46 protein-coding genes (1 of these 46 running past the window's edge) are annotated in these 57,671 nt (G+C 58.1%); 27 read left to right on the top strand and 19 right to left on the bottom strand.

Going from position 1 to position 57,671, the window contains the following annotated elements:
• Positions 1–707 carry the 3' portion of a 50S ribosomal protein L11 methyltransferase gene (prmA, locus tag U9R25_17345; GenBank protein MEA3337665.1) on the top strand. The gene continues 244 nt to the left of window position 1, outside the view, so only the last 707 of its 951 coding nucleotides appear in the window; its start codon lies beyond the left edge, outside the window; the stop codon is at positions 705–707.
• Positions 708–887: 180 nt separating this feature from the next.
• Complete coding sequence (gene trxB / locus U9R25_17340) at positions 888–1,898, top strand: thioredoxin-disulfide reductase (protein ID MEA3337664.1); 1,011 nt, start codon at positions 888–890, stop codon at positions 1,896–1,898.
• 144 nt (positions 1,899–2,042) lie between these two features.
• Here the strand turns inward: trxB and rdgB are convergent, their stop codons facing one another.
• Positions 2,043–2,678, bottom strand: coding sequence for an RdgB/HAM1 family non-canonical purine NTP pyrophosphatase (gene rdgB, locus U9R25_17335; GenBank protein MEA3337663.1), 636 nt, complete (start codon positions 2,676–2,678; stop codon positions 2,043–2,045).
• 192 nt (positions 2,679–2,870) lie between these two features.
• Between rdgB and U9R25_17330 the strand changes: the two genes are divergently transcribed.
• The 3 genes from U9R25_17330 to U9R25_17320 all read left to right on the top strand — a co-directional run bounded on the left by U9R25_17330 (position 2,871) and on the right by U9R25_17320 (position 4,909).
• Positions 2,871–3,932 (top strand): ribose-phosphate pyrophosphokinase, encoded by a 1,062-nt coding sequence (locus U9R25_17330; GenBank protein MEA3337662.1) that lies wholly within the window; start codon positions 2,871–2,873, stop codon positions 3,930–3,932.
• The gene (locus U9R25_17325) at positions 3,916–4,401 is read left to right on the top strand and encodes a DUF4446 family protein (protein MEA3337661.1); all 486 of its coding nucleotides are present in this window, start codon (positions 3,916–3,918) and stop codon (positions 4,399–4,401) included. The genes U9R25_17330 and U9R25_17325 overlap by 17 nt, the downstream gene beginning before the upstream one ends.
• Positions 4,402–4,480: 79 nt before the next feature.
• Positions 4,481–4,909: a polymer-forming cytoskeletal protein gene (locus tag U9R25_17320; protein MEA3337660.1), complete on the top strand. Its 429-nt coding sequence runs from the start codon at positions 4,481–4,483 to the stop codon at positions 4,907–4,909.
• Between the two features lie 194 nt (positions 4,910–5,103).
• Here U9R25_17320 and U9R25_17315 read toward each other — a convergent pair whose 3' ends face one another.
• The 4 genes from U9R25_17315 to U9R25_17300 all read right to left on the bottom strand — a co-directional run bounded on the left by U9R25_17315 (position 5,104) and on the right by U9R25_17300 (position 12,001).
• Complete coding sequence (locus U9R25_17315) at positions 5,104–6,627, bottom strand: cellulose synthase family protein (protein MEA3337659.1); 1,524 nt, start codon at positions 6,625–6,627, stop codon at positions 5,104–5,106.
• A 263-nt stretch (positions 6,628–6,890) separates the two neighbouring features.
• Positions 6,891–8,063, bottom strand: coding sequence for a glycosyltransferase family 1 protein (locus tag U9R25_17310; protein MEA3337658.1), 1,173 nt, complete (start codon positions 8,061–8,063; stop codon positions 6,891–6,893).
• Between the two features lie 17 nt (positions 8,064–8,080).
• Positions 8,081–10,228 (bottom strand): diadenylate cyclase CdaA, encoded by a 2,148-nt coding sequence (gene cdaA / locus U9R25_17305; GenBank protein MEA3337657.1) that lies wholly within the window; start codon positions 10,226–10,228, stop codon positions 8,081–8,083.
• Positions 10,229–10,231: 3 nt separating this feature from the next.
• A complete protein-coding gene (locus U9R25_17300) occupies positions 10,232–12,001 on the bottom strand; it encodes a PA14 domain-containing protein (protein ID MEA3337656.1) in 1,770 nt (589 codons plus the stop codon).
• Between the two features lie 237 nt (positions 12,002–12,238).
• Between U9R25_17300 and U9R25_17295 the strand changes: the two genes are divergently transcribed.
• Entirely contained in the window at positions 12,239–12,517 is a 279-nt protein-coding gene (locus U9R25_17295; protein ID MEA3337655.1) for a DUF1540 domain-containing protein, read from the top strand.
• A 373-nt stretch (positions 12,518–12,890) separates the two neighbouring features.
• On the opposite strand, the gene U9R25_17290 is transcribed toward U9R25_17295, so the two are convergent.
• Genes U9R25_17290 through U9R25_17275 form a run of 4 tightly spaced genes read right to left on the bottom strand, consistent with a single transcriptional unit; the run spans position 12,891 to position 15,850 of the window.
• Positions 12,891–13,391: a hypothetical protein gene (locus U9R25_17290; GenBank protein ID MEA3337654.1), complete on the bottom strand. Its 501-nt coding sequence runs from the start codon at positions 13,389–13,391 to the stop codon at positions 12,891–12,893.
• On the bottom strand, positions 13,388–13,630 hold the full coding sequence (xseB, locus tag U9R25_17285; protein MEA3337653.1) for an exodeoxyribonuclease VII small subunit: 243 nt from the start codon (positions 13,628–13,630) through the stop codon (positions 13,388–13,390). Before xseB ends, U9R25_17290 begins: the two co-directional genes overlap by 4 nt.
• 7 nt (positions 13,631–13,637) lie before the next feature.
• On the bottom strand, positions 13,638–14,837 hold the full coding sequence (xseA, locus tag U9R25_17280) for an exodeoxyribonuclease VII large subunit (GenBank protein MEA3337652.1): 1,200 nt from the start codon (positions 14,835–14,837) through the stop codon (positions 13,638–13,640).
• A gap of 35 nt (positions 14,838–14,872) precedes the next feature.
• Positions 14,873–15,850: a diacylglycerol kinase family protein gene (locus tag U9R25_17275; GenBank protein ID MEA3337651.1), complete on the bottom strand. Its 978-nt coding sequence runs from the start codon at positions 15,848–15,850 to the stop codon at positions 14,873–14,875.
• Positions 15,851–16,122: 272 nt separating this feature from the next.
• Between U9R25_17275 and U9R25_17270 the strand changes: the two genes are divergently transcribed.
• From U9R25_17270 to U9R25_17260, 3 genes are all read left to right on the top strand, one after another.
• Positions 16,123–17,079 carry a DnaJ C-terminal domain-containing protein gene (locus U9R25_17270; GenBank protein ID MEA3337650.1) on the top strand — a complete coding sequence of 319 codons (957 nt, stop codon included), beginning with the start codon at positions 16,123–16,125 and terminating at the stop codon, positions 17,077–17,079.
• Positions 17,080–17,357: 278 nt separating this feature from the next.
• Positions 17,358–18,452 carry a Vms1/Ankzf1 family peptidyl-tRNA hydrolase gene (locus U9R25_17265; GenBank protein ID MEA3337649.1) on the top strand — a complete coding sequence of 365 codons (1,095 nt, stop codon included), beginning with the start codon at positions 17,358–17,360 and terminating at the stop codon, positions 18,450–18,452.
• A gap of 235 nt (positions 18,453–18,687) precedes the next feature.
• Positions 18,688–21,210: an AAA family ATPase gene (locus U9R25_17260; GenBank protein ID MEA3337648.1), complete on the top strand. Its 2,523-nt coding sequence runs from the start codon at positions 18,688–18,690 to the stop codon at positions 21,208–21,210.
• Between the two features lie 109 nt (positions 21,211–21,319).
• Here the strand turns inward: U9R25_17260 and U9R25_17255 are convergent, their stop codons facing one another.
• Positions 21,320–22,027, bottom strand: coding sequence for a hypothetical protein (locus U9R25_17255; protein ID MEA3337647.1), 708 nt, complete (start codon positions 22,025–22,027; stop codon positions 21,320–21,322).
• Between the two features lie 197 nt (positions 22,028–22,224).
• Here U9R25_17255 and U9R25_17250 point away from each other — a divergent pair, with 197 nt between their 5' ends.
• Entirely contained in the window at positions 22,225–23,235 is a 1,011-nt protein-coding gene (locus U9R25_17250) for a Gfo/Idh/MocA family oxidoreductase (protein MEA3337646.1), read from the top strand.
• 78 nt (positions 23,236–23,313) lie between these two features.
• A complete protein-coding gene (locus tag U9R25_17245) occupies positions 23,314–24,066 on the top strand; it encodes a metallophosphoesterase family protein (protein MEA3337645.1) in 753 nt (250 codons plus the stop codon).
• Here the strand turns inward: U9R25_17245 and U9R25_17240 are convergent.
• Positions 24,063–25,367: a thiolase family protein gene (locus U9R25_17240; protein ID MEA3337644.1), complete on the bottom strand. Its 1,305-nt coding sequence runs from the start codon at positions 25,365–25,367 to the stop codon at positions 24,063–24,065. The genes U9R25_17245 and U9R25_17240 overlap by 4 nt on opposite strands.
• A 131-nt stretch (positions 25,368–25,498) precedes the next feature.
• On the opposite strand from U9R25_17240, the gene U9R25_17235 reads away from it, so the two are divergent.
• The 4 genes from U9R25_17235 to U9R25_17220 all read left to right on the top strand — a co-directional run bounded on the left by U9R25_17235 (position 25,499) and on the right by U9R25_17220 (position 29,688).
• Complete coding sequence (locus U9R25_17235; protein MEA3337643.1) at positions 25,499–26,800, top strand: aconitase X catalytic domain-containing protein; 1,302 nt, start codon at positions 25,499–25,501, stop codon at positions 26,798–26,800.
• Between the two features lie 113 nt (positions 26,801–26,913).
• On the top strand, positions 26,914–27,435 hold the full coding sequence (locus U9R25_17230; GenBank protein ID MEA3337642.1) for a hypothetical protein: 522 nt from the start codon (positions 26,914–26,916) through the stop codon (positions 27,433–27,435).
• Positions 27,436–27,480: 45 nt separating this feature from the next.
• A complete protein-coding gene (locus U9R25_17225; GenBank protein ID MEA3337641.1) occupies positions 27,481–29,160 on the top strand; it encodes a methylmalonyl-CoA mutase family protein in 1,680 nt (559 codons plus the stop codon).
• 117 nt (positions 29,161–29,277) lie between these two features.
• Positions 29,278–29,688 (top strand): cobalamin B12-binding domain-containing protein, encoded by a 411-nt coding sequence (locus tag U9R25_17220; GenBank protein ID MEA3337640.1) that lies wholly within the window; start codon positions 29,278–29,280, stop codon positions 29,686–29,688.
• Here U9R25_17220 and U9R25_17215 read toward each other — a convergent pair.
• Complete coding sequence (locus U9R25_17215; protein MEA3337639.1) at positions 29,685–32,120, bottom strand: M36 family metallopeptidase; 2,436 nt, start codon at positions 32,118–32,120, stop codon at positions 29,685–29,687. The genes U9R25_17220 and U9R25_17215 overlap by 4 nt on opposite strands.
• A gap of 276 nt (positions 32,121–32,396) precedes the next feature.
• Between U9R25_17215 and menC the strand changes: the two genes are divergently transcribed.
• Positions 32,397–33,506 carry an o-succinylbenzoate synthase gene (gene menC / locus U9R25_17210; protein MEA3337638.1) on the top strand — a complete coding sequence of 370 codons (1,110 nt, stop codon included), beginning with the start codon at positions 32,397–32,399 and terminating at the stop codon, positions 33,504–33,506.
• Here the strand turns inward: menC and U9R25_17205 are convergent.
• A complete protein-coding gene (locus U9R25_17205; protein MEA3337637.1) occupies positions 33,503–38,851 on the bottom strand; it encodes an RHS repeat-associated core domain-containing protein in 5,349 nt (1,782 codons plus the stop codon). The two genes, menC and U9R25_17205, sit on opposite strands and share 4 nt — an antisense overlap.
• 332 nt (positions 38,852–39,183) lie before the next feature.
• On the opposite strand from U9R25_17205, the gene U9R25_17200 reads away from it, so the two are divergent.
• From U9R25_17200 to U9R25_17175, 6 genes are all read left to right on the top strand, one after another.
• The gene (locus U9R25_17200; GenBank protein ID MEA3337636.1) at positions 39,184–41,358 is read left to right on the top strand and encodes an ASKHA domain-containing protein; all 2,175 of its coding nucleotides are present in this window, start codon (positions 39,184–39,186) and stop codon (positions 41,356–41,358) included.
• 5 nt (positions 41,359–41,363) lie between these two features.
• The gene (locus U9R25_17195; protein MEA3337635.1) at positions 41,364–42,065 is read left to right on the top strand and encodes a corrinoid protein; all 702 of its coding nucleotides are present in this window, start codon (positions 41,364–41,366) and stop codon (positions 42,063–42,065) included.
• A 29-nt stretch (positions 42,066–42,094) separates the two neighbouring features.
• Entirely contained in the window at positions 42,095–43,087 is a 993-nt protein-coding gene (bmt, locus tag U9R25_17190; protein ID MEA3337634.1) for a betaine--homocysteine S-methyltransferase, read from the top strand.
• Between the two features lie 13 nt (positions 43,088–43,100).
• Positions 43,101–43,421 carry a hypothetical protein gene (locus U9R25_17185; protein ID MEA3337633.1) on the top strand — a complete coding sequence of 107 codons (321 nt, stop codon included), beginning with the start codon at positions 43,101–43,103 and terminating at the stop codon, positions 43,419–43,421.
• A gap of 46 nt (positions 43,422–43,467) precedes the next feature.
• Positions 43,468–44,232, top strand: coding sequence for a formate dehydrogenase accessory sulfurtransferase FdhD (gene fdhD, locus U9R25_17180; protein MEA3337632.1), 765 nt, complete (start codon positions 43,468–43,470; stop codon positions 44,230–44,232).
• 162 nt (positions 44,233–44,394) lie between these two features.
• On the top strand, positions 44,395–45,360 hold the full coding sequence (locus U9R25_17175) for a maleylpyruvate isomerase N-terminal domain-containing protein (protein MEA3337631.1): 966 nt from the start codon (positions 44,395–44,397) through the stop codon (positions 45,358–45,360).
• Positions 45,361–45,446: 86 nt separating this feature from the next.
• Here the strand turns inward: U9R25_17175 and U9R25_17170 are convergent, their stop codons facing one another.
• The 4 genes from U9R25_17170 to U9R25_17155 form a co-directional block, all read right to left on the bottom strand.
• The gene (locus U9R25_17170; protein ID MEA3337630.1) at positions 45,447–46,808 is read right to left on the bottom strand and encodes a nitrilase-related carbon-nitrogen hydrolase; all 1,362 of its coding nucleotides are present in this window, start codon (positions 46,806–46,808) and stop codon (positions 45,447–45,449) included.
• Positions 46,808–48,325, bottom strand: a complete 1,518-nt coding sequence (gltX, locus tag U9R25_17165; protein MEA3337629.1) for a glutamate--tRNA ligase — start codon at positions 48,323–48,325, stop codon at positions 46,808–46,810. The genes U9R25_17170 and gltX overlap by 1 nt, the downstream gene beginning before the upstream one ends.
• 92 nt (positions 48,326–48,417) lie before the next feature.
• On the bottom strand, positions 48,418–49,251 hold the full coding sequence (locus U9R25_17160; protein ID MEA3337628.1) for an OB-fold nucleic acid binding domain-containing protein: 834 nt from the start codon (positions 49,249–49,251) through the stop codon (positions 48,418–48,420).
• A gap of 21 nt (positions 49,252–49,272) precedes the next feature.
• Positions 49,273–50,982: a glutamine--tRNA ligase/YqeY domain fusion protein gene (locus U9R25_17155; GenBank protein MEA3337627.1), complete on the bottom strand. Its 1,710-nt coding sequence runs from the start codon at positions 50,980–50,982 to the stop codon at positions 49,273–49,275.
• 127 nt (positions 50,983–51,109) lie between these two features.
• Between U9R25_17155 and U9R25_17150 the strand changes: the two genes are divergently transcribed.
• Both U9R25_17150 and U9R25_17145 read left to right on the top strand, forming a co-directional pair.
• The gene (locus U9R25_17150) at positions 51,110–52,090 is read left to right on the top strand and encodes a LysM peptidoglycan-binding domain-containing protein (GenBank protein MEA3337626.1); all 981 of its coding nucleotides are present in this window, start codon (positions 51,110–51,112) and stop codon (positions 52,088–52,090) included.
• Positions 52,091–52,099: 9 nt separating this feature from the next.
• Positions 52,100–52,768, top strand: a complete 669-nt coding sequence (locus U9R25_17145) for a lysophospholipid acyltransferase family protein (GenBank protein MEA3337625.1) — start codon at positions 52,100–52,102, stop codon at positions 52,766–52,768.
• Here the strand turns inward: U9R25_17145 and rsmA are convergent.
• Both rsmA and lepA read right to left on the bottom strand, forming a co-directional pair.
• Positions 52,741–53,610: a 16S rRNA (adenine(1518)-N(6)/adenine(1519)-N(6))-dimethyltransferase RsmA gene (gene rsmA, locus U9R25_17140; protein ID MEA3337624.1), complete on the bottom strand. Its 870-nt coding sequence runs from the start codon at positions 53,608–53,610 to the stop codon at positions 52,741–52,743. The two genes, U9R25_17145 and rsmA, sit on opposite strands and share 28 nt — an antisense overlap.
• A gap of 48 nt (positions 53,611–53,658) precedes the next feature.
• On the bottom strand, positions 53,659–55,461 hold the full coding sequence (gene lepA, locus U9R25_17135) for a translation elongation factor 4 (protein MEA3337623.1): 1,803 nt from the start codon (positions 55,459–55,461) through the stop codon (positions 53,659–53,661).
• Positions 55,462–55,877: 416 nt separating this feature from the next.
• On the opposite strand from lepA, the gene U9R25_17130 reads away from it, so the two are divergent.
• From U9R25_17130 to U9R25_17120, 3 genes are all read left to right on the top strand, one after another.
• Complete coding sequence (locus U9R25_17130) at positions 55,878–56,711, top strand: SAM-dependent methyltransferase (protein MEA3337622.1); 834 nt, start codon at positions 55,878–55,880, stop codon at positions 56,709–56,711.
• 10 nt (positions 56,712–56,721) lie between these two features.
• Complete coding sequence (locus tag U9R25_17125; GenBank protein MEA3337621.1) at positions 56,722–57,174, top strand: hypothetical protein; 453 nt, start codon at positions 56,722–56,724, stop codon at positions 57,172–57,174.
• A gap of 29 nt (positions 57,175–57,203) precedes the next feature.
• Positions 57,204–57,671, top strand: a 468-nt coding sequence (locus U9R25_17120; GenBank protein MEA3337620.1) for a hypothetical protein, incomplete at its 3' end; no start/stop codon positions are given.

The raw sequence follows: 57,671 nt of genomic DNA, 5'->3' as shown, positions 1-57,671 counted from the left end.
GAATCTATCCTGTGCAGGAGCCGCTGGTACGGAAACTGCTGGAGGCGGATTGGGCGACTGCCTGGCAGAAGCACTACAAACCTCTGCGGGTCGGCGAGAGACTGCTGATCCTGCCCGCCTGGCAGGCCGACCCCTTGCCTGAGTCAGACGCTGATCAGGAGCCCTTGCTGCCCATCATTCTCGATCCGGGCATGGCCTTCGGCACGGGCCTGCACCCCAGCAGTCGGCTCTGTTTGGCGGCCCTTGAACGTACTCTTGAACCGGGCGACGCTCTGTTAGACGTAGGCTGTGGCTCGGGAATCCTGTCAATCGGCGCTGCCCGCCTGGGCGCGAGCAGCATCCTGGCGACGGACACTGACCCGATCGCCGTGACCGCCACTTTCGAAAACTGCCGGCGCAATGGCGTCGACCACCTGGTCACAGCGCGGGTTGGGTCGTTGCCCGATCCGCTGGAGCGGGTGGATGGATGGCCCGTGATTGTGGTGAACATCCTGGCTGGCGTGATTGTCGGGCTGTTGGACGCTGGCCTGGCGCAGTTGCTGGCTGAGAACGGAAAGCTGATTTTGAGCGGGATCATCGAAGACCAGTCGGATACGGTCGTTTCCGCTCTGGTACACCATGGGCTAAGCGTATGCGAGCGCCAGCAGGAGGGTGACTGGATGGCTTTTGTGGCAGGCAGAACAGCCTGTAACCCGGAGGCGGGATAACGCATCGAAAAGAAATCAGCGAAAATCTGCGTAATCAGCGGTTAGTGTCTTCCGACTCCAATTCTATTCTATATGGTAAAATCAAGGTGCCAACGTCGTGAACAGGGTAAGAGAATTCACAGTGGGCGCGTCTGAAAGACGGCAGGATCATGGAGGTCCTAATACAAGGAGAGCAATTTTATGGGCGATAACAATGTTGAGAAAGTCATTATCATAGGCAGTGGCCCGGCAGGGTATAGTGCTGCGTTGTATGCCGCGCGGGCGGACCTGAATCCGATCGTGTTTACCGGCAACGAGATCGGTGGACAGGTGGCCATCACCACGGAGGTTGAGAATTACCCCGGCTTTCCGGATGGCCTTTCTGGCCCCGAATTGGTGGAACGCTTTCAGAAGCAGGCGGAGAAGTTCGGCGCTCGCATTGAGTACGACTGGGTGAGCGAGGTCGATCTTTCCCAACACCCCTTTGTTGTTCGAACGGCAACCGATAAGGAGTATCGAGCTGAGACCGTGATCGTTTCCACCGGTGCTACGCACCGCCGCCTGGGTGTGCCTGGTGAAGAAGAGTACACCGGGTTGGGCGTCAGCTATTGTGGCACCTGTGATGGATTCTTCTTCCGGAATAAGGATATCGTCGTGGTTGGTGGTGGCGATAGCGCCATGGAAGAAGGCCTGTTCCTGACCAAGTTCGCCGACAAAGTGACGGTTGTTCACCGCCGGGACGAATTACGGGCCGGCAAGATCATGCAGAACCGGGCTTTCAATAACCCCAAGATGGATTGGCTGTGGAGCCATGTAGTGGAAAGTGTCAACGCCACTGCCGGTGAGGAGGGCATGCCGTCCAAGGTGTCATCGGTGACCGTCAAGAATCTGAAAACGGGCGAGTTGTACGATTATCCGGTCGAAGGGGTGTTCATCTTCATCGGTCACACACCCAATTCGCAGATCGTTGAGGGCAAGCTGGCAGTGGATGAAGCTGGCTATATCATCACCGACAAAAAATACCACACCAGCGTCCCGGGCGTGTTTGCTGCCGGCGAAGTCCAGGACAGTGTCTTCCGCCAGGTGGTGACCTCTGCAGGCCAAGGTGCCGGCGCAGCCATGCAAGCCGAGCGTTTCCTGGCTGAACTGGAGGATACCTCCTACGACGAGCTGGCCGAACAGGAGAAACAGTCAGAGCTTGTCCCGGCCTGATTTCCACTTTCATTGACAAACACAGTGCCCCGAGGGATCAACCTTCGGGGCTTTTTCTATTGAATGGTGGGTTCTGTCACGCTGGTAGCGTGACCTACGGTTGGTGACACGCGGTTCTGGCATGCGAGGACGGCGTAGGTCCGGCTACCAGCCGGACGATGCCTTTTCACTGTCAATCAACTCCACCAACACCTGTTTGGCTGCCTGCGCGGCGTGCCCCCGGTGGCTGATGCGGTTTTTATGGTCTGGCTGTAGCTCCGCCATTGTCAGCTGGAAATCGGTATCGGCAACCAGAAATACCGGATCATAACCGAAGCCATGGTCCCCTCTTGGCGCGCGGCCGATACGTCCTTCGCAGACGCCACTGGTGGTGCGAACAGCACCCTGGGGAGTCGCCAGCGCGACCACGCACTGAAAACGAGCGGCTCTGGCGTCGTCGGGTACAGGCGCCATTCGCTTCAACAGCAGTTGCCAGCGATCCTTGTCACTGCGGGCGGCCGGCGCTCCGTAGCGCGCCGATCGAACACCCGGAGCGCCGGCCAGCGCGTCGACCTCCAGGCCTGAGTCGTCTGCCCAGGTGAGCAGCCCGCTGGCTTCGGCGTACACCTGTGCCTTCATCACTGCGTTTTCCTCGAAGGTCTCACCGGTTTCCTTGACATCAAGCGTGATTCCCTCGGCATCCAGGTAGGTGACTTCCAGTTGAAGATCGGCAAGCAGTGAACGATACTCACGTACCTTGCCCTGGTTATGGGTTGCGATCAAAAGCTTTGTGTCAGGCATCCTTTTACTTTCCTGTGTCGGAGGGAACGCTGGCCGCGGACGGCCGATGACAGACCCATCATGCGCGCACGCCTACTGATCCGAAACGCTCTTCTTCTGGGAGAGAGAATTGACCTGCTTCCGATGATAACATATAATCGGCTACGCCAGAAGTTGTGGCACTGAACATCGAGGCGCGTAGGAGGTCCACGGATGCCCGACTATCCTCTTCGCATCTTCAGTGGGACGGCAAACCGAGCGCTTGCTGAGGAGATTGCACGGATTCTCAAGCAGGATTCGCTTGGCAATTGCACGACCACTCACCTGCCGGACAGCGAAATCCACGTCAAACTCGACGAACTGGTTCGTGGTGATGATGTGTTTCTGATCCAACCCTGCCCGGAGCCGGTTAACGATCATTTGATGGAGTTACTGCTCTATCTGGATGCGTTCCGCCGGGCTTCGGTCCACAGTGTGACCGTGGTCGTTCCCTACTTTCCTTACGCCAGGCAGGAACGCATGGCAATGGGCCGCGAGGCGATCAGCGCGCGTGTGGTGGCAAGAATGATGCAGGAACTTGGGGCAGGCCGGGTGGTGTATGTAGACATCCATGCCGAGGCGATCCAGGGTTTCTTTGACATCCCGGTGGATCCCCTGTCAGCTCGCAAAGTGCTGGCGTCCCATTTCCGCGATGATCCCAGGTTCGAGAATGCGGTTGTTGTATCGCCTGATGTTGGCCGTGCCAAGCTGGCCGGTCGTTTTGCTGAGTTGCTCCGCCTGCCCCTGGCCCTGATGCACAAGCGGCGGCAGGGATTCGATCAGGTGCGCACCACCCACGTGGTTGGCGATATCAAGGATAAGATTCCGATTGTCCTCGACGATGTGATTGCAGGCGGCAGTGTGCTGACCCAACTGGAAGGTTTGCTGGATGCCGGTGCCAGGCCGGAGATGTACCTGGCGATCACCCATCCGGTGCTTCTTCCCAGTGCCCTTGAGCATCTGGACCGGCTGGATTATATCAAGCAACTCGTTGTTACCAATACTATCCATGTGCCGCCGAATAAGCGCCATGCCAAGGTGGTAGTGAAGTCGGTCGCGCCACTGTTGGCCGAGACGATCTACCGGATCTGGTCACGGCGGTCCATTAGCCCTTTGCTCCAGCGACCCCAGGATGAGCGAGTTCCCCCGCTCTTGAGGATTGCTCAGGAGTCCCTTGAGGACCATGAGATGATGGAGCGGTTTGAAGGAGAAAACTCTCTTGAATCCATGGCTTGATTTATATGCCCCTGTGATCGCCATCGCGGCCGGTGTTGCCGCGCTACTGGCACTGATCTGGTCATTCACCCTTTCCCGGCGACTCCGCACCCTGGAGCAGAGCTATGACTCACTGGTGCAGGGTACTGAGGGTGGCAATCTGGAGCAGGTGCTGAATGCCCATCTTGACAATGTGCGGGCGGCAGTTGAACGATCCTCCAACGCCTGGGAGACAGCTACCAGGGTCGAACGAGCCGGGCGAGGCCACGTGCAACATGTGGCCGTTGTGCGTTATAATCCATTTGATCGCACCGGAGGAGACCAGTCATTTGTGCTGGCTATGATCGACGAGGATGGCAACGGAGCGGTCGTCAACAGTCTGCATGCCCGGGATGGTACCCGAATCTACGCGAAACCGCTGGTGGATTGGGATTCTACCTACATGCTTACCGACGAGGAACGCGATGCTATTGCCAGAGCGCGGGGTTAAAACCGGGATCGAAGACAGCATGAAACCTGTTTCAAGCGGGAAGTTGATTGAAAGCCTGCTGTATTGAAAGGACCTTGAGATGTTCAGCAAGGAACGCAGACCTGATCCGGACGTAATCGATGTAACGATTGGCCCAAGAGCTACCTTCAGCGGCAACCTGCGCTGTGACGGCAGTGTGCGCATCGAGGGCGTGATGGAAAGTGGTGAGATCGAGACATTGGGCAACGTCATTATTGCCAATAGCGCCAAAGTGGTGGGCGATATCAAGGCCCGGACTGTGTCCATTTCAGGAGCTTACAAGGGCGTGATAGATGCGAAGCGGGTCGAGCTGCTGGAGGGTGGTCGGGCCTGGGGAACGATCAAGGTCGTCTCCTTCCTTTTGGATGACGGCGCCTATCTTCGCGGGGAGTTGGTCATGCAGGAAGAAACCCCTGTTGAGCCCTTCGCTCTGCCACGGGGAGAGACAACTATTCCTGTTCAGGAGACCGCCGAGCAGGCAGGTCGATAGTCGCCGGTTCTTCCTCGGAGTCTCAGAGTTTCAGGGTCGCAGCGTCGTAAAGTCTCCGTGTCCTCTCTCCCCGCGTCCCCGTGTCTCCCCATCCCCGCGTCTTCCCATCCCCGTGTCTCCATATCTCCGTGTCGCTGTCCGCGGTCTGCCGTCTTCCGAAGGCCGTGTCGCAAAGGCAGGCTGTTCTGTCCTGGTCAGTCGGCGTACGCCCGGCGTGGTCGTTGCTTGCTTTCATAGGCCCGCCCTGGACGCCAGCTTCGCCTGCCCTGTACTAAACCAAGAATTGCCACGAAAGCGAATCCCAATACGTAAAGCAACAGGAAGGGCACGGCATAGCTGTGGCCGCGTGCCATGGCAACGGCCACGGTCAACAACCCGTAGGCCGACAGGAACAACTCGCCAACCACAACGCCGGTTACTGGCAAGGCGTAGCGCTTGTTCTGCCACTGATCCTGTCGACTTTCCAGGTGAAATTTCGGCGTGCGCCGAAAGCCAGGTGAGCGATCGGTCAGCCCTCTCGCGACGGCGATCGTATTGCTAAGGGCGATACCCGTGCCAAGGAATACCAGCAACGGCAGCCTTGTCAGCCGAAATAGCCAGTTGCGGTCACCTGTCTCATTGTAATACAGTTTCTGCTGCGAGACCACGTAGAGCAGGGGAGGCCCGATGCTTGCCAGACCCAGGTAGGCCATCAGCCAGCGCAACGGTCCTATTTCCATTGCGTCAAACCAGAGCAAGGGCAGTGTCAGCAATAGAAGTAACAGCATCAGCGGGTGGCAGAAATAGGCACCCAGGTGGATCAGGCCTTCGAAGCGGTGCAATAAGGGCCGCTCCGAGGTCGCAACTTGAGCACCAAGTTTTCTGAAGGTTTGGATCGAACCGGTTGCCCAACGCGCCTGTTGTTGCTTAAAGGCTGCCAGCTGGGGAGGAATCTCGGCCGGTGAGACCACATCAGGAAGGTAAATACCCCGCCATCCGGCCAGTTGGGCGCGATAGCTCAGGTCCAGATCCTCGCAGAGAGTATCTGGTTGCCAGCCTCCTGCAGTCTCAATGCACGACTTTCGCCAGACGCCGCCGGTGCCGTTAAAACCGAAAAACCAGCCATTCTGGCAGCGGGCGACCTGTTCGACTACGAAATGGCCGTCGAGGGCGATGGCCTGCGCGCCTGTGAGCATTGAGTAGGTGTCGTTGAGATGGCCCCACCGGGTTTGCAGGAAACCGGCAATCGGATCTGCGATTAATTGAGGAACCGTTCGTCTGAGGAAATCAGGAGAGGGCACAAAATCCGCATCGAATATGGCAATCAGTTCACCCTTGACGTGGTTGAGGGCATCGTCAAGCGCGCCTGCTTTGAAGCCGGGGCGCTCGCTGCGATGCAGGAGTTGAATGTCAAGCCCTTGAAGTCTGTATTTGTCGACACAGGCAGCCGCCAGCGCCGTGGTCTCATCGATTGAGTCGTCGAGGATCTGAATCTGCAGGCGATCGCGAGGATAGTCGAGGGCTGCCACTGAACTGATCAGGCGCTCCACGACGTGCAATTCGTTGAAAATGGGCAGCTGGACAGTTACGACCGGCCAGTTTTCCGGTCGACATAGCTCCGGTTCCTGACCGCGTTGTTGCCGCGCGTACGCGTAAGTGAGGGTCAAAAACAGTGTGTTGGCGCCGTAGACTGCCAAAAGAATGGCAATTGTGGCATGGATCAGGGAAACAACCAGCACGAGCTCTCTCCAAGGTTCTGATTTTTTCTATTGGCCGGTGAAACGGGCCTGGACGAGAAAGTATAGCACTGCGGAGACGAACAGCCAAAAGTTGGTCTGATCGAAACACATCGATGCCGATATTTGACAGGAATGGCCGGGTAGCGCGGACTCCTGTCTTTTGACACCTCGCGATCCTGCGACCCTGAAACTCTGGCACTCTGGCACTCTGATACTCTGACCTCCGACTTTCTGCGCCCGCCCGCCGACGAACGTTATCGGCGTCACGAATGCACGAATAACGCTCGCCTGTAGACGTCCAGTGTCTGTCGTGCCGTCTCCTGCCAGCTGAAGGCAGCCGCGCGCCGGAGGCCTCTGGTCCGCAGCCTATTGGCCAGTTCGGTTTCGCCGAGCACGCGCACGAGAGCGGTTGTCAGGGCGTCGACATCGTAGGGATCGACCAGGAGTGCAGCATCACCGGCCACCTCAGGCAATGAGGAGAGCTTACTGGTAATGACAGGTGTGCCGCTGGCCATCGCTTCGAGCACTGGAAGCCCAAACCCTTCACAGGTCGATGGAAAGAGCAGCACATCGGCCTGCCGATATAGGCGAGCCAGGGATTCCTGCGAGACCTGCTCTTTTCGTCGAATCCGCGCCAGATCAAGTTCAGGGTGTTTAGCCTGAACTTGCCTGTCAGTTCGACTATCCTTGCCAACCATGATCATGTGATGGGGCAAGGTTGTCGCCTGGCAGAATCGGGAAAAGGCGGCCAGTGCAGCGCAGCGGTTTTTGTTGCGGTAATCGCCGCCGACGAAAAGGATATATGGGGGTTCCTGGGCTGGCTCTTCGGCAGCAGGGGGATGGAAGACAGTCCGATCGACTCCTTCCGGCACCACGATGCAGCGTTCCGGAGACACGTCCATGAAACTGATCGCATCCTGCCGGGTTGCTTCGCTTACACAGATCAACGTTGTGGCCCGTCTGGCCATACGTATCTGCTGGTCGTACCACCACCGATTAATGGCTTTGTTGTTGAACAGGGCAGGAACGTGCAGTGGAATGAAATCGTGCAGGGTCACGACCATGGGCATGGCAGAATGCCGGGGAACACCGGGCACACTGAGGGCCGCCACGAATCCTGGAGAGTGAAACAGGTCACCTTTTTCGCGAGCCAGAAGTCCCGGCAGGTGACCCTGGTGGCTGGCAAGGGCGGTGAGCCGGCCAAGCAGCGGTCGGGGCAAATGGAGCAAGGTCACATTTGCTGGCAGCGATTGAAATACCGGATCAAGGCCGGGGCTCTCAGCTCCGGATGACCCACCGTTGAGGTGAACGATCAACCGGTATTCGTTTTTGCTGTCCAGGGCAATCAGGGCGCGCAGGAGATTGCGCGTATATGTACCGACACCTCGGTGGCGATGGCCGGTCTGCAAGGGTGTTGCATCGAATAGAATACGCATAGCTCGCGACGATTGTCTTAAGAGCCAGGGCTGGGCGAGGGTTCGGGACGATCGATTCTTATCTGCACGGTGTTTGGTATCATAGTCGTATTCAGAACCTCGGGCGCGATCAGCGTGGGTATCAATTCGTGGGTTCCCGGCCCTAACTCACTGATATCGACGATGGCTCGCACCAGTTTTGGATCGGCATTGATCTGATTCAGCACTGGCAAGGGGCCCGACAGAAGCACGTCCACCGAAGCAGGGCTGGTGCTGACAGCATCTCCGGGCCGGGCACCTGTGACCTCTACTGGCACAGTCAGTCGTAGATTACCCGGTTGGGGCACGACGGTGATGGTGACGTCCACGCTGCCTTCGGTAACACCACTTTCATTTAGCGCCGAGATACCTGGTGGTGGGGCGAGCGGTACACGGCGCACAATATCTCCGGCCGCGCCGGCGACGTTAATGGGCACTGTGTCCACAATGCCGCCCATCTCATCCAGGACCGACCGGGGTCCAAGCAGGGTTACAGAACTGGGATCGGGCGTGATATTGCTGATCCAGTAGCCGGGAGCAACCGTGCCGGTTATCACGACATGGACCGGCGCGTCGCGCGTATTGAATTGCTGCCGGATCGGGACCGTCACTCGCACAGCGTCGGGATCAGCGGTCAGTCCGGGCAGTACATTCCCGTCGCTGTCCTTGAGCACGACGGTTGGCCCGTCCGTCACAGTGGTACGCGAGCCATCGATGGAAACCGTTACCTGGGCCCGGGCCAGATTCTCCATGGCCGTAGCCGGACCGGAAACCTGCACCGATGGTGGCTCTACAATCGCTTCACCCGAAATGGCATAGGAGAATGGCAGGCTGTCCCGATCGGGAATTATGACTGTCACAGTCATCGGCTGGGATGTCACCGGCTGCAGCTCTACGTCCAGCACCTCTGGCTTCACCTCAACCACGCGCACCTTTTCATCACCCCCGCGGACTTCCACGGGCACGTGGTGAACATCAGCATCTAAACCTTTCAGGTCGACTATGGCCCGGAAACTCTGTTCGGATAGACTGGCCATGATATCCTGAGGCGCCTGTATCTCGGCCATCACCGTAAGTGGTACATCGGTAACCACAGACATGCCCTCCGGAAGATTGGTAAGTCGCAAGGGAATGCCACCAATGGTTTCCTCTTGCGGCGGGTTTACCTGATCTGCAACAAGCAGCCAGGTAGCAACCGCCAGCAGGACCGCGATCAAAAAAGTCGCCAGATAGCGTAGTATCTGCTCGAGTCGATCCCGGTTGGATTTGTTGCTGGAAGTGCGCCGTGACAGCCAGCGCTCGCGCAACGATGTTACGTTGGCGAGCCCATTAGCCGATGCCTGCAAGGGATCATAGAAGCGGTAGAGCCGGTCTCTGAGAGCTGTGGGGTCCAGGTTGCGATACAGCCGACCGTTCTCGGCAATCGAGATCTGGCCTGTTTCCTCAGAAACGACAATGGCCAGACAGTCGGCGCGCTCACTGATTCCCATGGCAGCGCGGTGGCGCGTTCCCTGGGACATGCCTTCCGGCAGCACTTGCTCGCTCAACGGCAGGACGCAGGCCGCTGCAGTAATCTCATCCTCGCTGGTGATGACAGCGCCATCGTGGAGGGGCGTACGATCCTCGAAAATCGTTTCCAATAGATCTGCGCTAAGGGCTGCGTGAAGAGGAATACCGGTGTCGGCGACATCGCTCAAGCTGGTTTCGCCTTCGAGCACGATGAGTGCGCCAATACGCCGGTTGGAAAGATTGCTGGTGGCTCTGATCAGCTTGGGAACATTCTGAACGCCAAGTTCAGTAGGCCGGATTCTGAGGAATCCGAAGGACCGGCCCAGGCGCTCCAACGCTCGGCGCAATTCGGGTTGAAAAATGAGCGGCACGGCCACCAGGCTGAGTATCAAGGCGGTTCGAAGCAGGAATGTGAAGGTGGGTAGTTGCAGCAGGGCGGAAACCGCCACGGCCACCAATGCGATTAACAGCACACCGCGCAACAGCACCGCCGCTTGACTGCGACGAAGCAGCAGTAATATCAGAAAGAATGTGATGGAGACCAACAGAAGGTCGAGTACGACCTGTGGCTGTTGTAGGCTGTAGACCAGGTATGCCAGGTTTTCTGGCAGACCCTCCAATGTGAGAAAATCAAACATGTCTTATGAAGGCTCGACCAGGGTAAAGATGGCAACACCTCGTATGAGCCATTCCGGATCGTGGAGCACGATCTGCACCAATGGTCTGGCAAGCCAATGCTCGCTATCAGGAAAGGCAAAGGCCAACTGGATCGCACCTTCCGTGCTGACGGCCGCAGTGACCTCTTCCAGTTCTTCAGCCATCGACGCGTCAGTGCCTGGTTCCAGAAGCGCAAGGCCAACGGTAATGCCCGGCTCCCAGCCTTCGCTTGTAACCGAGATCACGGTGCCGGCCCACCCTTCCTCAGGGTCAAGGGCAATGACGCGAAGATCAGGGGTTGGGGTTGTGGTCGGGGTAACCGTAGCCGTTTCCGTTGGGGCGGGCGTCTCGGTGAGGGTTGGCGACGGTGAAGGTGTGGTCGTCGGCGCACTGGTCGGTTCGCTGGGTGGCATCGCCGTGGTGGTTGGGTCCGGTGGCGGACTCTCCTCGGCCATTGCCTGCCAGGACAGGTTCATATGGGCCTGGCCCACCATTTCATGATAGTGTACCGCAATGTTGTGATTGCCACCTTCAGCTAACATCCTGGTGGCGGTGATCACCTGACTTCCTTCGGTATCCCAGCCATCCAACAGGAGTTGGCCGTCAAAAAACATTCGGGCACCATCGTCAGCGTCAAGAGAAAACAAATAATCACCCGGTTCGAAGTGCAAATCCCGCTTCCATTCTGCTGAGAATTCATCTTCGGAAAGTATTCCGGGCAACGGGCTGCCGCTGCCCCAATCGAAGACAATGGAAGGATCGTTCCGTACTACGACCGGGGTTCCTACCATGGCCATGTTATCGTAGTAGGCTGCGCGCCAGTCGGGGAAGCCATCAGAAACTTCCCGGCGAAGGATCAGGTACGCATCACCATCGGTATCGAAGTACTCGAGCACAACCTTGTGATCGCCTGGCAAAAGATCGATATCGGTTGAGGAGACGAACCCACCCGGGGGGACATCCCACCGGTCGATCCAGAGGATATCGTCGATGTACAGACGCGCACCACCGTCAGCCTGAACGATAAATCTGAAACGCTGGCCTGGCAGGGAAATCTGCCGGGTCCAACGCGCCGAAAAACTATCCGCCGGCAGTCGGGCATCTGGCGCGTTGGCGCCCCAATTGAAGGACAACTCGCTTTCTTCCCGGACGAATTCCGGAGCCCCGGAAAGGCTGGTGTTGGCGAAATATTCGGCTTGCCAGCCGCCGCTATACGCAGGAATGGGTGTCTCCGTCGCAACGGCAATCGCCGTCGGTGTGGCGGGACTATCTCTGACCGCCGGCCGATTTGCCTGAGTCGGGAGAGGCGCGGAGGCATGGGGGTCTTTTAGCACGCGAAACTCTTTGACTGCGGATAAACCGGAGTCCAATCCCAGGCCCACGAAGGCCGTTTGACCATCTTTCAGCTGTTGGCCTACCTTCACCTCGGTTGTGAAAGTCCCCGCACGATCTGCGTGTTCAATCGCCAGGGCGGTTTCGGGAGTACAGGAGGGATTCCCCGGCCGCGACAGGCAAACCGCGATCTTCTCATTGCCTGACCAACCATCTCCGGCGATGCGAACCCAGGTGTCTTCGTTCGCCCGGCCTGCAGCAGGTATTAGCCGGAGCTCTGGCTGGCGTTCTGGACGCAAGGTTTGAAAAAGACCGAACAGCAGCAGTCCGATGACAGCCGCTCCACAGGCAATCGCAAAGAGCATCAGGAAGGGCTGCCACCTCCTGCCCGGACGCCCTGTTTCAGCATCCTGAGACGCCATTGAGTTCCTCGCTTTGTCGGTCCGAAATAGAGAAGCCGACCTCCGGTCAGCTCTCCCTTCGATTATAGCATAGCAAGGTAGGTTTGTCAGTTTGGAAACGAAATGGTCGCCTTCAGAAATTGACACACCGGGTAAATGGGATACAATTTTGACGTGTCCCATTTACCTGCGCTGTGATATCACAGACAGTATCCTCGTTGATATCAGCTTGACTGTGGCATTGATTAGGAGTGGAGAATGCCTACGGTTCGCTGCCTAATGACAGATTGCGTCCACTGGGACGACGGTTATTGTTCCGCCAGACGTGTCGCTATTGATGACGAAGGCCTCTGCCGAACTTTCGAGTCGTTTGAAGAGGCTCTCGACGACAAGGAGATGGTCTGGGAATCGGATTCGGACGAACAGGATGACCAGCGAAATGTGGTAAGCCTGGACGAGGAATTCGCCGACGACTACAATGACGATTTCGACGATCATGGTGTCATTCGTGGGCGCCGTGATTGGGATGAGTGGTAAACCATAGCGTGCAGGCGCGATTTTTGTGTTAGATTCGGCTTGTCCGCTACCGTGAAAGCTGCCGGACTGTCCGGTTTAAAGGCAGGATTGAATGCCCTGGACAACTTGCCCGTTGTGTAACAAGTCGGTGTTAATCCACCGGCAACTGGATGTGGAGGGTACCCTCTTTTGTCCCCATTGTGATTGTCTCTTGCAAGTTGTGTCGCTGGAGCCGCCGGAGGTTGACTTTCCCTTCCGGCTGAGCATGGACGCTGAAGACCCCAAGCGCCGGCGTCGATCGCGACGCAATACTGCGGCATCGAAGAGTTGATCGCAAAACTCGATACCCGAGCAAACGGAAAGAGCGGAAGCCTGGTAGAGGCCTCGCTCTTTTTTAGTATGTTTTGGAGTGGCGTGCCGGATAGGGGTTCCGCGATACGGCATACAGCCCAAGGCAAGGGCCAAAACTGAGGTGTGCCAGGAACATGGACCAGCTTTTCATCACTTCCTGGAATCCAGGGCTAAGCCAGCTAAAGACCAGGAATGTGGCCACAAACCAGATGATAAGGCCGTACCAGACAGCGATAATCAACATCGATGGGTTGTCGATCCGTGCCTGGGCCGAGGCGTAGAGTGTACCAAGTAAACCACCCATGAGCAATTGGACAGCCACACCGACGACGGTGGTCACGCCATCGAATTCCTGCGAGGTTGGTGCCGTCGACAAGAACCCACCAATGGCGTTGACAGGCGTCCAGAAACCATGCCCTGTCAGCGCCGAAATGATCATGGCAACGATGGCCATCACGATTGCCGCCAGACCGCCGATCAAAAACCCCTCGCGGATTGCAAGGACTTCCAGCCGTCCTGTGAGCTGATGCTGCTCGACGGTCAAGATTTTCCACCTGCTTGCCAATTCTCAAGAGGCGCCGATTCGAAGCCTCCCGATCCGTCAGGGACGATCTGCTGGACTCGAAGTTCGGCATCGTTCAGTAGTTGGTCGCAGTACCTGGCCAGCTTGTGACCTTTCTCGAAGAGTGCCAGCGTTTCGTCCAACGGAAGGTCGCCGGCCTCCATGGCATGGACCGTCTGTTCCAGTTGTTCGTAGGCCTGTTCAAAAGTCAATTTTTCCATGTCTTTTCTATTCCTCGTTACCCACGTTGCTCTCGAAGGTTCCATCCTGCACGGTAATATCCAGGCGGTCACCTGTCCTGACTTGATCGACGCTGGTGATCAGTTCCAGATTGTCCTTCCTCTGTACGATAGCGAATCCTCTGGCAAGAACCGCATGCGGATTCAGGCCGGCAAGTTGCGATTCCCTGCCCTTTAGCTGACTTTGTCGAAGTGCCAGCTGATGACGAACGAGGTGAGCCATGGTGCCAGTCAATTCGTCGACCCTTTGCCGGCGGCTGGCAACATGGGCCTGTGGCGACGCGCGCAGAAGGCGTTGCTTCAGCTGGCCCAATTGGCTTCGATCTTCGCCCAACAGCTCACCTGCTGTATTGGCCAGAATCGCCTCGATGGCGCGCACCTGCTCCGATAATTCCTGCCGGTCTGGCACGGCAAGTACGGCAGCGCCGGTGGGAGTTGCTGCCCGGAAATCGGCGGAAAAGTCCGCCAGGGTGACGTCAGTTTCGTGGCCCACGCCCGACACGACTGGAATGGCGCTGTTGGCAATTGCCCGAACGACCTTTTCATCGTTAAAGGCCCAGAGCTCCTCGATGGAACCACCACCTCTGGCAACGATAATCACGTCGATCGGTGTCACAAGATGCCAGAAGTTCAACAGTTCGATGGCAGAAGCGATCTGGGCAGGTGCGTCAACGCCTTGCACGGTTGCCGGTGACAAGATGACCTCTGTCAGGGGGAAACGCACGGCCAGGGTGCGCAATATATCCTGCAGGGCTGCAGCCCGGGAAGAAGTGACAATGCCCACGCGTCCAGGCAGTGAGGGCAGCGGCTGCTTTCGGGCCTCATCGAAGAGGCCTTCCTGTTCGAGGCGATCTTTCAGCGCTTCGAGTTCCTGATAGAGCTGTCCCACCCCCATTGGCTCCAGGTGGTCCACGTAAAACTGGACACGCCCCTGGGCCTGGTAAAGCGAAACCCGACCACGGGTAGATACCATTTCACCGTCAAGTGGAAGTCGGACCAGACGCATGGCCGCGTTTTTCCACATGACACAGGGAATCACAGCCGCGTCATCCTTGAGCGTGAAGTAACAATGTCCCGACGGCGCCTGACGGAAGTTGCTTACTTCCCCTTCCAGCCGGACATGGCCAAGAACAGGATCGCTCTCCAGGCATTGTTTAATGTGGGTGACGAGTTCCGTGACTGTGAACATAGGTGTTGTCGGTACAGGCGAATGTCACCGGTTACCTAACCATTCGGGCCCGGTGAGGTCAAGGAACCGGACGCGCTGCCGGTGGGGATGAGCAGTGGCAAGGCCTGGGGTATGATTTCCAGGGTAACGGGACTCGTGCCAAAGGGTTCTGCGTCCAGGTGAATTGGTTGGGGGGTTTCGCAGGTAATCTCCACCCGTGCGGCTCGGGCATACCTGACACCAGGTTCGTCGATGTGCTGCCCCGATCTCAGGAGCCAGAGGACTTTCAGCATGCTGAAAGCATCGGTGGCCTGGAAAAAGGCGACGTCCAGCAGCCCATCTACCAGCGAAGCCTTGGGCGCCATGTCCAGGATGACTGCGTAGTGCTGGATATTGCTGGCAACGGTGAGAACCGCCTGGTTCTGCCAGGTTTCATTGTCCACCTTGACCGTATATAGCGGCGCGTTGTTTATCCGCCGGACCTGATAAAGGGCGCTAATGCCAAATAACAGCGGCCCAAGTCGTTTTTTCAAATCGGGATAGGCCATCACATGAGCAGTGATGGCAGCATCAAGGCCAATGCCGGCCCAGCAGGTAAATATCTGCCGACGATCGTTGCTGGTTGCCAACCCTACATCGATATCGATCACCTGGGCGTGAAGCAGTTGACTGGCCGTGTATCTCAGTGTTTTTGTACCGCCGGGCAACGGGACATTGAGGCCCAGATCGCGGGCAAGCACGTTGGCGGTGCCGGCCGGCAATATACCCAGGGCGGTGTTGAGATCTCCCTCTTCCCCTGCCTTCAGCAACCCGTTGGCGACCTCATTGATAGTACCGTCACCGCCGGCTGCGACGACCACATCGTAGCCATCGATGGCAGCCTGATAGGCGAAATCTCTGGCATCATGCTGGGTTTGGGTGTCAGCTACCTCGACCGTCCAGCCGCCCGCTTCCAGTTGGCCGATGGCGTCAGGCAACTGGCGGCGGGACCACTTTCTTCCAGCAACTGGATTGCGGATAAGTAATGCGTGCATAGGAGAGGGAAGATCGCGACCCCCACCGGGTCACACGGGATTCGTTCGAAAGCGCTCGGATAGTTGATTTGAGCGGTGTGCATTTTACCATAGGCGCCAACCTGGGGGCAAACACTCTTCATGGAGTGTTAGCGTTCTGCTAGACTTGCGCGGGAATTGCAAAAGTCTATTGACATGGATCGACTCAAGTGATAGAATCGAAGTACTATGCGCACAGTTTGCAATGGGGATAAGTAAAAAGAGCGGAGGAGAAAAAGGACAAAGGACCGGGAATGGATTATAGAGATTATTACAGGATTTTGGGCGTCAACAAAAAGGCTGATGAGAAGGAGATAAAAAGAGCTTACCGCAGGCTGGCGCGTCGATACCACCCGGATGTGAACCCGGGGAACCAGCAGGCTGAAGAACGCTTCAAGGAGGTCAACGAGGCCTATGAGGTGTTGAGCGATTCCGGCAAGCGCAGCAAGTACGACCGGTTGGGTGCCAATTGGCAGGCGTATCAACGCAGCGGACGGAATCCGTCGGGCTTCGATTGGAGCCAGTGGACAACCGGACAACCAGGATCGGGCGTCGGCTATGGCGATGTCGACCTGAATGACCTGTTTGGAGACGGTGGTTTTTCTGATTTTTTCCAGTCGATTTTTGGCGGGGCAGGCAGCAGTCCGTTCCCACCGGGCGCCCAGTATCAGACGCGTGCCCAGCGGGGCCGCGATGTGGAGCACCCGGTGGAAATTACCCTGGAGGAGGCGTTCAACGGTACCCAACGCCTGATCGCGGTGGATAACAGGCGCCTCGAGGTCAAGATTCCGCGCGGTGTGCGTTCAGGTTCGCGGGTTCGAGTGGCAGGTGAAGGCAACCGGGGTAGCGGCGGGGCCTCTGCGGGGGACCTTTATCTGGTCGTCCAGGTGCGGCCCCATACTGTTTTCAAACGAGAACACAGCATTCTGCACTGTGACGTCCCCGTGGACCTGTATACGGCGGTGTTAGGTGGTGAGGTCCAGGTGCCGACCCTGACGGGCCAGGCGACATTACAGATTCCGGCTGGCACGCAATCAGGCCGGGTATTTCGGTTGCGCGGCCAGGGAATGCCGGTTCTGCGAAACCCCGATCAACGGGGCAACCTGCTTGCCAGGGTTCGGGTGCAACTACCGAAAACCTTGTCCGATCGGGAAGAAAGACTCTTTCAGGAACTGGCGCAGCTAAGGAATGAGGATCAATCAACTTGCTAAATGCCATTGCGACGGCAGCAAGCGAAATGATTCCCCTGTTTTATCCCGATTCATGACCTGGACAAGCCAGAGGAATGCTGATTACGCAGACCTTCGGCGCAAGGGTCGCTGATCGGTGCCAGAAGTTGCAGCACAGTGACGAGCGTAAATAGATTTGGTTTCTCCGCCTATCGAAACCGGAGCAGGTCAGACTTTGTCCGGCGCGGACCGACAGGACCTGTATCCATTTTCCCCAGCCAGCAGGCGAGAGCCTGCTGGTCAATTCAGGAGGTTTCACCATGATCGATCAGGCAGCATTGCAGGAATTGGTGGGGTTTCAGGCCAAGCGCCGGGAAGCGCCCGTTGTCAGCCTTTACCTGGATGTGGATCCGCGCACGCGGACCACGGATGAATACAGGTTGGCACTTCGCCATCTTCTCAACTCAGTGAATGGACAGGCGACCCGGGAGGATGTGAATCGCCTGGAGCAGTTCGTCGAGCAGGAATATGATCGGCAGAGCCGTGGCCTGGCTTGTTTTAGCTGTGTCTCGGAAGAGCTTTGGCAGGCCTATCCGTTGATGGTGCCTGTGCAGGATACCGCCTTTGCTGGGTACCGCCCCTATCTGAAACCACTCAGCGACGCACTGGATACATTTGCCCGTTATGGTGTATTGCTGGTGGAACAGGAGGGGGCGCACATGTTTCTGTTCTTCATGGGTGAGTTGGAAGGGGTCAGCGGCATTACCGGCGAGGACATAAAACGCCACAAACAGGGCGGCTGGGCAGCTGCACGTTACCAACGACACGAGGATGCTGCTGCCTATCGCAACTGGAAGGAAGCTGCCGAAATGACCGCCGGCTTTGTAAGGAATGGTCAGGTGAAGCGACTTGTTCTGGCAGGCACCGAAAGCAACGTGGCCCAGTTTGCCGCGCTGCTGCCGAAGGCCGTCCAGCAGGTTGTGGTGGGTACCATCAGCGCCGACATGACGGAAAACGCTGCTGAGATCGGCGAAAAGTCGATGGGTTTGATCAGGGAAGTGGCTGAGGCCCGTAAGGACGAATTGGTAGATGAGTTGATTACAACGGCAGCAAAAGGAGGCCCGGCGGCCCTCGGTTTGACCAATACACTGTTGGCTGTTTATGCCGGACGCGCCCATCATTTGCTGCTGGATGACGAATTTACGGCGCCGGCCTATCGTTGCGACAACTGTGGTTACGTGGGCGCTGAAGATATGCCCAGCTGCCCGCTGTGTGGTAAAGACCTGCGGGTGTTGCCCGATGCCGCGGACAGTCTGGTCCGTTGGGCCATCGCCCAGGGCATCGACTTGACGGTTATCAATGACAATGAACGGTTGAAAGAGATTGGCTCGGTTGGAGCGCTGTTGCGCTACTGAGTTGCAATGAGGTGCAACGCACGTTCTCAGCAGGATCCAGGGGATCATCCGGTTGGGTTTCAAACCGAGTCGGCTCGGTTCTGTGGACCAAGTGCGTTGCACCTGATCAGGTGGGGACCTTGTGTTAGACTTGTGTTAGATCACGCGGTTTTCGTAATCGGGGGCACGCGGTCTCAGAAAAAACATGATAAAATGATAAAAACCGATCGCAGCAAGAAGGACGAGGTATTTTAGTATGATGCGTTTTGATAGATTTACAGAGCGGGCGCAGGATGTGGCCATGCGAGCCTATGAGATCCTGCAACGCTATCAACATAGCCAGGTCGACACGGAACATCTGTTCCTGGCAATGCTGGAGCAGCCGGATGGCTTGACGACCCAGATTCTTGAACAGCTCAACGCGCCGGCTCCCGTGATCCGCGGCAAACTGGATGAACATCTGCAGAATGCGCCCAAGACTGCCCCGGGCTCCCCCGCGGGTCAGGTATCCCAGGTGTTTATCACACCGCGCCTGAAGCGGGTTATCGATGTGGCAAACGAGGAGGCCAGTAAACTCAAGGATGACTATATCTCCACGGAACACCTGTTTCTGGGTGTTGCCAGTGAGCGCAATACGCCCGCTGCCAATTTTCTGCGGGATGCCGGCGTGACCAAAGAGCGCATCCAACACGCTATCGAGGAAATGCGGGGCGGTCAACGGGTAACCGATCCGGCAGCCGAGACTAAGTTCCGAACGTTGGAGAAATATAGCCGGGATCTTACCCAGCTTGCCCGGGAGGCTAAACTCGATCCGGTGATCGGGCGGGATGCCGAGATTCTCCGTGTCATTCAGGTGCTTAGCCGGCGCACCAAAAACAATCCAGTGCTGATCGGCGAGGCTGGCGTGGGCAAGACAGCCATCGTGGAAGGCCTGGCCCAGAAGGTGGCCGACGACGATGTTCCGGAAACCCTCATGGGCAAAACGGTGGTCAGTCTGGATCTCGGCGCCATGGTTGCCGGTACTCGATTCCGGGGCGAATTCGAGGAACGGCTAAAGACCACCCTGGAAGAGATTCAGCAATCGGAGGGAGAGATCATCCTGTTTATCGACGAGCTGCATACGGTCGTCGGTGCCGGTGCAGCGTCAGGCGCGATCGACGCCAGCAATATGCTCAAGCCTGCCCTCGCTCGCGGTGAGTTGCGTTGCGTCGGCGCGACGACGCTGGATGAATACCGGCGCTTCATCGAAAAGGATTCTGCGCTGGAACGCCGGTTCGCGCCAATTTTCGTGGAGGAACCTACCGTCGACGAGACGATTGAAATTCTTGTGGGCGTTCGGGACCGCTACGAGGCGCACCACAAGGTTACCTACACCGATCTGGCGTTGGTTGCGGCGGCGCGATTGTCGCAACGTTACGTTACCGGGCGAAAACTGCCTGACAAGGCCATCGATTTGATCGACGAAGCGGCTGCCAAGCTTCGGGTGGCACTATACACCATGCCCGATAGCCTGAAGGAACTGAAGGGCAAGGTTGCCAAACTTTCTTTTGAGGAGGAGGCAGCCTGGGCTGCCCGTGATTACGAACGAGCGGCCTCTTTCAAAGTAGACAGGATCAAGTTGGAGCAGGATTATGAGATGGCTCGCACGGCCTGGCATGGCGAGACAGGCCTGGACGAGGTTGTCGACGAAGATGATATCGCCGAGGTGGTAGCCTCGTGGACTGGTATTCCCGTCACCAGCTTGATGGAGGAGGAGGCTCAGAAGCTGCTTCGGATGGAGGAGGAGCTGGCGAACCGCATCGTTGGCCAGAAAGAGGCTATCGCTGTTCTGGCTGATGCCTTGCGACGTGCCCGTTCGGGTCTGAAGGATCCGAAGCGTCCCATTGGCTCCTTTGTCTTTCTGGGCACCAGTGGCGTTGGAAAGACGGAACTTGCCAAAGCGCTGGCGGAATTCCTGTTCGACGACGAGGACGCCCTGTTGCGTATCGATATGAGTGAATACCGGGAACGCCACACCGCAAGCCGTCTGATGGGCGCACCTCCTGGTTATGTGGGCTACGAGGAGGGGGGGCAGTTGAGCGAGGCCGTCAGGCGTCGACCTTTCCGGGTAATCCTGTTCGACGAGATCGAAAAAGCCCATCCAGAGGTGTGGAACACGTTGCTCCAGATCATGGAGGATGGACGTCTCACCGATGGGCAGGGCCATGTGGTCGATTTTCGCAATACAGTCATTATCATGACCAGCAACATCGGTACGGTCTATGCCAAACAGGGCGGCGCGCTCGGCTTCAGCAGCAGCGCTGATGATGGTCTGGACGCGGACGATCGCAAGCTTCACCAGCAGATCGAACGTGGTCTCAAGGAGACCTTCCGTCCGGAATTCCTGAACCGTATCGACGAGATCATCATCTTCCATACGTTGAGCCAGAGTGATGTACGGGAGATCGTCGACCTGCAGATGGTGGAGATCGGCCAGCGTCTGGAAGATCAGGGGTTGACCATTGAGTTGACCGATGAAGCTCGGGACTGGTTGGCCGAAAAGGGCTATGATTCCCAGTTCGGTGCCCGACCGCTGCGCAGGGCTCTGCAGCGTTACGTGGAGTCGCCCTTGAGCAAACAACTGCTTAAGGGTGAATTCCAGACCGGTGACACGGTCGAGGTGACGGTCGTGGACGATGAAGAGAACGAAGGGGAACAGCGCCTGGCGTTCGAAAAACGGCCCGCAGAGCCGATTGCTGTAGAGCTACCCGTTCGGGCGAATAACGAAAAATCCGGTTAGAAAAACTAAGAAGCTACCGACCGCGTCGACGTGCCTGCTGAGGTTTCCCGTCGCGGTCGTTGTCGTTCCCCATGCGCAGTGAGCATCCTGCAAGGGGCAGATGCGAATGTCAGCTGATTGTCAAGTCGCCGTCTCCCAACACATGCATGCGGCTTGATGCGATCTTGGGATGGACCTGTCGCTGGCCCGAGTTGTTTCGTTTTGGACGCCAGACAGAGCTCAGCGTCCGCTGCGCCACATCGTAGCTTCGATCCACGGCCAGTTGAAACGGTTCGCCCCCGAGCCAATTGAGTAGAAAGATGCTCAGGCTGGGTTCGGGCAGCCAGTTAACTCCCTCCGAACCGTTGACAGCCTGCGCACCCAGCGATAGCCAGTCCCTGGCCAGCGATTCCCCATAACAATTCATCTGGTATACTGCGCGCAGTTGAAAACCGGCGATTCCTGTTTTTTTGAGCTTACGCATTCCCTGGAAGAAGTCGGCCCCGACCTCGCGGTTTGCGTAGCCACAGGCGTACCCCGTCTGCCCATGGACCAGCATCAGGATGTCAACGATTGCATTTCCCACATCGAGCAGATTGATCCACAGATTGGTTTCGGTGGCCTGTTGGTGCTGCAGGACAATGATTCGGTCATAGTGGCGGCGCGCCTGCAGTCGGACGGCAAGCCTGGCATAGGCTTCGGTCGCGCTGTCCACCAGTTGGCTTGCCCAGGGAGGAAGGGAGACGCCCTCGACTCTTCCCCCGCTTTCAAGAAATACAATCAGTATCGCCTCCGGTTGGGAGTCTTCAAAGGCAGCCGTGTTGGAGTCTGGTCTCATCTCTTTGCTCATGATCGGATTATAGCATAGCCCGGGCATGGGCTGAAGTTGGTCACAATTGCTACGTTGAGGGAACCTGTGAGCTTCCTGGAAGTTCGGGAGAGGGGCCTGCGGGCTGACGTTTGCCACGTAACGAGGCGCAACATATAATTCAGGGTAGCAGATACAGCATTGGTAGGTTCGATAAGGAGAAAAAAATGACAAAGGTTCGCTGGGGAATCCTGAGTACAGCCAACATCGGCACCGAAAAGGTGATTCCCGCAATGATGCAGGCAGAAAATGTCGAGGTCCTGGGCATTGCTTCGCGGGATTTGGAAAAAGCCCAGGCAGCCGCGACCAGATTAGGGGTACCCAGGGCCTACGGTTCCTACGCGGCCATGCTGGCCGACCCCGACATCGACGCGGTCTACAACCCATTACCCAACCATCTGCACGTGCCATGGTCAATCAAGGCGCTGGAAGCGGGCAAACATGTGTTGTGCGAAAAGCCCATCGCGCTGACGGCCGACGAGGGCCAGCTGTTGGTTGACGCGGCCAAAGCTCATTCAGATCAAAAGGTCATGGAGGCGTTTATGTATCGCCACCATCCCCAGTGGCTGGCGGCCAAGGCGCTGGTGGCGGATGGAAGCCTGGGTGAACTGCGCACGATCCAGACCTTCTTCTCCTACTTCAACGATGATCCGGATAACGTACGCAACATGGCTGATATCGGAGGGGGTGGCTTGATGGACATCGGCTGCTACGCTATTTCCCTTGCTCGATTCATCTTCGGCAAAGAGCCAGAGCGGGTCTGCGGAGTCGTCGAGTACGATCCTGAGTTCGAAACCGATCGTCTGGCATCAGCCCTGATGGATTTCGGAGATGGAACCGCCACGTTCACCACCTCGACTCAGTTGGTGCCCTACCAGCGGGTCAATATCTTCGGGACTGAAGGCCGGGTAGAAATCGAGATACCCTTCAATGCCCCGCGGGACAAACCGTGCCGGATTTGGGTGCAGAGGGGTGATGATGTCGAGGAGGTCCTCTTCGATGTTGTGAACCAATACACGATTCAGGGTGACCTCATGTCTCAGGCCATCCTGGATGACACCGATGTACCCACCGCCATCGAGGATGCTGTCGCCAACATGAGGGTGATCGAAGCGATCGTTGAGAGTGACAGGAGCGGTACCTGGGTGGCGCCCGCTTCGCTGGTCGGCAATCGGTAATCGGATGTGATTCGACGCGGTTCTGGGTCGGATCACCGATTACCGGTCACGGAATACCAGGTCAGGAACGAGGCTGAAATGCGGATTCTGCTATTTGCAGATATTCATGGCAACGCACAGGCTCTGGAGGCGGTGGTTGGGGACAGCGCGCGCCACGGCCCATACGACCTGACGATCTGTGCGGGGGATCTGGCCTGGGCCGGACCGCGCCCCCGGCTGGTACTGCAGCATGTTCGAGACCTGTGCCGGGAGGATCCCACCGGCACAGCGGGAGGCGCCATCTGCTTAATGGGGAACTGCGATCGCTTTCTTCTGGATGACTTCGAACAGGTTTTGCCTCCCGGGAAGAGAGCCAAACGTTTTTGGCACCAGCGCAAGTGGATGTTGGATCATCTTACCTCAGCCGACCTCGGTTTTCTGCGGCGGTTACCTTTCCAGCATCGGGTTGGCCCGGCGCCTGGGCAGGATTTGCTCGTCGTGCACGCCAATCCCCACAACCTGGATGATCCGGTTTCGGTCGATATGACCGACGAGGAATTAGCCAGTGTGATCGGCGACGAGGAATTTCGGGTGCTGGCCTTCGGGCACATCCACGTGCCGGCGGTATGGCAATGGCGCGGCCGGTTATTGGTCAACATCGCCAGTGTAGGACTGCCGCGCGACGGTGACACCCGGGCCGCCTACAGCGTTTTGACTTGGTCAAACGGCCGCTGGCACGTGGCCCAATACCGCGTAAACTATGAAGTCGGGATGGTGGCCGAGGACATGCGCAAGAGCGGTCTGCCGCGAGGTGAACATTTCGCCAAACGGCTGCTGGCCGCGCGCTATTAGCGACCGACCCACTCTACAATGGTTGATTCACCCTGGCCAACGCCCACACACAGGGTTACCAGGCCGTAGCGAATAGCGGCTCCTTCAGCGTTGCGCCGTTTCATCTCGTGCAGCAGCGTGGTCATGATACGTGCGCCGGAGCAGCCCAGCGGATGGCCCAGGGCCACTGCCCCGCCGTTGACATTGGTAATCGCCGGGTCCATGCTCAGTTCGCGCATGCAGGCCAGCGACTGCACCGCAAAGGCCTCATTGATCTCGATCAACCCGATGTCAGCCATGTTCAGGCCCGCTCGTTCGAGAACCTTTCTGGTAGCCGGCACCGGCCCCAGCCCCATGGTACGGGGATCGACCCCCGCCGCGGCCGATGCCACGATACGAGCCAACGGCTGAAGGCCCTGGACCTCAGCCGAATGGGCCGACATCAGAAGCAGGGCCGCCGCGCCATCGTTGATCCCACTGGCGTTGCCCGCGGTTACCGTGCCGCCCTGGCGGAAAGCAGGCCGCAGGCGGGCAAGCTTGTCCATGCTGGAATCCAGCAGCAGGTCGCCCTCTTCGTTGCGCTTGTAGCGGGGATGTTCATCGGTATCGACCATGATCGGGGGTTTCTTACGTCGAGGCACCTCGACCGGTACGATTTCTTCCCGGAATCGACCGGTTCGAATCGCTTCCACGGCGCGCCGGTGGCTCTCCAGGGCGAAGGCATCCTGCTCCTCGCGGCTGATAGACCCGCCGGCACCGGTTTTACCGGAGTCCTGGGAAGTATCCTGCCTGGGTTGGCAGCTCAAATCGTAGATGTTTTCGGCAGTTTCGCCCAACGGTTCCAGGGGAAAGAGGGCTTCCATACGGGGATTGGGAAAACGCCATCCCAGGGTCGTGTCCCACATGGTCTGGTGGCCCCAGGGATAGGCACGCTCGGCCTTCGCCACCGCGAAGGGCGCCCTGCTCATCGACTCGACACCTCCGGCGATAAAGGCCTCTCCCTCGCCCACCTTGATGGCACGAGCGGCCTGATTGACGGCGGTCAGTCCGCTGGCACAGAGACGGTTGAAGGTCACACCGGCAACATGTTGGGGAAAACCGGCCAGGAGAAGGGCCATACGCGCAATGTCGCGGTTATCCTCCCCACCCTGGTTGGCGCATCCCAGGTAAACCTCTTCCACCAGACCGGGGTCAATGCCGGTACGCTCGACCAATGCCGCGACGACAATGGCGGCAAGATCGTCGGGGCGAACGGAGGCCAGCGCGCCGCCATGGCGGCCTACCGGCGTACGAACTGCATCAATAATCACTGCATCGTGCATGTGAAACCTCGCTGTTTCAGGTCAGACGTGGCGATTTGCCAGCCTATCTATTCTACCATAGAATCGGATCAAAGCTGACAGCAGGATTTCTACTGTCGAACGAAACAGTTGAGACCGACTGAGGACAGGATATGGCATTAGTACTTTCGGCCGAGGAACAGGCTCTTCTGGATGGCGAGGCGGGACCAGGTGTGCAACGAGCCATGGAGATCGTTGCAACGTTGGGGCGCATCTACGATGCCCCCGACCTGGTGCCGGTCACACATGCCCAAATCGCCGGGGTAAGCTACAAGAATCTGGGGGATGCCGGCGTGGAATTTCTCAATGAGTGGGCCGACCAGGGCGCGACCGTTCGGGTGGCGACCACCCTGAACCCCGCGGGCATGGAGTATGATCGCTGGCAGGAGATGGGGATCGACCCCAAGTTTGCACTGCCCCAGCTCAGCGCAATCGACGCCTTCACGAAGATGGGCATCATACCCACACTGAGCTGTACCCCTTATCTGTTTCCCGAGTATACACCGGCCCGTGGCGATCATCTGGCCTGGGCGGAGAGCTCAGCGGTCATCTTTGCCAACTCGGTGATTGGAGCACGCACCAACCGGGAGGGCGGCCCTTCCGCGCTGGCAGCTGCCATTGTCGGACGTACGCCCCGCTATGGCTATCACCTTGACGAGCGGCGCCGGGCGGATGTTGTCGTCGAGCTGAGGGTTCCGGTAAAGAGTATCGCCGATTTCGGCGCGCTCAGCTATGTTGTGGGCAATCAGGTGGGCAACAGCTGTCTCTGGTTCGCTGATCTTGCCGAGTGGCTCCCTGCCTTGCCCGGGAATCTCACCGATGGCGGAGAAGCAGGGGATCGATTGAAGACCCTGGGTGCGGGTCTGGCGGCCTATGGTGCTGTGGCTTTGTATCACATCGCCGGCTACACGCCGGAAGCCCTCGATCCGGGCGACTCGCTGGTGCGGCCAAACGCCCGCCGGCTGGTGGTCAACAGCCTTGAGTCAGGATTTCGGATCATGGATGCCGACCCTGATCTGCGCCAGATCGACCTGGTGACACTTGGATGTCCTCACGCCAGTTTGAGTGAGATCGAGCACATTGCCGGGATGGTAGATGGGCAGGCCCTGTCAACCCGGCTGTGGGTTACGACAGCCAGGATCACCAGGGACCGGGCGCGGGAGGCGGGCTGGGTCAACACCATCGAGGCTGCCGGCGGACAGGTGATCGCCGATACCTGCGGCGTGGTGGCCCCCCTTCGCAGTTTGGGTATCAAACGCATGGCAACCAACGCTGGCAAGATGGCCTGTTACGCCCCTGCCCACAGCGGGGTGCAGATGCGTTTTGGCAGCATGGTTCAGTGCCTGGAAGCAGCACTGACTGGCGAATGGCCCGAGGCGCCGGAGACGGGAGACGGGTTCCAGGGGCAGTCGTAATAAAACAAGTCACAGCCCATCTTCTCCAAACCAAAACAGTTGTTGCCAAAAAGCACACATCGTGCTATATTCCGTTCATGAGATACTTTTCCTGGAACAATGAAAAGAATCGATTGTTGAAGGCTGAACGCAATATTTCTTTTGAGGAAGTCGTATTTCATATTGGAAAAAGGCGCGTTTTGGATATCGTCGAGCATCCCAACCAGGAAAAGTACAAAGACCAGAAAATCTTTGTCATCAATATCGATGATTACGCCTGTCTTGTTCCCTTTGTTGAAGGTGAGCGGGTAATTTTCTTGATAACCACCGTACCCAGCCGGAGAGCAACGAGGAAGTATTTAAAGGGCAGACTAAAGATGAGTGAAATAAAGCTGGACGCGGAAGAAAAAGAATTGCTGGCATCCTATGAAGCGGATGAGTGGCAATCAGTCGGCAATGTAGTAGAAGAGGTTAAAGCCTATAGTGAATATGCCACGGCCACCTTTAGGAAAGATAGACGGGTGAACATCAGGATTTCAAGCAAAGACTTGGAGGCGCTGCAGAAGCGCGCCTTGGAGGAAGGGCTGCCGTATCAAACATTGATTGCCAGTGTTTTACACAAGTTTATTAGCGGGCGGTTGGTAGACCGTAGGTGAACTCAAGCGGTTTCTGATCTGGTGGGTTTTCCGGAGGCACAGATCATGGGCGATCACGACGACGTGGCCAGGATCGATCAAAAAAAACAACGCTGGCAGAAGACGACACTGGCTGCGGTTCTTGAGCGATTCCCAGAGCGCCAGCCTGCGTTTCAGACCAGTTCCTCGGTGCCGGTGGAACGGCTCTACACGCCGGCCGATCTGGGCGGATTTGATTACCTGGAGGACCTGGGGTTTCCCGGGGAATATCCCTTCACGCGCGGCATCCATGCCTCCATGTACCGGGGACGGTTGTGGACCCAGCGCATGTTCGCGGGTTTTGGAACCGCCGGGGAGACCAATCAGCGGTTTCGTTACCTGCTGGACCAGGGCCAAACCGGCTTGAGTGTTGCCTTTGACATGCCGACCCTTTACGGTTATGACAGCGACGCACCGCAGGCATTGGGCGAGTTTGGCCGCTGTGGCGTGGCTGTCAGTTCATTGGCTGATATGGAGATCCTCTTCGACCAGATTCCTGTGGAGGAGCTCACTACGTCGATGACCATCAACTCGCCGGCGGCCATCATCTGGGCCATGTATATCGCTGCGGCCGAGAAACAGGGCTATGAGCGCCGCAGCCTGCGGGGCACGATTCAGAATGATATTCTGAAGGAATACATCGCGCAGAAGGAGTATATCTTCCCGGTTCAGCCGTCCATGCGATTGGTGGTGGACACCATCGAATTCGGTACGGAGCAGTTGCCTCTATGGAACACGGTGAGCATCAGCGGATATCACATCCGGGAGGCAGGCAGCACTGCCGTTCAGGAATTGGCGTTTACTCTGGCTGATGGCTTTGCCTATGTGGAGGCGGCTCTTGAACGGGGCCTGGATGTGGACGACTTCGCTCCGCGGCTCAGCTTCTTCTTCAACGCGCATAACGACTTTTTTGAGGAGATCGCCAAATACAGGGCTGCGCGACGGATCTGGGCGAGGGCCATGCGGGTGCAATATGGCGCCAAGGATCCCCGGAGTTGGCGTCTGCGCTTTCATACCCAGACAGCCGGTGTGAGCCTGACCGCCCAGCAACCGGAAAACAACATCGTACGGGTGGCGATCCAGGCGCTGGCCGCAGTGCTGGGCGGCACCCAGTCGTTACACACCAATTCGAAGGACGAAGCGCTGGCGTTGCCGTCGGAGCAGGCTGCGACGATTGCGCTGCGTACCCAGCAGATCATTGCCCACGAAAGTGGTGTGGCGAATACAATCGATCCCTTGGCTGGCTCCTACTTCGTCGAATCGATGACCGATCGTTTGGAGCGGGAGGCCGGCGACTACTTCGAGCGAATCGACCGGTTTGGGGGGGTCATTCCGGCCATCGAGACCGGGTTCTTCCAGCGGGAAATTGCCCAGGCGGCCTATGTCGCGCAGCGCGAGATCGAAGAGAACGCCCGTACCATCGTGGGGGTAAACCGGTTCCAGACGGACGAACCTTTTACCATCCCGCTTCTGGAGATGGATCCCGATGGCTATGATCGACAGCTGGCTCGTCTTGGGCGGGTCAGGGCTGAACGGGACAACCACCAGGTGGAGCAGGTTCTGGGCCGGTTGGCCGACGCTGCCCGGGACGAAGTCAACCTGATGCCGCCGATCCTGGAGTGTGTCGAGGCCTATGCTACTCTGGGCGAGGTCTGCGACGTTCTGCGCGTCGCTTTTGGCGAATACCACGAACCGGTGTACTTTTAGGGCAAACAGCGGGCGGATGGCAGAGTATCGGAGTATCGGACTGCCAGAGTGCCAGAGGTCTGCGTAATCAGCGTTCCTCTTGGCTTGTCCAGGTTGGGATAATGGAGGAATTTTTCGATGGCTGAAAGTAAAATCCGTGTGCTTGTGGCCAAGCCTGGCCTGGACGGCCACGACCGGGGCGCCAAAGTGGTTGCCCGGGCGCTTCGCGATGCCGGATTCGAGGTCATCTATACCGGAATCCGGCAAACACCGGAGATGATCGCAGAGGCCGCACTTCAGGAAGATGTGAATGTGGTGGGCCTGAGCATTCTGTCGGGTGCCCACATGGCCCTCTGTCCTCGCGTCATCGAACTGCTGCACGATCATGACATGGATGATGTGCTCGTTCTTGTGGGGGGTATCATCCCCGATGACGATATCGAAGCACTGCGGCAGGCGGGGGTGGACGGCGTGTTTGGCCCGGGTACCAGCACCCAGGACATTGTTGCCTTCATTCAGGAAAGCTGTGGCGTGGCCGCGGCGGGTTAAGAGGTGAAATGGCCTCGCCGCGTCAGTAGAATCAGTGCTGCCAGGCTCAGAGCAGTCAGCAGAATCAGAGCCCCCGTGGTTCCCCAGCCGGAATAGTCAGCCTGCATCGGCTGGCTTTCGAAATCGCTGACCTCGACCGCTGTCGGTTCGTCGATCCACACCCGTTCGCTGGCCGTGGCCCATGGACTGGTCAAGCCGTCTACCACGGTGCGCATGCGGATCGCCCCCTCCAAGGTATTTTCTTCCGGAACCCGCCAGGTCAATATGCCGTCGACCGGGGCAGTTTCGACCAAAGTGGCGTCCTGCCAGACAGCCGATTGTACGTTCTCGATGCTCAGATCGTCAATCCAGGCGGTATCCTGGCCGCTGCTCAGGGTGCTATCCTTGCTATAGCGCCACCAGAGCCGGTGCGATCCGGGGGAGAGGGTCGTGCTGAAACGCTTCCATACGGCGTTGTCGCTGGTTTCCAGCAACAGCGTATCGTCAACGAAAAATGCCAGCTTATCCCATCCCTGCTCGGAACTCACCCTGTAGCGGAACTTGAGTTCGCCCGGCCTGGTCAGGCTCACGTCAAGAGTCAGGTTGCTGCTCTGGTTGTGGCCGATGGCGCCCGGCCGGATCGAGTTGTTTTCGGCCAGCCATTCCTCGTTGCCAAAGGTGTCGTAATCGACGGGGAGCCCGCCATTGAACGTGTCAAGCCGGTCGTCGGAAGCATTGCCCTCCAGCGTGTACTGGACCTCATAAGACGCCGGCAGGCTGTGATTGGGTTCTTCCGCGATGGGAACCAGGTTGTGCGGGGCGATCAGGTCCCCGTTGGTTGCCAATGCAATTGTTGGTGCCGGCAATGCCAGGAGACCACGGGACATCAGTACCTCTTCGATGACAAGCTGGTGGGCGCCGTCAAAGAGATTGACGCCGGCATCCAGCAGCGCCCGCCCGGCATCTGCCAACGATGCCTGGCAGGGCAGGTAATAGTTACTTTCCAGCGCCAGGGTGTCCGCCGCCTGTGACCCCAGATGGCTGCGCAGATCCCAGAGAATCCGGCTCCACAGTTCCCCGTCGGTGTGGGTGTCTCCCGACAGTCCTTCAGGGTATTGGCGGTTTCGATCGACTCGCCTGAGGCAGTAAGGTGGGCCCGAAGCATAGCTGGTACTGTCCCATTCGGCGATACAGGCAGGGTCCTCGCTCTGGCTGGCGAAGCGGCTGGCAGCCAGGTAATCGCCAAAACCCTCGCCGATGATCTCCATGTCGCCGCCCCCCCAGCAAGCCAGCTGATCATGCTGAAGGGCATGGGCGTATTCATGGACGATGAGGTCGGCATCCTCGGCGTCCTGTACGCCGCCATCGCCAAAGTGCAGTGCATCGTCGCTGACGCTGTAGAAGGATTGGTCCAGATCGAACCAGTGGGCACTGGCGTTGGTCACACGATCACGAATGCCATTGGGCGGATCGTGTTCGTCGCTGTACCCCAGGCTTTCGATATAGCGCTGCGTGGAGTCGATGTGATAGTAAACCATCACTTCCTCGAAGCGGGGATCATCGGGATTGTAGATGAACTCGCCGTCGACCGAGAAGGCCTGGGCCGGGATATACCCCTCTGGTTGGGTGACATCGACATGCTCGCCGCGTAGCCAGCCGCTGTCGTCCAGGCCCTGCAACGGGAGCGTTTGCAGATCGGGCTCACCCGCCTCCGACTGTTGGGCAGGGCTGGACTGGAAAACGCGACCGCGAGCAAACACGAGTCGGTTGTAGCGTTTTATGACGTCACCCGAGAGGGCATCCACCAGCACTTCCCAATCCCCCTGGGGATCGGCTGCAATGACCATCACTCGCCATATCTGGCGGCCGTGATCGTGTCCCCGGGGCAAAATCTCCTTCACCGGCGCCGGGCTGTCGTTGCGAGGCGCGTTGAAGCCGATAGCGTCCCGGGCGATCTGAACCGCTTCTACGGCTGATACTGAGGCCTGGTCGTCGGGCACCTGAATCTCTGCGAGATAGCCATTGTGCAGGACCTGAACCTGATCATCTTTATCGAGGTGCACGGACACATAGGCGCCATATACGGGAAGATCGTTGTATGTCTGCTGGAAGAGAACGTGGCTGCTATCGAGGCCGTGTTTCACTGACACCAGGGCCAGGTCGGGAAGCCCCACCGGGAGGCCAAAGAGGGATCGATGGCGCTTCAAGAAGGTGGTTGCAGTTTCGGCAGCATCGGCCTCGAATAAGTTGGGGGTAATGCAGTTCCGCAAGGTTTTCGGCGTGCCGGTGAGCGAGTGCCAAAGGATTTCTGCGCAGTTCAGGGTGGGTTCCGTGGCCGGCGCTGCCAACGTGGAAGCTGGAAGAAGCATAACAAGCGCGAGCAATGATATTGCCACGGAAACCGCGGCAATACCACGCAGGAATTTCTGCGGTTCTTTGCGCTTGCTACTCACGTCTTGCGTCTCCTTGACGGGCCATCCCATCAATCCGATTCTATCATTTTTCCGGCGGATTGTCTAGTGCGCTGCGCAGCAATTGACCGCGGACCGCAGCATCCCCAGGTTCCTTGCAGTAAGAATGATCCCGAACAACGAGGATCACGGAGTACTCAAAACGGGCTGAAATGTGGTAAGGTAGGTGCCTGCAGAGAGATAATGCCAAATGAGACAGTTGGTTTATCCCGATTCCAAAGCGGAATTGCTGTCACCTGAAAAGGATTCAATCGCTCCATGATCATCGAACGCATTCAGCTACATCTCATTGAACTACCCCTGGCCCATCCCTTCGAAACCAGTTTCGGCAGGGAACTGACCCGCTTGTGTATCCTGGTTTCCATGCAGAGCCAGGGAGCAACCGGCTGGGGCGAAAGCGCGGCCTTTGGCGGCCCCTGGTACTCCTACGAGACCATCGATACCAACTGGCATGTCATGGAGGACTACCTGGCGCCCATGCTCCTGGGCGAGGATATCCGCTCGCCTGGCGATGTTGTGGCCAGGTTCAGGCCTGTTCGAGGCCATCCCATGGCACGTTCGGCCATGGAGAACGCCGCGTGGGATCTGCTGGCAACGGCCGACTCCCTTCCTCTGGTTACGATGCTGCCCGGCAGTGTTCGCGATCGGGTGCCGGTGGGAGTCAGCGTGGGTATCGAAGAAACGGTGCCGGAGCTTCTGGAGGTGGTTTCAGGGTTTGTTTCTGAGGGGTACCGGCGACTAAAGCTGAAGATCAAACCTGGGTGGGACATCGTTCCGGTGCGGGCTGTGCGCGAGCGCTGGCCCGATTACTTGCTTCAGGTGGATGCCAACTCTGCCTACTCCCTCGACGATATCGAAACCCTGCGGGCTCTGGATGAGTTCGAGTTGCTGCTTATCGAGCAGCCTTTGCATCACGATGATATCGTCGATCATGCCCTACTCCAGCAGCAGATCGAGACAGCCATCTGTCTCGATGAAAGCATCCATTCACCGATGCACGCCCGCTGGGCGTTGGATCTCGGCGCCTGCCGGAACGTCAACATCAAGGTGGGAAGGGTTGGCGGCCTGAGCGCAGCCATCGAGATCCACGACCTGTGCCTGGCGCGAGGCGTGCCCGTCTGGTGCGGGGGAATGCTGGAGACAAACGTGGGCAGGGCGGCCAACGTTGCGCTGGCCACCCTGCCCACGTTCACCTTGCCGGGCGATATCTCTGCCTCGGCTCGCTACTACAAAGAGGATATTGCCGAACCCAACTTCGAACTGAACGGAGACTCAACCATCTCGCTGCCCGATGGGCCCGGACTGGGGGTCACGGTGGATGTCAGGCGGCTTGAGGCGCTGCGTCTGCGGCACCTGGAATTATGTTAGTCATCGATGTTACGCAGTTCTACCGACCGAGGACCGCTGACTGCCGAGCGTTGACCGCCGTCAGCCGTCCGTGGTCCGCTGTTTTCCGACCACCGTTCACCCACCACCAGCGCCAGCTGGGCCATCGGAAGAACCATGGCTGCCACCACAGACGCCACAGCCAGGGTCGCCACCAGGGGCGCCAGAGCCACCAGTTGCCCCACCACCAGGGCCAAAGACTCCAGCGACAGTGTCGCCACCAGGGCCACCAGAAGCCACCCCACCACCTGGGCCAACGGTACCAACCGGTCCAGCCGTACCAGGGACCCCACCACCATGTGCCCCACCACCCGGGGCGCCAGGGACGCCACCATGGCCACCCGCAACGGCCGCCCCACCAGGGCCACCATCCCCAGCCAGAAGCCCAGTCGCCAGCCGGTCCAGTTGGACCAGAACCAGGGCCACCACCGGCCGCCCCACCACCAGGGCCACCACCAGCGCCACCACCAACCGCACCACCAGGCCCACTTGAGCGGCCACCACCAGTGCCAGTGCCACCAGCCGCGCCAGTTGAACCACCACCAGGGCCACCACCAGCCGCCCCACCACCATGGGTACCACCACCAGCCCCATCCGATCGACCATGGCCACCACCACCAGTTGCCGCCCCACCACCATGGCCACCAGGCGTTGCCCCAGTAGGGAAGCCACCAACCTCCCCACCACCAGCGCCACTGCCACCACCACCAACCTCCCCAGAAGGGATTGGCGGGCCACCACCAGCGCCACCACCACCAACGCAGGCCAGCCCAGCCCCAGGGACTGTACCACCAGCCCCACCAGGCATAGGGCACGTAGTCGACCGGTCCGCTGAGCCACCACCAGGGACGCCAGAACCACCACTGCTCGCCGGTGGGATCGGTGTAGGTGGCCGGGTTGTTGCCGACGTAGCCGTAGAGCGGCATCACCTCAAACAGTTCCAGTGGGTTCTGCCAGCAGGCAACGCATGGGGCTAGGATGAGCCCTTCGTAGATGGGATCCTTCTGCAGGAAACGGCCGTCGTCGGGATCGTAGACGCGGGTGCGGAAGTCGTAGAGGTCGCTGGCCGGGTCGCGCCATCGCCCTGTGAAGAGGATGTCGTTGGGCAGCGTGCCCGATTCAGCGAAAAGTTCGCCAAAGGCGGTGTACTCGTAGTCGTTCCAGACACCCCCGAAGGGATCGATGATCTGCCGTGTCGAGCCCAGCGCGTCCCGAAGGTAGAAACTGGGTTCCAACATCGACGGATCGAAGCGGGCCAGCGCTTCATCGATCTCCTGGCCAAACAGGTAGGTGCTCTCCAGGGAAGGGATGCCCAGCGAATCGACCGCGTACTCGGCGACCACGTTGGGACCGTCGTAGAGATAGGCCTTGCCATCTCCCAGGATAGCATCCCGCGCATAGATCTTGTTGCCCAGGCCATCGTAGGTGTAGACCGTCGGCGTACTGACCGCCGGTTCCCAATAGGAGACCAGGCGCCCTTCCGCGTCATATTCGAGATCCTCTAGGACACCCGCGGGAGGAGGCAAGATCAGGCTTTCCCGGTGCACCAGGTTGCCGTTGTCGTCATGTATGTAGAGGATGGTGTCATCCAGGGCGCCGGCAATCTCCTTCAATTCTATCTGGCCGGCCGCGTTGTGGACATAGGTGATCAGGTCGTTGCCGTCCGTCTCGCTGATCCGGTTGCCAACCGGATCGTAGGAGTAAGTCGTGTCGTAAAAAACCAATCCCGGCGGATGGGCCTCTAGTCGCCTCTCGCCGCTCAGCCGGTTCAGGCCATCGAATTCATATTCGATCTGGTGTTGGAGACCGTCTTTGGTCACCAATTCGGACGTGCGGTTGCCATCCTGGTCGTAGCTGTAGTCATATTGGGAAAACAGGGTGCTGCAGGCCAGGTCCCAGCAGTGTTGAATGGACTGGAGCCGGCCGGCGGGGTCGCGACCGTAGGAGGAAAAGGCGGAGAGGGAGGCTTCGCTGCTGAACTTGGACCCGACGAGTTGGCCTGCCGGGCTGTAGTCCTTTTCCGCTACCGCTGTGGCAAGTCCCTCTGTGCGGGTGATGGTCACCAGGCGGTTGTTTTCATCCCACAGTTGTTCGACCATGATGGGCCCGGAGGTGTCGGGCAGGATATACTCTTTGTGGTGGGGATTGCCAACTTCGTCGTAGTGGTAATCGATACCGTAGCTGAGGGTCGGAGAGATGAGACCCGAAACCTGGATTACCTGGTTGCGTTCGTTGTAGTCGAAGTCTGTGCTGGCTTCCAGCAGGCCACCTGCTGCAAAGGACTCGACCTTTTCCACGTTGCCCATGGCGTCGTAGAGCTGAGATACGTAGCTGCCATCAGCATAGTCGGTGCGTCCCAGGCGGTTCAGGTCGTCGTAGCTGTAGGCGATACCTGTGCCGTCGGGCAAACTCTTGTGCATCAGGTTGCCCAGCGGGTCATACTCGTAGCCGGTGGTGTTGCCCAGGGGATCGGTGCTGCCTATTAGCCGATCATAGTCGTCGTAGTCATAGTTCCAGTTGAATCCGTTGGCGTCGATCATCTCAAAACGGTTGCCCATCGCGTCATATTGGAAACTGACCTCAGCCAGCAATCCATCGCTGCCCAGTTTGCGTTCTGTGAGGACGCGACCGAGAGAATCCAGGTCGAACTCGATGCGCAGGCCCTCGGGGGACTCAAGCGCTGTCCGCTGGCCGGCAGCACTGTACTCCAGCAGGGTGATCTCGTTCAATGGATTGGTGACGGTGATCAGGTTGCTCGTCTCGTCGTAGCCAAAGTTGGTAGCGTTGCTGTCGGGATCGGTGACGACGAGCAGGTTACCCAACTCATCGTAGTCCATCTGGGTGACGCCACCCAGCGGGTCGTGCACGGCGGTGATTCGATTGCCGTGATCGTATTCGACCTGGGTAATGTAGCCCCGGGCGTTGCTCACGCTGATGACATTGCCCACGGCGTCGTATTCGTAGCCAGTGGTGAAGCTGCGCGCATCGGTGTCAGTGATTTTGCGTCCGGCATCGTCGTACTCGGAAGATTCGATGCGGCCCAGGGCATCCACCACGGACAGCATTTCCCCTGCAAGGTTGTATTCGTACTGGGTTGCAATTGTGCCATCCGGGTTGGTGACTCGCAGGACGCGGCCGGCGCGGTCGAGTTCAAAGGTCGTCGTGTGTCCGTTGGCATTGGTGACGCGGCGGGTCAGGCCTGGATCATCGTAGCTCAGCTCGGTAATCTGTGGGAAGAGGGCCGTCGTGTTGGCGGTCACCGTGATGGGACGGTTGAGGGCATCGTAGTCGATGCGGGTGATGCGACCCATTGGATCTGTGACTTGCATCAGCCGGTCGGGATCGTCGTATTCGTAACGGGTGACGTTGCCCAGGCTGTCGGTAACCGAGAGCTTGTTGCCGCGGCCATCGTAGCCGTAGCCGGTTGCATTTCCATCCGGATTGACGGAAGTCACCAGGTTGCCGACGTTGTCATAGACCATCACCGTCTCCCGGGGACCCGGGCCGGGAGGCGCAATGATCCTGGTCTGGCGGTCGAAGTCGTCATATTGGAAAGTGGTCAGGTGTCCGGCGGCATCCGTCTCCTCGATCCTGCGGTTCAGGAGATCGTAGCCCATGTGGGTGATGTTGCCAGCATTATCCTCGGTCTGGATCAGGTTGCCGTTAGGATCGTAGACGTTGGTGGTCACGCGACCTGCGGCGTCAGTGATCTCCACGGGCTGGCCCTGGCTGTTGTTGACGAACTGGGTAGCGTGGCCCATGGGATCGATCATGGTTTCCAGGTGACAGGTTGCCGGATCGTAGACATTCTCAGTGGTGCGGCCCATGGCATCGGTGGTAGTTCGCACCTGGTTGCAGGCGTCGTAGGTGAAAAGCGTCTCCAGCCGGGTTGGATCAGCCGGATCGGGGTGGGCCGATTCGATGCGCAGCAGGTTGCCTCGTTCGTCGTAGCCGTAGTCGTTGCCGTCGGGACCACCCAGGTGGGCCAGGTTGCCGCGGCCATCGTAGACATAGGCGATAGTGTGACCGGTGGCAGCCTGGACGATCTGCTGGATCTTGCTCATGGGGCTGTAGTGGTACTCCGTCAGCCTGCCGATGGCATCCATGACATGGGTGATTCCCGGCCCCGGATAGCCGTAGGCCTGGGGGTGAGATGTGTCGGGAAGACGCAGAGTCATCAGACGGGAGTCCGCGTCGTAGTCGTATTCGGTCGTCGCACCCATCGCGTCGGCTTGTTGCATCAACAGGCTGGTACCAAATTGGTAGGCATAGTCTCGCCAGGGTACGCCGTATCGGCTCACGGAAATAAGGTCGCAGGAGCTGTTGTCATAGAGATAGTTTACCTCGCGTCCGGTGTGGTCGGAGACTTGCTCGATCACCGGCATGGGGCAGACGGTCATATCGTAGGAGAATTGCAACGTGTTGCCGCTGGTATCACCGGCGTCCATCAGAAGGCCGTCTGGAGCGTAATTGAGCACATAACCGCTGCCGTTGCGGTCGAGAACGCTCTGCAGTTTGCCTGCAATCGGATCTGGGATCAACGGGGAGAAGAAGGTCTTGACCAGGCCCTCGCGGGTGTGAAGTTCAAAATCGCCGCTGGGCAGCGCAACGATCTCGCTGTAGATGGCATCGGCCGGCGGTCCCTCCCACAGCCAGTAGGCTGGATCAACCTGGTAGCAGTAGCTGTTGAAAGCCGCAGCCACCACCTGGATATCCCGGATGTTCACCTGGCCATCGCCGGCGGGCGGAGGCTCGACATCGTAGATGGCCTCGAAGCCAGGATCGCCGAGGGCGGTATTCCAGTGTTCGGCTGTCAACTGAATATCGATCACATCGATCTGGCCACGAGAGCGATTCACATCCTGCCGGCAGGTGAGGGGATAGCTGATTACCTCACCGTCGCCCTTGTGCAGCGCCAGGTCGCCTTCCGGACCAAAAGTAATATAATCGTTGAGATTGTGGGTCCACTTGCGCCCCAATGGCGTGTAGAGCGAGAGGTCGGGATCGGCCTGGCTGTTGTAAACCGGCTGCAGCGCAAAGGTGGGTCCCTGACCGTTGAACTGGAAGTGAATGTCGCCGATCAGGAGATTGCCGTTGGTGACGTTGACACCGTCCACCATCTGGACCGGGATATCGGCCGGGTTGCCATTTTCTGCGCGGCCCAGCCCGAGCCCATTTCTTCCTGGTGGGGGACTGGAAACAGGTTCCGGCAGCGGTGCGGACGCTGTTTCACCTGCGGGGGCGGCCAGACTGAGGGATGTACTGAGCAGTGATGCGATGATGAGCAACGTAAGGATCAGGTTGAGCCGGTGTTTTCGAACGATCATGGCAACCTCCAGCAGGTGATGTCCAGGGTTTCATGCCGAGGGAACGGTTCGGGGATTAAGCCTGTACTTCGACAGCAGGAAACGGTGTAACTCCCCTCTTGGTTAAACGGATTCCGGGGCCGTTTGTGGCATATGTTTCGAGCAGTCGCAGCGCCGTTGCAATTCGCAGAGAGATTTGACAGCCCCTGGAGCGGCTGATACAATGTTTTGGTTGTGCCGGATCAGCATGTGTGTTGAACTGCGCGAACGGGTCAAATGACATCCTGAGCTTGTCGAAGGGCGGCATTTGACCCGTATTTTCCGCTTAAGTGCGTAACTCCGGTGAGTAAATCATGGGAAGTCATTCTGCCGAAGGTATTCAGGTGTCACAAAAAAACCTTGAGCAAAAAACATTTCGAGTGGTGTTCCAGCCTGCCGGCCGGCGGGAGGAAGTGACCGCCGGTACGTCGTTGCTGGTTGCCGCGCGCCAGGCAGGCGTCGAGATCGAGTCTATCTGTGGTGGACGCCAGACCTGTGGTAAATGCCAGGTGCAGATCGAAGAGGGCAGTTTTGCCCGCTACGACATTCGTTCTTCCCCCGATCATGTGAGTGCTGAATCGGAACGGGAACGGGATTACCACGAACGCAAGGGTCTCAAACCCGGATGCCGTCTCAGTTGCGCAGCGCTGGTTGAGGGTGATCTTGTCGTGACCGTGCCCGAATCCAGCCGGGCCCACAAACAGGTTGTGCGTAAGGATGTCACCGAGCGCGCTATTGAGGTCAATCCGACCATCCGGCTGTGCTATGTCGAACTGCCCCCGGCCAGCCTGGAGGATGAACGAAGTGACTGGGCGCGCTTGCGGGATGAACTGGAAGAGCGCTTTGATCTGGAGGGGCTGAGGTTCGATTCCGTGGTTCTTGCCACGATCCAGCCTGCCCTTCGCAAAGGGAGGGGCAAGGTAACCGCCACGGTCTGGCAGGAAAAAGAGGTGATCCGGGTTCAATCCGGTTATCATGAACAGGCTTATGGTGTCGCTGTCGATGTGGGCACGACCACGCTGGTCGCCCATCTGACCGAACTGCGCTCGGGTCAGGTCCTGGCCACCGAAAGCGCCATGAATCCCCAGATCAGCTTCGGCGAGGACCTGATGTCACGGATTTCCTTCGTCATGGAGCATGGCGATGGATTGGATCGGCTGAATCGGGCCGTGGTGGATGCTCTCAGCGGTCTTGTGGCAGACGCGACGGCTTCCGCCGACATCGTTGCGGCCGACGTGGTCGACATGGTGGTCGTGGGCAATACCGTCATGCACCACATCTTTCTCGGCATCAGCCCCGAGGAGTTGGGCGGGTCTCCCTTTGCGCCTGCGATCAAGGTAGCGCTGGATATCAAGGCCCGGGACTTGGGACTGGTGGTGAATCGGGGCGCCTATGTTCACGTGCCTCCCATCGAAGCAGGCTATGTGGGTGCAGACAATGTGGCGGCAATCATTGCAGAGAAGCCCTACGAGCGCCGGGATATTACCCTGTTGATCGATGTGGGAACCAATGGCGAGATCGTCCTGGGTAACCGGGACCGCATGCTGTCGGCCTCGTCGCCGACGGGCCCCGCCTTTGAAGGCGCCCAGATTCGCCATGGTATGCGGGCTGCACCAGGTGCCATCGAACGCGTGCGGATCGACCCTGCAACGTTGGGGGTGCGCTTCAAGGTTATTGGCCGGGAGGACTGGATCGAATCGGGTGATAATCCAGCCGGTGACGGACAAAGGCCTGAAGCGATTGATCTATCGGCCAGGCGGCAGGGCGCGTCCCTGCAGGGGGTGATCCTGCCGGCGGGAATCTGCGGCAGCGGGACCATCGAAGGGGTTGCCGAGCTTTTCCTGGCGGGACTGATCGATCCCTCGGGGCGATTCGTCGCAGAGGCGCCCACCTCCCGGCTGAAAAAGGATGGTCTGAAATCCTATTTTGTGCTGGCCTGGGCTCACGAGACCAGCACAGGGCGTGAGATCGTCATCCATGCCGACGATGTTCGGGCTATTCAACTGGCCAAGGCAGCCCTGTATGCCGGTGCCAAACTGCTCATGCAACATTACGGCGTCCGGGAGGTGGACCGTATTGTGCTGGCAGGGGCCTTTGGCTCCTACATCAGCCCAGAGCACGCGATGGTCCTGGGCTTGATACCCGATTGCGATCTCCAACAGGTGACAGCGGTGGGAAATGCTGCCGGCGACGGTGCCTTGATCCTGTTGCTGGACAGGGCAGCGCGGCTTGAAGCAGCTCAGCTGGCTGAGACTATCGAGCATATTCAAACTGCGACCGATCCTGCATTTCAGGATGAGTTTGTAGCTGCTCTCTACCTGCCCCATGTAAAAGATTCACACCCACATCTCGATCCGATCCTGAACGAGGCAATGGCCCAACGGGTCATCGTGCCATCGTCAAATGGCAGCGAAGCGAAAAACCAGATTGGCGCGCGTTCGCGGCGGGCCAGCCGGCGCAGGCGCCAGCAACGCACTGAGAAAGATTGATTGATATGACCGATACTTTTGACTCCCTTCCCGAAGACCTTCAGGAGTTCTACGAGCGGATGCAGGATGATCTTTACGACGGCCTGCGCGACGAGGTTGTGGCGGCTACCAACGACGCGTTGGACGAGCGAGGTCAGACACCGGGACAGGTTCTCGAATATGGTCTGATCGGCGGCATGGAACTGGTCGGCGAGGATTTCCGGGATGGCATTCTATTTGTGCCTGAGGTGCTGATGGCGGCCAAGGCTATGAAGGGTGCCATGGAGATCCTGCGCCCATTGCTAACGGAGTCTAAGGAGACGGAGCCTCCGGGCACGGTGGTTATCGGTACCGTCAAGGGAGATATCCATGACATTGGCAAGAACCTGGTGGCGATGATGCTGGAGGGGGCTGGATTCGAGGTCTTCAATCTTGGAATCAACGTGGATGTCGACCAGTTCCTGGCAGCCTTGCGCGAACACAAGGCCGACCTTCTTGGTATGTCGGCACTGTTGACCACAACCATGCCCTACATGCGTGTCGTCATCGAGCGGCTAAAGACTGAAGGACTGCGGGATGAAGTCAAGGTATTGGTTGGTGGGGCGCCTCTGACCGGTGCCTTTGCGGAAGATATCGGTGCTGATGCCTACTGCGCGGATGCCGGTGTTGCTGTGGAGACTGCCAAAGCCCTGATGGGAATCAAAGTGCAGCCGAGAACACGGGACTGAGACGATAAGGGGTAGACGAGGAGAGTATCATGAGTGATCGTCTGTTGGAATATCTCAGCATGAAGCCAGTTGTCATGGGCGATGGTGCAATGGGAACCATGCTTCAGCTTGCCGGGCACGTCGATGGCAGTGCTCCCGAGCTTTGGAATGTGACCCATCCTGCTGTTGTTCGGGATGTCTATCAGGGTTATGCCGACGCAGGCAGTGATTTTATTACATCCAATAGCTTCGGTGGCACACGCTATCGCCTGAAGCTACACAATCTGCAGGATCGGGTTTTCGAATTGAACGAGGCGGCAGCAGCGCTGGCCCGTGAGGTTGCGGGCGAGTCGCGGCTGGTCGCCGGTTCGGTGGGCCCGACGGGCGAAATGCTCGAACCACTGGGCACGATGACTTTCGACGAGGCGCGTGAGGCGTTCGCCGGGCAAGTGGCCGGGTTGGCAGCTGGCGGCGCCGATTTCATTTTGATCGAAACCATGAGTTCCCTGGACGAGGTGCGCGCCGCCATCGAGGGAGCACGCCAGGCGTGCGACCTGCCAATCGCAGTAACGATGACCTTCGATACCAACTACCGCACCATGATGGGTGTCAGCCCTGCGCAGGCTGTCGCAACCCTGCACGAGTGGGGCATTACGGTGATAGGCGCCAACTGTGGCAACGGACCTGACGAAATCGAACGCATCATTTTTGAGATGAGCCAGGCCCGACCGGAGGGTGTGGTGTTGATGGCGCAAAGCAACGCGGGTCTGCCTTTCTGGCAGGATGGTGCCATCTCCTACGACGGAACGCCAGAGGTGATGGCAACCTACGCACTTCGAATGCGGGCGCTGGGCGTCGATGTGGTAGGCGCGTGCTGTGGAAGCACACCGGAACACCTGCAGGCCATTCGTGCTGCCCTGGATGGCCCGCCGCTGGAGGACTACCAGCCCCCTGTCGATGCGGTTGCCGGGACCGGCGCCGGTCCCGAGAGTGCCAAACAGCGCGGCGCGCGGCGATCCAGGCGGAACCGGAGCCGGGTGTAACGGGATGTCATCCATGGACAATGTGCTTGCCAGAGTGCAGCGCCGAGACTTCATTTTGCGGGTCCTGTTGTTGTTGACCGCACTCTTTCTCGCCCTGATTTTCGCCAACATGGCGGCGTCCCTTTTTGGGGTTTACAAGATGCCCGCGGGTGTGCCTATCGACGGCCCGTGGGGCGCGCTGCTTGGCTCCGATCAAGTCACCCGGGGCAGCGACTTGCTGGCACTCCTGGGTGTGGCATTTTTGGGCGGTGCCAGCCTTTCCTGCCTGGTCTTTTTTCTCGAACGGGTTTTCAAGGCTGGCTGGCGCTTTTTGCAGGATGTCACCCGTAAATGACCGCGAAAAGGCGAGATTGCCTGTGTCCTTACCGATGAGTGGAACAATGGACGGTTCCTTTGAGTGGCAGATCACCCGTTGGGACGGTGAGTCAAAACATTCCGTCGAGGGTGCTGTCATCGAGGAGCAGCAGTTCCGTATCCATGTCAATGGTCGCAATCTGGCGACCATCATGTGCACGCCCGTTGAGCTTGAAGCGTTGACGTTGGGCTTCCTAAGGTCGGAAGGCATCATCCAGGGCATGGCGGACATTCAGATACTGCACCTATGCCCCGGCGCTACCTGCATTGATGTATGGTTGAGGGAAGCCGACGCGACCCTGCCCCGGGAGGCAATTCTGACCTCCGGATGCGGCGGTGGTGTGACCTTTGATGATATGAGCCAACTGGTGGCTCCGCTCGATAGGTCCCGGGTGGTATCTCGTGAGGATATCTTGTCCGGGATGCGCCGGCTTCTGGATGGCGCCAGGCTATACCGTGTAACCCGCGGTGTGCACACATCGAGCCTGGACAATGGCAACCGGGTTAGGGTGATCTGCGAGGATGTGGGCAGGCACAATACGATCGATAAGCTTTGGGGAACCTGTCTGAAAAAGGGCATTAACCCGGCGGGTCTGACCCTCTTCGCTACGGGACGTATTAGTTCGGAAATGTTGAACAAGGCAGCCAAGATGCGGGTTCCGGCAGTCGTCAGTCTGACTTCACCGACCAGCCTGAGCGTGCAGTTGGCTCAACACTGGCAGATGCTCTTGGTTGGTTATGTACGATCTACCGGTTTCAACGTATACGCTGGCGATTTTCGACTGATCTGACTGCCCACGATGATTGCCTTTTCTCTGTCCGAGTTGTGATGGAATGCATGATGGATCGCAGATATCCGCTGATAACCGCAGATCAGATATCAGAAAAGACCTGCGATCTCTGCGCCGGAGGCCTGTGAATTCAGCGGTGAAATCAAAGGATCAAGACCATCGATGAGTGATTTCCCCGACCGAGGGCAAATGTCGGCCGCGATCAATAGTGCGCGGCGGGAACTGATGCGAACGCTGCTGTTCCTCACCGAACAGGAGACAACTGAGATCACGTTGCATCAGGATTGGAACGTGCGCGATGTCTTCAGCCACATCACTGCGCGCGAATGCACAGCGCTGGTAGCTGTGAGACATCTCGTTGAGGATGGTGACCCGTGCTTTCGTGACCCGGTGGACGAAATCGAGTTCAATCGAAGTGCCGTGCGGCGGCGTCAGGATTTTCCCGCAGATTCCGTCCTGGACGAGCTCGACGGCATCCGAAGGCAACTGCTTGGCTATCTGGAGGAGTTGCCGGACGCTGATCTCTATCGTACGTTTCCCATTGGCCGGACATCGCAAGAGCAGAGCGTTGCCGTTGTGTTGCAGAGTCTGGGCAGCCACGACCTGGAGCATGCGGAAGGTCTGTGGCATTGGCGACTCGACCATGATCTCTTGCGACGAGATGACTTTCGCGAATCGATAATCATCGCCCGAACCGACTTACTGGACTCCCTCGGTGGATTGACAGAGGAGATCATGCTCGGCGAAACGGTTTGCGGCCACTGGACCACCCGCGACGTGATGGCCCACGTGCTTAGCTGGGATGAGCTGATGTTGCACAGTGCCGAACATTGGCAGGGAGGACGATCCGGACAGAGGCAAGTGCGCTATGATGACGAATGGAACGAAGCGGAAGTAGAAAAGCGGTCCAACCTGGATGTCATCGCACTGGCCGATGGCCTGGCTACATCGCTTCGCAAAATGGTCATGCTATTCAACGCTGTGGATGATTCCGACTTGATCTTGATGGCGCCGGCGCCCTGGGGCGATCAAATGGCCCTGATCAGCTTCTTCCACGAATGGGCCGTCCACGACGATGTTCACAAGCCAGATCTGCGGCAGCTTCAGGAGGCCTCGGGCATAGCCTGAGGGAATCCTTGCCGTGACAAACCGGTGGGGAAACAAAAACGCCGGGCCTGCGGGCACCCGGCGCATTTTTCTGCAATAAGGTTTTATCAGGACCAGGGCCAACGGGATTCGGGATCAGATTGGGCCTCCTCCTGGTCGGTTTCGTTTTCGATCCCGGCGACGGTTTCTTCGGCGCCAGAAACCTCTTCCGGCGGAGACTCAGTGGCGGGCGCACTATCGATTTCAGCCGGGTCGCTTGCCAGGTTGTCTCCTTCATCGTCGAGGGGTGGCACAATCTCGCTTTCGCTGTCCGGAACGGTGTCGACGGGTGTCTCCTGGGGAACAGGTTCAGCTACCTTTTGATCCTGCGTTGCGACGATGATCTCCTGCGGTTCCGCCAGGGCCAATGGCGTCTCTTCCAGTTGCCCAAGACGGGTAGCCTGTTCGATGGTGAGACCACTCAGGTAGATTGCTGAAAGGGTTGGACCTGCAACGTCGACAGGCATGGACGCCCGGAGGGGAATCTCATCTTTTTCCCATCGCTCGTGCAGGGCTGTGAAGTCCCACTCGGCTGTGATGAGCCCTTCGGTGCTTTCGGTTCCCATCTCTACCAGAATCCCATTGAGGCGGGGGGTCATGCTGATAGGCGCAGCCAGCAGAGAACGACCCAGATAGGGATGTTCGTCACCGGCCGTAAAGGGGTTGTAGCCGACGGAGAAGCTCATCGTTCCGTATACCTGATTCTCCTCAACCCGGGCCAGAAGTCCCTGTCTCATACGGTGGTAGGATTCGGGGTGACTACTGGCGCCAACGGCTATCAGAATTTCGCTGCCCGCGTAGGCCAGAAGGCGCCCTGCTTCAGGGTAAAGGGTATCATGACCGATCAGGATACCGAGCCGTCCAACCGGAGTCTGGATGGCCTGCCACAGCCGGCCTGGCTCGACCATGGGGTGTTCTTCGTCCGGCAAACTCACCGCGCTCTGGCTGCCCAATTGTTCGCCGTTGGGCCCAAACACCAAAGCCATGTGGCGTATTGCACCGTCGGCCGGATCAACCAGATAGCTCGACCCTGCTACGACCGTGATGGCATATCGGCGGGCAAGCTCGCTGAAAAGTGAGACATAGGCATCCCACAGTTTCTCGGGAGACTGAAGCAGGGCACTTTCCAGAGCCTGTCCAAAATCTGCCCGCAGCATCTGGGCCGCGCTGCCGGCCAACCTGGCCCGGGTGCGGGTCCAAAACGAGGTTCGGTGGCGGCGCGCCTTGTCGGCCGCTTTCAGCAAACTGGTCCGCCGTCCCCTGGTGACCATGGCAGCGGCCATCAATCCGCTGTATTGAGGGAATACCAGCAGTCTGACGCGCTTGGTTTGCGCCAGACGAAGGAAGCGCGCCAGACTCTCCTCTACCTCCAGGACATCCTCTGGGAGTCTCATGTTGAGTTGTACACAGCCGACTACCAATTGATCCATCACCCGTCCTCCGTCAATGCTGTCACCGCCTGTTTTGCTGCGGCAAGGCGCAGCAGTGTCCGTTCGCGTCCCAGGATAGTGATCGACTCGAAGAGGGGCGGCGATACGTTGGTGCCGGTTACAGCGACCCGGATCGCCGAGAATACCTGGCGCGGCTTGAGTTCCAACTCGCCGGGCAATTCTCGCAGGGCGGCCTCGACGCTGTCGCTGTCGAACTCTGGCAGGGCAGCCAACGAAGCGGAAGTTTTTTCCAGGATATCAATTGTCTCGGAACGGGATGTTTTCTTGGGCACCAGAAGTTGTGGGTCGGGGTAGTCCGGTTCTCCATCCTCGAAGAGGAATGCCACCATGGGAGCTGCTTCGACGAGGGTACGCATTCGTTCCTTGATCAGGGGCACGGCCTGACGCAGTTCCGGGCGGGAGTCAACTTCTTGCTCGCTCATGTCCAACCCTTGTGCCACGAAGGGCAGTAATTCCAGATATAGATCATCGTCGTCTCGTTCGCGGATATACACGCCATCGATCCAGGCCAGTTTGTCGGCGGGAAAGGCAGCCGGTGATGGTTTGATGCCGTCGATAGCGAACGCATCGATGGCATCTTCCCTGGAGAAAACCTCGGTGCTGTCGTCCAGGCTCCATCCCACATGGGCCAGGAAGTTAAACATGGCATCTGGCAGATAGCCCGCAGCCTGATAATCGCGCATATGCACGGGCACAACGGTGCCATCCTTGCCAATTACCTGGCGTTTGCTCATCTTGCCTTTGCCATTGGGGTTGAGAATGACCGGCAGGTGAGCCCAGACGGGGGGCTGCCAACCGAATGCCTGGTAGAGCAGAACCCCAATGGGCACGCTGTTGAGCCACTCATCACTACGCATGATATGGGTAATGTCCATGAGGTGATCATCGACCACAGCTGCCAGATGATAGGTCGGCCAGCCATCTGATTTGAGCAGAACGGTGTCCTGAAATTCAGCATGATTGAAGGATATCTCTCCCCGGATCGCATCCTGGAAGGTGGTCGTGCCCTCCAATGGCACGGCCAGGCGGATCACGTAGGACCTGCCTTCGGCTTCATATTGGGCGCGCTGCTGCCCGGTCAGGTAACGACAGTGCCGGTCATAGCCGGTCTTCTCTTTGCGCTGACGTTGTTCTTCCCGCACGGCCTGCAACCGCTCGGGGGTGCAGTAACAGCGATAGGCGAAGCCATTGTCGACCAGCCAATCCGCCCACTTGCGGTAAAGATCAAGACGCTGGCTTTGGAAGTAGGGCCCGTAGTCACCACCGACTTCGGGGCCTTCGTCCCAATCAAGGCCCAACCATCTCAACTGGGTAAGGAAATCATCCAGGGCATCTTCCACGTAACGTTTGCGATCGGTATCTTCGATTCGCACGATGAATTGACCGCCGGTATGACGGGCATAGAGCCAGTTAAACAATGCCGACCGCGCTGAACCGATGTGCAGGTAACCGGTCGGACTGGGTGCAAAGCGTACGCGAGCGGGTTTTTCAGTCATAAAACCAGGGTCTCCAGAAGTGGTACGTCACAGATTTCGGATAGGTAAGTAGCAGATGGCAAGCAGTCAATTGGCGAATCGGCGGGCGGTGTTCAGATATTACGCGCTGATTCCTGCAACTGTTTGAGTCTGGCTAACACCAGCGCCTCCGGACTGCGGGCGATGCTGGGAGAAGCGGCTGCCAGGATGATGTGGCGCAGTTTCAAGGCCAGGCCATTCGGAAACTCGGGCAGGTGGGTCAGGTTCTGGCACAGCAGCTGATCACTCACGGCAGCAATCCCCAACAGATCCAGGGCCTCCCGGCCGGTTTCGCTACCTATGGCGTAACTGGTGCCAGCTTCATGCAGCAGGATACCGGCCGTCAATAGATCCAGGTCCAGCTTTGGGTTGACCCGCTCCAGAGGGGCCGCCAACTCCAACAGGGCCATAGTTTGCTCCAGGAGGCCGCCAGGCTTTTCCCGCGGGGCCAGACAGAAGTTTGAAACGAACTCCGTATCGCCAAAAATGGTCTGCAGGAGGAGCCGCAATGGCTGATTCGATATCCGGTCGATTGTCCCATGAATGTCTGCCAGGGCTTGCTGGTCATCGATCCCAACGGGGGGCAGGAATTCGGCAATGGCGAAAGTTCCCTCTTTGGCCGGGATTATCTCGTCGACCCGCAACCTGATCCGCTCTTGATAAAGCTCGGCGCGCCCACGGACGTGCACGATGTCGTTGGCAGAGAGCCATTGGGCAGGTTCCGAGGCATTTTCCCAGATTCGAGCCTCGATCTGACCGGTCTGATCAGCCAATATCAGCAGCAGATAATCACCCTTGTGCTCATCGCGATAGGGTAGAAGCCGCATTTGGACGACACGGAACAGCTCCTCCACGTCATCGTCGGGGCCAATATCGGTAGCGAAGACCTGTTTGCCAGCTTCGCTCATCGTAAAATCATCGTCACTTTCCTACTTCTTTCCCTGCTTCTTCGCCATCTGTTTCTGAACCCGGGCCCATGTGTCCCGCAACGTAACGGTGCGGTTGATCACCAGCCGCTCGGCGGTGGAGTCGGGATCAAAGCAGAAGTAACCCTGGCGCTCGAATTGGTAGCGATCACCAGGCTGTGCGCCGGCCAGGCTGGGCTCGATCTTGCAGTTCCCTAACACCTCCAGGGAATCGGGATTCAGGTTGGCCAGGAAATCCTCTCCCTTTGGCGCGTCGTCGGGATTGGCCTCAGTGAAGAGATGATTGTACAGGCGAACTTCTGCATCCAGCGCATGTTGGGCGGATACCCAGTGGAGGGTTGCCTTCACCTTTCTGCCATCGGGTGCATCGCCCCCTCGAGTCGCAGGATCGTAAGTGCAATGGAGTTCAATGACCTCGCCGGTATCAGTATCCTTGATCACGTCGACGCAGGTGATGAAGTAGGCGTATCGCAACCGTACCTCGCGCCCGGGCGCCAGGCGGTAGAATTTGCGCGGCGGGTCTTCCATGAAGTCGGCCCGTTCGATATAAAGCTCCCGCGAGAAGGGTACCTGGCGGATTCCCATGGACTGGTCTTCAGGATTATTGATGGCATCCAGATGTTCGGTTTGCCCTTCCGGATAATTGGTGATCACGACTTTGAGAGGCCGGAGCACAGCCATGGCGCGCGGGGAGCGCACGTTCAGGTCCTGACGCAGACAATGCTCGAGAAGGGCAATATCCACGATGCTATCGTTTTTCGCGACACCGATACGATGGTTGAAATCCTGGATGGATTCCGGCGTATACCCGCGCCGTCGATGGCCGGAGATGGTGGGCATTCGGGGGTCGTCCCAACCGTCGACGTGTCCTTCTTCGACCAGGCGCCGCAGTTTCCGTTTGCTCATCACCGTATAGGTGAGATTGAGGCGGGCAAACTCGATCTGCTGGGGATGATAAATCCCCAATTCATCAAGAAACCAATCGTAGAGCGGGCGATGGTCCTCGAATTCCAGGGTGCATATGGAGTGGGTGATCCCTTCGATGGAGTCCGACTGGCCATGGGCCCAGTCATACATGGGATAGATGCACCACTGGTCGCCGGTGCGGTGGTGGGTGGCATGCAAGATGCGGTAAAGCACCGGATCGCGCAGGTTGAGGTTAGGGGATGACATATCGATCCTGGCGCGCAGAACGCGGGCACCGTTGGGAAACTCGCCCTTTTTCATGCGTTCAAAGAGCTCAAGATTCTCCGCTACCGAGCGATTTCGGAAAGGGCTATCTTTGCCCGGCTCGGTGAGGGTGCCGCGGTATTGCCGGATCTCTTCGGCGCTAAGATCGTCAACGTAAGCACTGCCTTTTACGATCAGGTCGACGGCCCATTCGTAGAGTTGCTGGAAGTAATCGGAAGCGAAAAGAAGGCGATCTTGCCAGTCGACACCGAGCCAGACAATATCCTCGGTGATGGACTCGACAAATTCCATCTCCTCCCTGGTCGGATTGGTGTCGTCAAAACGCAGGTTGAACTTGCCTGCGAAATCCTGGGCAATGCTGTAGTTCAGCAGGATCGATTTGGCATGACCAATGTGAAGATAGCCATTGGGCTCTGGAGGAAAGCGCGTATGTACCTGCCCGTCAAAGCGCCCGCTTTCGTTATCTTCGATGATGCGCTTGCGAATGAAGTCAGTTGAAGTTCTGGTGTCCGCTGTACTCATGATAGTTTTCCCTCTGGTGTCTCAGGATAAGTACCGAACATTCTAACACAGTTTTTCATTCTCGGTGAAGTGAGGGTTGTGGTATAATGTCCGCGTGTTTAGTGGAAAATTTCTTTGGTGGCCAGGTTTGCTTGCCATCGTTCTGATGTTGCTTTGCTCCTGTGGCCAGGTTGTGACCCGGGCGACTGAAATGCCGGCGCCGACGCCTACGGCAACAGTCACAGCCACCCTGGTTCCAATCGAGCTGCCCAGCAGCACCCCGGCGCCCTATACGGCGCCGCCAACGGCGACGCCGACGATCACGCCCACGCCGGTGATCTACAAAATCCAGGCTGGCGAGAATCTGCATATTATCGCCAGCAGGTTTGGCGTTCCCCATGATCTGCTGCGGGATGTCAATGGCATTGTCGACGAGCGAGCCTTGCAGGTGGGACAGGAATTGATCATTCCCCTGGGAGGGATTAGCGGTCCCATTGAACCCACGGAGACCCCGACCCCCACGCCCCTTCCCATGAAGGTGAAAAACGTATACTTTCACCCCAATCCGGTGGGAGGCCTGTCGGCTCTGGGCGAGGTTATCAACACAAGCACGGTTGAGTTGGAGCAAGTTCTGGTTCAGATGAGGCTGTTCGATAACCAGGACCGCCCATTGATCGCCGGAGATTCCTACACCATGCTGGACGTTGTGGCTCCGGGGCAACGGGCCCCTTTCGTCATCAGATTTTCAGACGTGCCTGCAAGCTTCGCCACTTTCCAGACCGAGGTTCTGTCGGCTGTGCCCGCGTATATCGACCCCATCCACATGGATTTGCAGCCAAGAGGCGTCACGCTGGATCAACCTCCACGCCAACCGCTACGCCTTCATGGGCGGATTGCCAACGTAGGCTCTCATGAGGCGGTTGCTGTGATTGCTGTTGCCACCCTATATGATCCTCTGGGCCGGGTTGTGGGTGCCCGAATCGTCGAGCCGGTGCATAATGTGGTGGCCCGGGGCGGCGAGACTCTGTTTGATGTGGAGTTGGTGCCGGCAGGTCCCGTGTTTAGCTACACGGTCCAGGCTCAGGGACGCCGGCTGATTCCCACACCGCTTTCCGTATCCGATGAGTAGAGGAACCTAATGGATTCGCCCAATCAATGGCCGTTGCGAATGCGGATTCTTCGGGAGATAGATCGCCTGTTGTTTCGCCTTCTTAGCCGACTTGAAGTCCGCGGCGGAGAAAAAATACCCACCTCGGGTCCATTTCTCTTCGTGTCGAATCACCTGCATGTATTAGATCCCCCCATCGGATTCTTGCTGCTCGACCGGCCGATTACCTTTCTTGTCGCCAGCACCTGGGAAAGTACTTTTGGTCTTGGGCACTTTCTACGCTGGACAGAATCGGCCATCCCTGTCGATCGAGGCGGGGCGGATCGCAAGGCGATGGGCGCTGCGGTCAAAGTACTCAAGGGGGGCGGCGCACTGGCAATCGCTCCCGAGGGTACCCGGAGCAAGACGGGCGGGCTTCAGCAAGGACATCCCGGCGTGGCCTACCTGGCTTCCCGAACGGGCGTACCTATCGTGCCTGTCGGGATAAGTGGCCAGGAGAAGGCATTCGCGACTCTGAGGCGATTGAGGCGTCCTAGAATAATCGTGGAGGTGGGTGAACCCTTCGTATTGCCGGGCAGTCCCAACCGCGCCAAGGGTGAGCAACTGGAGGCGTACACCGATCAGATCATGTATCGAATTGCCGAGCTCTTGCCCCCCCAATACCGTGGTGTTTACGCCTTGCCTGAAGCGGATGAATAGTGCCAGTTGTTGGCCAATTTTGCCCACTCCCCAAGACTGAGGGTTTCGGCTCGCCGCTGCGGGGCTACCTCAGCGGCTTCGAGCAGTGCAGTGGCCTGCAAGGGGGTGAGGCCAAGTCCCCCCTTTAACGCGTTGCGCAGCTGTTTTCGTCGCTGGCTGAACCCTGCCCGCACGACCCGGAAGAAATCGTCCTCGGAGGCTACCTGAACGGCCGGGTTCATGCCCACGCGCAAGCGCAGAATGGTAGAGTCGACCTTAGGTGCGGGATAAAAGGCGCCCGCCGGAATCCTGGCCACGATCTCGGGCTTCGCGTAGAACTGCACGCTGATGGCCAGCAGGCTCATGTCCGGGGGCTGTGCCACGATCCGTTGGGCAACTTCCCTTTGAACCGTCAGGACAAGCAGTGTAGGGGGCCGGTCTGTTGTCAGCAGGTGGCGGATTGCCGCCGAGGTGATGTAGTAGGGCAGGTTGGCGACGACCTTATAATCGTCAATGGTGAATTGTCGATGGTCGATGGTCAATTGAGTTGGGGTGAGCTGGAGAATGTCTCCATGGATCACGGTGACATTGGGAGACTGACTCAAGACCTCTTCGAGGGCTGGGAAGAGCTTTTGGTCCAGTTCGATCGCAACCACGTGCCCTGCCCGGGCAGCCAGACGGACCGTCAATGTGCCAACGCCCGGACCCACTTCCAGCACGAGATCGTCGCTTGACAGTTCGGCCGCCTCGACGATTCGATCCAGGTGCACGGGATCGGCCAGGAAATTCTGCCCCAGGCCTTTGCGCGGCTTAAGACCATGGCGCCGCAGCAGATCGCCCAGACGGGTGGAAGGGGTAGTCATGCCGAAGTCAACGGATCCCGCGACCGCGGCAGCAACAGAAACACGCTGTTAGTCATCCTCCAGGCTCAGCACCGTCATGAAGGCATCCTGGGGAATCTCTACGCTACCAACCATCTTCATGCGTTTTTTGCCCTTTTTCTGCCGTTCCAGTAGTTTGCGCTTGCGGCTGACATCGCCGCCATAACATTTGGCGAGCACATCCTTGCGCAGCGGCTTGATGTTGGCCCGGCTGATGACCTTGTTGCCGACGGCTGCCTGAATGGGAACCAGGAACATCTGCCGCGGAATGGCATCCTTCATTTTGCTGACCAGCTTCTGTCCCTTGCGATAGGTGTCGCCACGGTGGACGATGATGCTCAGGGCATCGACAGGGTGGTGGTTGACCAGGACTTCGAGCTTTACCATGTCGGCCGGCCGGTATTCATCAAAATGGTAATCGAGGCTGGCATAGCCGCGAGTGCGAGCCTTCAGATCGTTGAAAAACTCAGTCAGAATCTCGCTCAGCGGTATCTTGTAGCTCAACAGGACCCGCCGCTGATCAAAGTACTCCTGTGAGATAAACTCGCCTCGCTTGCGTACCACCAACTCCATCACCGTGCCGATGAACTCGCTGGGGGTGAATATCTCGATTTCAACCCAGGGTTCCCGAATCTCAAGGATTTCGTTGGGCTCAGGCAGATCGGCCGGGCTGTCGATGACCATCTCCGTGCCATCCGTTCTCGTCACCTGGTATTCGACGCTCGGCGCCGTGAAAATGATGTCAAGCCCATACTCGCGCTCCAGGCGTTCCTGGATGATCTCCATGTGAAAGAGTCCGAGGAAGCCACAGCGGAAACCGAATCCCAGGGCCTGGCTGGTCTCTGGCTCGTAGACAAGAGAGGCGTCATTGAGATGCAGTTTTTCCAGTGCATCCCGGAGCAAGACAAAATCCTCGCTCTCGCTGGGGTAAAGGCCAGCGAAAACCATTGGCTTCATGGCTTGATATCCGGGCAGAGCCTTGTCGGCCGGTGAATCGGTCTGGGTGAGGGTGTCCCCTACCGCCAGATCCCGGACCGTCTTCAGGCCGGTGGCGACATAGCCTACCTCACCGGCGCTCAGCCGGTCGACCGGCGTCATGCGCGGCGAGAAGACACCTATCTCCAGCGGTTCCAGCCCGATCCCTGTCGACATCAACTGCAATGGGGCGGCGTGCTCGACAGTGCCATCGACGACACGGACATAGGCGATCACTCCCTTGAAGGCGTCGTAGTGGCTGTCGAAGATCAGGGCGCGCAGGGGTTGATCGGGCTCTCCCTGGGGTGGGGGCACCTCCTGGACAACCGATTCCAGAACCTGTTTGGCGTTGGTGCCCTCTTTTGCCGATACCCGGACAATATACTCGGCCGGCGTGCCGATCAGGTCTTCGATCTCCTGGGCGACCTCATCCGGGCGGGCCGCGGGCAGGTCGATCTTGTTGATAACAGGGATGATTTCCAGATCGGATTCCATGGCCAGGTAGAGATTGGCAAGGGTCTGGGCCTCGATCCCCTGGCTGGCATCTACCACCAACACAGCGCCCTCGCAGGCCTGCAGCGCCCGATTGACTTCGTAGGAAAAATCGACGTGCCCAGGGGTGTCGATAAGATTGATTTCGTATGACTGCCCATCCTGTGCCTGGAACGCCATGCGGACCGCGGAGGCCTTGATGGTGACCCCTTTTTCCCGTTCCAGGTCCATATCATCGAGCACTTGCTCCTTCATTTCCCGTTCGGAAACGGTACCGGTAATCTGAAGAAGGCGATCGGCCAGCGTGCTCTTGCCGTGATCGATGTGGGCGATTATGCAGAAATTACGAATGTTGTTCAGGTCCACTCTGTTTCTTCCTTTCCATCAACTGACGGCGATTATACCCCAGAGCGCTGCAATCTAAAAGATACAAAGGGGAAGGATGGGAACCCGGCAAACCCTGCGGCCCAAAAGCGCGGCGCCCCGCGTCGCTTTTCGACCAGACTTTTGGGGACAGGCGCATGCCGGCCGCGTCAGTCCCAACAGGGAGCGTGAGTCTTAAAACGGATACGATCTGTTTGCGCCCTTGTAGGGAGTGTGATAAAATCAGCCATTGCCTGTGGTTTGGAGCAGGTTGCTGCCCTTGTATGTCTGAGAATCGTTGTCCCTGTGTCCCACATGATGATCCCTGCTTATTGACGCGGGTTGTTTGTCGTTGCTGTTGTACAGGTTCTCCCATATCTCAGTCTGATGCAGCATTTGCTCAGTCTCTGCCGAAGTAAGTGTCAACATCCTCAGATGGAGTAAGGAAAATGACTAAAGAGAGCATTGTCGACGCCAGCATACCCAGTGCAGGTCGAATCTATGATTATTTTCTGGGCGGTCACCATAACTTTGAGGTCGATCGCCGAGCGGCGGAAGAAATCCTGATTCGCCTTCCGTTTCTTAGCAAGCTATCTCGCTTGCAGCGTTGGTGTCTGCAGGATATCGGCCAAGAGTTAACAGCAGTCCGCGGATTCGACACGATCATTGATTTTGCCTCAGGTCTTCCTACCCAGGACCATCTTCACACCGTAGTTCCATCGGGGACTACGGTCATTTATTCGGATTATGATCCTGTCGTTGTGGAGTATGCCCGGGAGATTCTTGGCGACACGCCCGGAACGTACTTCTTCGAGGCCGATGCAAGGCGACCGGAAGAATTGCTCAACAATCCTGAGATAACGGACATACTGAACGGAAAGCGTGATGTGGCCATTGTGTACTGGGGTGTGGGTGGTTTCCTGACCGACGAGGAGATTTCTTATGCCGCGGACGTGTTCTTCGATTGGGCAGGTCCCACCAGTACCTGGGCATTCAACGCCCAGGGTGCGGAAGGCAAGTCGGATCAGGTCCGTGCCGACGAAGTGCTCCAGATCTATCGGCAGATGGGGACGCCGTTTTATCTTCGATCCTTAAGCCGCTATAAGGAACTTGTACAACCGTGGCGTCCTGATGATCAGGGTTTCGTGAATTTTTTGGATTGGCACAGCTTTGATGAGTCTGTTATTGGCGATGAGGATGTGGGTGTTTTCGGTGAAGCGGGCACAGGATTTGGTGCCTATCTGATAAAATAGGAGTTTTTCTGTGGACGATCGTCGCGACCCTGCAGTTCCTGAGGAACATGTTGATATCGGTGTTTTAGAGTTGGAGCTTCAACATGCGCTTCGCGATACCCTTTTTTCCAGCGGATTGATGATCTCACCTGCCCGGGTGAGACAGATCAGTGCTGAGATGGCCACTTCCTTTTTTTCGTTTTTTGATGGGCGACAAGATGTAGAGACCCGCAACATCGGGGCGCAACTGGCAAACGATGGGCTTGGTTCGGCGTCATTGTTGGCCATGACTGAGGCATTGCGTCGAACCTGCCGCGAGAAATCGAATCCTCTTTCGGACCTTCCCAACACTGCTGGCCAATATTGTAATGCTGTAACAGAGGGTTATATTGAAGCCCGCGAAGAGAATTTACTAAAGGAACAGGAACGCACCTACCAAGCGTTTCTAAGAGCCAAAGAGAGCCGCGCATTGGGGAGCGGCTGACACGACTTGGCTCCGTAAGCGAAACCTTCATGCAGGATAGCGTTGATCGACAGCCTGAGCTTGCTGATCTTATACTTGGGGTCTTGCGTTCGACCCTGTTTTCAGGCCGCGCCTTCATTCGGCCGAGCGACCTGAAACGGCTTGCCGATTCCGAGACAGAGTCATACCTTGCCTTTTTCGCCGATGGAAACCGTGAAGCCGTGGCTGAACACGGCGGGGAGCTCTGCCGGTCCGGTGTAGGGGACGAGGCCATTCTGCAGTTGGGAGAGGTTTTACGACAACACGTTTCATACGATCAAGATCTGATCGCTATGCCCGATCTTCGGATGGCGGAAACCTACCACCGGGCGCTTCTGCAGGGATACTTGATTGCCCAGCGCGATATCATCCTCGAAGAACAGGAACGTATCAGGTTTGCTTTGCAGCAGACTTTGCACCGTTATACGATCCAGGTTCAGACGGCTTCCGAGGTGGCCCAGGCTACGATCTCGACTCTC

Source organism: Chloroflexota bacterium (genome assembly GCA_034717495.1).
In the GTDB taxonomy this organism is placed as follows: Bacteria; Chloroflexota; Anaerolineae; order JAAEKA01; family JAAEKA01; genus JAYELL01.
This window is presented reverse-complemented; position numbering and strand designations above follow the sequence as displayed.

What these genes read in the sequence shown, in the direction of transcription:
- U9R25_17245 (MEA3337645.1), top strand. Translation starts at nt 23,314, where the DNA reads ATGCGGATTCTGCTATTTGCAGATATTCATGGCAACGCACAGGCTCTG.
- U9R25_17145 (MEA3337625.1), top strand. Translation starts at nt 52,100, where the DNA reads ATGGATTCGCCCAATCAATGGCCGTTGCGAATGCGGATTCTTCGGGAG.
- menC (MEA3337638.1), top strand. Translation starts at nt 32,397, where the DNA reads ATGATCATCGAACGCATTCAGCTACATCTCATTGAACTACCCCTGGCC.
- U9R25_17200 (MEA3337636.1), top strand. Translation starts at nt 39,184, where the DNA reads ATGGGAAGTCATTCTGCCGAAGGTATTCAGGTGTCACAAAAAAACCTT.
- rsmA (MEA3337624.1), bottom strand. Translation starts at nt 53,610, where the DNA reads ATGACTACCCCTTCCACCCGTCTGGGCGATCTGCTGCGGCGCCATGGT.
- U9R25_17155 (MEA3337627.1), bottom strand. Translation starts at nt 50,982, where the DNA reads ATGAGTACAGCGGACACCAGAACTTCAACTGACTTCATTCGCAAGCGC.
- cdaA (MEA3337657.1), bottom strand. Translation starts at nt 10,228, where the DNA reads ATGTTTGATTTTCTCACATTGGAGGGTCTGCCAGAAAACCTGGCATAC.
- U9R25_17275 (MEA3337651.1), bottom strand. Translation starts at nt 15,850, where the DNA reads ATGCACGCATTACTTATCCGCAATCCAGTTGCTGGAAGAAAGTGGTCC.
- U9R25_17250 (MEA3337646.1), top strand. Translation starts at nt 22,225, where the DNA reads ATGACAAAGGTTCGCTGGGGAATCCTGAGTACAGCCAACATCGGCACC.
- U9R25_17310 (MEA3337658.1), bottom strand. Translation starts at nt 8,063, where the DNA reads ATGCGTATTCTATTCGATGCAACACCCTTGCAGACCGGCCATCGCCAC.
- U9R25_17330 (MEA3337662.1), top strand. Translation starts at nt 2,871, where the DNA reads ATGCCCGACTATCCTCTTCGCATCTTCAGTGGGACGGCAAACCGAGCG.
- fdhD (MEA3337632.1), top strand. Translation starts at nt 43,468, where the DNA reads ATGGACGGTTCCTTTGAGTGGCAGATCACCCGTTGGGACGGTGAGTCA.
- U9R25_17255 (MEA3337647.1), bottom strand. Translation starts at nt 22,027, where the DNA reads ATGAGACCAGACTCCAACACGGCTGCCTTTGAAGACTCCCAACCGGAG.
- U9R25_17205 (MEA3337637.1), bottom strand. Translation starts at nt 38,851, where the DNA reads ATGATCGTTCGAAAACACCGGCTCAACCTGATCCTTACGTTGCTCATC.
- U9R25_17235 (MEA3337643.1), top strand. Translation starts at nt 25,499, where the DNA reads ATGGCATTAGTACTTTCGGCCGAGGAACAGGCTCTTCTGGATGGCGAG.
- U9R25_17220 (MEA3337640.1), top strand. Translation starts at nt 29,278, where the DNA reads ATGGCTGAAAGTAAAATCCGTGTGCTTGTGGCCAAGCCTGGCCTGGAC.
- U9R25_17260 (MEA3337648.1), top strand. Translation starts at nt 18,688, where the DNA reads ATGATGCGTTTTGATAGATTTACAGAGCGGGCGCAGGATGTGGCCATG.
- U9R25_17295 (MEA3337655.1), top strand. Translation starts at nt 12,239, where the DNA reads ATGCCTACGGTTCGCTGCCTAATGACAGATTGCGTCCACTGGGACGAC.
- U9R25_17240 (MEA3337644.1), bottom strand. Translation starts at nt 25,367, where the DNA reads ATGCACGATGCAGTGATTATTGATGCAGTTCGTACGCCGGTAGGCCGC.
- U9R25_17300 (MEA3337656.1), bottom strand. Translation starts at nt 12,001, where the DNA reads ATGGCGTCTCAGGATGCTGAAACAGGGCGTCCGGGCAGGAGGTGGCAG.
- trxB (MEA3337664.1), top strand. Translation starts at nt 888, where the DNA reads ATGGGCGATAACAATGTTGAGAAAGTCATTATCATAGGCAGTGGCCCG.
- U9R25_17225 (MEA3337641.1), top strand. Translation starts at nt 27,481, where the DNA reads ATGGGCGATCACGACGACGTGGCCAGGATCGATCAAAAAAAACAACGC.
- U9R25_17175 (MEA3337631.1), top strand. Translation starts at nt 44,395, where the DNA reads ATGAGTGATTTCCCCGACCGAGGGCAAATGTCGGCCGCGATCAATAGT.
- U9R25_17160 (MEA3337628.1), bottom strand. Translation starts at nt 49,251, where the DNA reads ATGAGCGAAGCTGGCAAACAGGTCTTCGCTACCGATATTGGCCCCGAC.
- gltX (MEA3337629.1), bottom strand. Translation starts at nt 48,325, where the DNA reads ATGACTGAAAAACCCGCTCGCGTACGCTTTGCACCCAGTCCGACCGGT.
- xseB (MEA3337653.1), bottom strand. Translation starts at nt 13,630, where the DNA reads ATGGAAAAATTGACTTTTGAACAGGCCTACGAACAACTGGAACAGACG.
- rdgB (MEA3337663.1), bottom strand. Translation starts at nt 2,678, where the DNA reads ATGCCTGACACAAAGCTTTTGATCGCAACCCATAACCAGGGCAAGGTA.
- U9R25_17320 (MEA3337660.1), top strand. Translation starts at nt 4,481, where the DNA reads ATGTTCAGCAAGGAACGCAGACCTGATCCGGACGTAATCGATGTAACG.
- U9R25_17195 (MEA3337635.1), top strand. Translation starts at nt 41,364, where the DNA reads ATGACCGATACTTTTGACTCCCTTCCCGAAGACCTTCAGGAGTTCTAC.
- U9R25_17265 (MEA3337649.1), top strand. Translation starts at nt 17,358, where the DNA reads ATGATCGATCAGGCAGCATTGCAGGAATTGGTGGGGTTTCAGGCCAAG.
- xseA (MEA3337652.1), bottom strand. Translation starts at nt 14,837, where the DNA reads ATGTTCACAGTCACGGAACTCGTCACCCACATTAAACAATGCCTGGAG.
- U9R25_17270 (MEA3337650.1), top strand. Translation starts at nt 16,123, where the DNA reads ATGGATTATAGAGATTATTACAGGATTTTGGGCGTCAACAAAAAGGCT.
- bmt (MEA3337634.1), top strand. Translation starts at nt 42,095, where the DNA reads ATGAGTGATCGTCTGTTGGAATATCTCAGCATGAAGCCAGTTGTCATG.
- U9R25_17185 (MEA3337633.1), top strand. Translation starts at nt 43,101, where the DNA reads ATGGACAATGTGCTTGCCAGAGTGCAGCGCCGAGACTTCATTTTGCGG.
- U9R25_17170 (MEA3337630.1), bottom strand. Translation starts at nt 46,808, where the DNA reads ATGGATCAATTGGTAGTCGGCTGTGTACAACTCAACATGAGACTCCCA.